Annotated in this window: 44 protein-coding genes; 30 read left to right on the top strand and 14 right to left on the bottom strand. The window is 67.3% G+C overall.

Features of this window, described 5'->3' with window-relative positions:
* The 6 genes from ASE86_RS16445 to ASE86_RS05515 all read left to right on the top strand — a co-directional run.
* Positions 1 to 358: alpha-L-arabinofuranosidase C-terminal domain-containing protein (locus tag ASE86_RS16445; RefSeq protein WP_321162979.1), on the top strand; the 358-nt coding region annotated here is incomplete at its 5' end.
* A 138-nt stretch (positions 359 to 496) separates the two neighbouring features.
* Entirely contained in the window at positions 497 to 2,380 is a 1,884-nt protein-coding gene (locus ASE86_RS05535) for a rhamnogalacturonan lyase (protein ID WP_056423427.1), read from the top strand.
* A 115-nt stretch (positions 2,381 to 2,495) separates the two neighbouring features.
* Positions 2,496 to 3,935 carry a glycoside hydrolase family 28 protein gene (locus ASE86_RS05530; protein WP_056423424.1) on the top strand — a complete coding sequence of 480 codons (1,440 nt, stop codon included), beginning with the start codon at positions 2,496 to 2,498 and terminating at the stop codon, positions 3,933 to 3,935.
* Between the two features lie 184 nt (positions 3,936 to 4,119).
* A complete protein-coding gene (locus tag ASE86_RS05525; protein WP_200911523.1) occupies positions 4,120 to 4,413 on the top strand; it encodes an L-rhamnose mutarotase in 294 nt (97 codons plus the stop codon).
* Complete coding sequence (locus ASE86_RS05520; RefSeq protein WP_056426678.1) at positions 4,413 to 7,391, top strand: beta-galactosidase; 2,979 nt, start codon at positions 4,413 to 4,415, stop codon at positions 7,389 to 7,391. Before ASE86_RS05525 ends, ASE86_RS05520 begins: the two co-directional genes overlap by 1 nt.
* Positions 7,391 to 8,503: a glycoside hydrolase family 105 protein gene (locus tag ASE86_RS05515; RefSeq protein WP_056423421.1), complete on the top strand. Its 1,113-nt coding sequence runs from the start codon at positions 7,391 to 7,393 to the stop codon at positions 8,501 to 8,503. Before ASE86_RS05520 ends, ASE86_RS05515 begins: the two co-directional genes overlap by 1 nt.
* 144 nt (positions 8,504 to 8,647) lie before the next feature.
* Here ASE86_RS05515 and ASE86_RS05510 read toward each other — a convergent pair whose 3' ends face one another.
* Positions 8,648 to 9,952, bottom strand: a complete 1,305-nt coding sequence (locus ASE86_RS05510) for an oligogalacturonate lyase family protein (RefSeq protein WP_056423418.1) — start codon at positions 9,950 to 9,952, stop codon at positions 8,648 to 8,650.
* A 94-nt stretch (positions 9,953 to 10,046) separates the two neighbouring features.
* On the opposite strand from ASE86_RS05510, the gene ASE86_RS05505 reads away from it, so the two are divergent.
* Both ASE86_RS05505 and galA read left to right on the top strand, forming a co-directional pair.
* On the top strand, positions 10,047 to 11,657 hold the full coding sequence (locus tag ASE86_RS05505) for an MFS transporter (protein ID WP_235523995.1): 1,611 nt from the start codon (positions 10,047 to 10,049) through the stop codon (positions 11,655 to 11,657).
* Between the two features lie 2 nt (positions 11,658 to 11,659).
* Positions 11,660 to 14,536: a beta-galactosidase GalA gene (galA, locus tag ASE86_RS05500; RefSeq protein ID WP_056423413.1), complete on the top strand. Its 2,877-nt coding sequence runs from the start codon at positions 11,660 to 11,662 to the stop codon at positions 14,534 to 14,536.
* Positions 14,537 to 14,664: 128 nt separating this feature from the next.
* On the opposite strand, the gene ASE86_RS05495 is transcribed toward galA, so the two are convergent.
* Genes ASE86_RS05495 through ASE86_RS05485 form a run of 3 tightly spaced genes read right to left on the bottom strand, consistent with a single transcriptional unit; the run spans position 14,665 to position 16,852 of the window.
* Positions 14,665 to 15,357, bottom strand: coding sequence for a DUF6250 domain-containing protein (locus tag ASE86_RS05495; RefSeq protein WP_056423409.1), 693 nt, complete (start codon positions 15,355 to 15,357; stop codon positions 14,665 to 14,667).
* Positions 15,357 to 15,980, bottom strand: coding sequence for a 2-dehydro-3-deoxy-6-phosphogalactonate aldolase (locus tag ASE86_RS05490; protein WP_056423407.1), 624 nt, complete (start codon positions 15,978 to 15,980; stop codon positions 15,357 to 15,359). Before ASE86_RS05490 ends, ASE86_RS05495 begins: the two co-directional genes overlap by 1 nt.
* Positions 15,977 to 16,852 carry a 2-dehydro-3-deoxygalactonokinase gene (locus ASE86_RS05485; protein ID WP_056423404.1) on the bottom strand — a complete coding sequence of 292 codons (876 nt, stop codon included), beginning with the start codon at positions 16,850 to 16,852 and terminating at the stop codon, positions 15,977 to 15,979. The genes ASE86_RS05490 and ASE86_RS05485 overlap by 4 nt, the downstream gene beginning before the upstream one ends.
* Positions 16,853 to 16,952: 100 nt before the next feature.
* Between ASE86_RS05485 and araD1 the strand changes: the two genes are divergently transcribed.
* The 3 genes from araD1 to ASE86_RS05470 are packed head-to-tail and all read left to right on the top strand — an operon-like array spanning position 16,953 to position 19,562.
* A complete protein-coding gene (araD1, locus tag ASE86_RS05480; protein ID WP_056423401.1) occupies positions 16,953 to 17,927 on the top strand; it encodes an AraD1 family protein in 975 nt (324 codons plus the stop codon).
* On the top strand, positions 17,924 to 18,841 hold the full coding sequence (locus tag ASE86_RS05475) for a Gfo/Idh/MocA family protein (protein WP_056423398.1): 918 nt from the start codon (positions 17,924 to 17,926) through the stop codon (positions 18,839 to 18,841). Before araD1 ends, ASE86_RS05475 begins: the two co-directional genes overlap by 4 nt.
* A 10-nt stretch (positions 18,842 to 18,851) precedes the next feature.
* Complete coding sequence (locus ASE86_RS05470; protein WP_156347033.1) at positions 18,852 to 19,562, top strand: FadR/GntR family transcriptional regulator; 711 nt, start codon at positions 18,852 to 18,854, stop codon at positions 19,560 to 19,562.
* Here the strand turns inward: ASE86_RS05470 and rarD are convergent.
* From rarD to ASE86_RS05455, 3 genes are all read right to left on the bottom strand, one after another.
* Complete coding sequence (gene rarD, locus ASE86_RS05465) at positions 19,559 to 20,431, bottom strand: EamA family transporter RarD (RefSeq protein WP_056423393.1); 873 nt, start codon at positions 20,429 to 20,431, stop codon at positions 19,559 to 19,561. The genes ASE86_RS05470 and rarD overlap by 4 nt on opposite strands.
* A gap of 84 nt (positions 20,432 to 20,515) precedes the next feature.
* Positions 20,516 to 22,306 carry an IlvD/Edd family dehydratase gene (locus ASE86_RS05460; protein WP_056423390.1) on the bottom strand — a complete coding sequence of 597 codons (1,791 nt, stop codon included), beginning with the start codon at positions 22,304 to 22,306 and terminating at the stop codon, positions 20,516 to 20,518.
* An 11-nt stretch (positions 22,307 to 22,317) separates the two neighbouring features.
* Complete coding sequence (locus ASE86_RS05455) at positions 22,318 to 23,451, bottom strand: aldose epimerase family protein (protein ID WP_056423387.1); 1,134 nt, start codon at positions 23,449 to 23,451, stop codon at positions 22,318 to 22,320.
* 94 nt (positions 23,452 to 23,545) lie between these two features.
* Between ASE86_RS05455 and ASE86_RS05450 the strand changes: the two genes are divergently transcribed.
* The 4 genes from ASE86_RS05450 (at position 23,546) to ASE86_RS05435 (ending at position 28,484) form a co-directional block, all read left to right on the top strand.
* Positions 23,546 to 24,853 (top strand): sugar MFS transporter, encoded by a 1,308-nt coding sequence (locus tag ASE86_RS05450; RefSeq protein ID WP_056426675.1) that lies wholly within the window; start codon positions 23,546 to 23,548, stop codon positions 24,851 to 24,853.
* Positions 24,850 to 25,719 carry an SMP-30/gluconolactonase/LRE family protein gene (locus tag ASE86_RS05445; protein ID WP_056423384.1) on the top strand — a complete coding sequence of 290 codons (870 nt, stop codon included), beginning with the start codon at positions 24,850 to 24,852 and terminating at the stop codon, positions 25,717 to 25,719. Before ASE86_RS05450 ends, ASE86_RS05445 begins: the two co-directional genes overlap by 4 nt.
* Positions 25,720 to 25,739: 20 nt before the next feature.
* A complete protein-coding gene (gene lldD / locus ASE86_RS05440; RefSeq protein ID WP_056423381.1) occupies positions 25,740 to 26,879 on the top strand; it encodes an FMN-dependent L-lactate dehydrogenase LldD in 1,140 nt (379 codons plus the stop codon).
* A gap of 204 nt (positions 26,880 to 27,083) precedes the next feature.
* The gene (locus ASE86_RS05435) at positions 27,084 to 28,484 is read left to right on the top strand and encodes a DEAD/DEAH box helicase (protein WP_056423378.1); all 1,401 of its coding nucleotides are present in this window, start codon (positions 27,084 to 27,086) and stop codon (positions 28,482 to 28,484) included.
* A gap of 246 nt (positions 28,485 to 28,730) precedes the next feature.
* Here ASE86_RS05435 and ASE86_RS05430 read toward each other — a convergent pair whose 3' ends face one another.
* Entirely contained in the window at positions 28,731 to 29,165 is a 435-nt protein-coding gene (locus ASE86_RS05430; protein WP_056423375.1) for a MarR family winged helix-turn-helix transcriptional regulator, read from the bottom strand.
* A 161-nt stretch (positions 29,166 to 29,326) separates the two neighbouring features.
* Here ASE86_RS05430 and ASE86_RS05425 point away from each other — a divergent pair, with 161 nt between their 5' ends.
* From ASE86_RS05425 to ASE86_RS05390, 8 genes are all read left to right on the top strand, one after another.
* A complete protein-coding gene (locus tag ASE86_RS05425; RefSeq protein WP_056423372.1) occupies positions 29,327 to 29,881 on the top strand; it encodes a F0F1 ATP synthase subunit delta in 555 nt (184 codons plus the stop codon).
* A gap of 4 nt (positions 29,882 to 29,885) precedes the next feature.
* Positions 29,886 to 31,415 (top strand): F0F1 ATP synthase subunit alpha, encoded by a 1,530-nt coding sequence (atpA, locus tag ASE86_RS05420; RefSeq protein ID WP_056423369.1) that lies wholly within the window; start codon positions 29,886 to 29,888, stop codon positions 31,413 to 31,415.
* 100 nt (positions 31,416 to 31,515) lie between these two features.
* A complete protein-coding gene (locus tag ASE86_RS05415) occupies positions 31,516 to 32,391 on the top strand; it encodes a F0F1 ATP synthase subunit gamma (protein WP_056423366.1) in 876 nt (291 codons plus the stop codon).
* Between the two features lie 24 nt (positions 32,392 to 32,415).
* Positions 32,416 to 33,888: a F0F1 ATP synthase subunit beta gene (gene atpD / locus ASE86_RS05410; RefSeq protein ID WP_056423363.1), complete on the top strand. Its 1,473-nt coding sequence runs from the start codon at positions 32,416 to 32,418 to the stop codon at positions 33,886 to 33,888.
* A 129-nt stretch (positions 33,889 to 34,017) separates the two neighbouring features.
* Positions 34,018 to 34,272, top strand: a complete 255-nt coding sequence (locus tag ASE86_RS05405) for an ATP synthase F1 subunit epsilon (protein ID WP_056423360.1) — start codon at positions 34,018 to 34,020, stop codon at positions 34,270 to 34,272.
* A 267-nt stretch (positions 34,273 to 34,539) separates the two neighbouring features.
* On the top strand, positions 34,540 to 36,090 hold the full coding sequence (locus tag ASE86_RS05400; protein ID WP_056423359.1) for a CpaF family protein: 1,551 nt from the start codon (positions 34,540 to 34,542) through the stop codon (positions 36,088 to 36,090).
* Positions 36,091 to 36,163: 73 nt separating this feature from the next.
* The gene (locus tag ASE86_RS05395) at positions 36,164 to 37,372 is read left to right on the top strand and encodes an aspartyl protease family protein (RefSeq protein ID WP_056423356.1); all 1,209 of its coding nucleotides are present in this window, start codon (positions 36,164 to 36,166) and stop codon (positions 37,370 to 37,372) included.
* Positions 37,372 to 38,832: an ArnT family glycosyltransferase gene (locus tag ASE86_RS05390; RefSeq protein WP_056423353.1), complete on the top strand. Its 1,461-nt coding sequence runs from the start codon at positions 37,372 to 37,374 to the stop codon at positions 38,830 to 38,832. Before ASE86_RS05395 ends, ASE86_RS05390 begins: the two co-directional genes overlap by 1 nt.
* On the opposite strand, the gene ASE86_RS05385 is transcribed toward ASE86_RS05390, so the two are convergent.
* Positions 38,822 to 39,010 carry a hypothetical protein gene (locus ASE86_RS05385; protein WP_162233310.1) on the bottom strand — a complete coding sequence of 63 codons (189 nt, stop codon included), beginning with the start codon at positions 39,008 to 39,010 and terminating at the stop codon, positions 38,822 to 38,824. The genes ASE86_RS05390 and ASE86_RS05385 overlap by 11 nt on opposite strands.
* A 57-nt stretch (positions 39,011 to 39,067) precedes the next feature.
* Here ASE86_RS05385 and ASE86_RS05380 point away from each other — a divergent pair, with 57 nt between their 5' ends.
* Positions 39,068 to 39,868, top strand: a complete 801-nt coding sequence (locus ASE86_RS05380; protein ID WP_056423347.1) for a class I SAM-dependent methyltransferase — start codon at positions 39,068 to 39,070, stop codon at positions 39,866 to 39,868.
* Positions 39,869 to 40,110: 242 nt separating this feature from the next.
* On the opposite strand, the gene phaR is transcribed toward ASE86_RS05380, so the two are convergent.
* Positions 40,111 to 40,683 carry a polyhydroxyalkanoate synthesis repressor PhaR gene (gene phaR / locus ASE86_RS05375; protein WP_056423343.1) on the bottom strand — a complete coding sequence of 191 codons (573 nt, stop codon included), beginning with the start codon at positions 40,681 to 40,683 and terminating at the stop codon, positions 40,111 to 40,113.
* A gap of 111 nt (positions 40,684 to 40,794) precedes the next feature.
* On the opposite strand from phaR, the gene ASE86_RS05370 reads away from it, so the two are divergent.
* The 3 genes from ASE86_RS05370 to ASE86_RS05360 all read left to right on the top strand — a co-directional run bounded on the left by ASE86_RS05370 (position 40,795) and on the right by ASE86_RS05360 (position 46,592).
* Entirely contained in the window at positions 40,795 to 41,784 is a 990-nt protein-coding gene (locus ASE86_RS05370; protein ID WP_056426671.1) for an alpha/beta fold hydrolase, read from the top strand.
* Between the two features lie 30 nt (positions 41,785 to 41,814).
* Complete coding sequence (locus ASE86_RS05365) at positions 41,815 to 42,990, top strand: acetyl-CoA C-acetyltransferase (RefSeq protein WP_056423340.1); 1,176 nt, start codon at positions 41,815 to 41,817, stop codon at positions 42,988 to 42,990.
* A 248-nt stretch (positions 42,991 to 43,238) separates the two neighbouring features.
* Positions 43,239 to 46,592 (top strand): TonB-dependent receptor domain-containing protein, encoded by a 3,354-nt coding sequence (locus ASE86_RS05360; RefSeq protein WP_056423338.1) that lies wholly within the window; start codon positions 43,239 to 43,241, stop codon positions 46,590 to 46,592.
* 52 nt (positions 46,593 to 46,644) lie between these two features.
* Here ASE86_RS05360 and alr read toward each other — a convergent pair whose 3' ends face one another.
* The 4 genes from alr to ASE86_RS05340 form a co-directional block, all read right to left on the bottom strand.
* Positions 46,645 to 47,685, bottom strand: a complete 1,041-nt coding sequence (alr, locus tag ASE86_RS05355; protein ID WP_056423335.1) for an alanine racemase — start codon at positions 47,683 to 47,685, stop codon at positions 46,645 to 46,647.
* A 67-nt stretch (positions 47,686 to 47,752) separates the two neighbouring features.
* Positions 47,753 to 49,342, bottom strand: coding sequence for an MFS transporter (locus tag ASE86_RS05350; protein ID WP_056423332.1), 1,590 nt, complete (start codon positions 49,340 to 49,342; stop codon positions 47,753 to 47,755).
* A gap of 118 nt (positions 49,343 to 49,460) precedes the next feature.
* Entirely contained in the window at positions 49,461 to 50,540 is a 1,080-nt protein-coding gene (locus tag ASE86_RS05345) for an NAD(P)/FAD-dependent oxidoreductase (RefSeq protein WP_056423329.1), read from the bottom strand.
* Positions 50,537 to 51,499, bottom strand: coding sequence for an alpha/beta fold hydrolase (locus ASE86_RS05340; protein WP_056423325.1), 963 nt, complete (start codon positions 51,497 to 51,499; stop codon positions 50,537 to 50,539). Before ASE86_RS05340 ends, ASE86_RS05345 begins: the two co-directional genes overlap by 4 nt.
* 49 nt (positions 51,500 to 51,548) lie before the next feature.
* Here ASE86_RS05340 and ASE86_RS05335 point away from each other — a divergent pair, with 49 nt between their 5' ends.
* The 3 genes from ASE86_RS05335 to ASE86_RS05325 all read left to right on the top strand — a co-directional run.
* A complete protein-coding gene (locus ASE86_RS05335; RefSeq protein ID WP_056423322.1) occupies positions 51,549 to 52,019 on the top strand; it encodes a prepilin peptidase in 471 nt (156 codons plus the stop codon).
* A gap of 50 nt (positions 52,020 to 52,069) precedes the next feature.
* A complete protein-coding gene (cpaB, locus tag ASE86_RS05330; protein ID WP_056423319.1) occupies positions 52,070 to 53,119 on the top strand; it encodes a Flp pilus assembly protein CpaB in 1,050 nt (349 codons plus the stop codon).
* A 1-nt stretch (position 53,120) separates the two neighbouring features.
* A partial coding sequence (locus ASE86_RS05325; protein ID WP_235523994.1) for a type II and III secretion system protein family protein occupies positions 53,121 to 54,134 on the top strand: 1,014 nt, incomplete at its 3' end.

Below are 54,134 nucleotides of genomic sequence, written 5' to 3'. Positions count from 1 at the left end.
CCTGCCGTTCCAGGATGCGACGGCGATTCCCGTCGAGCTGAAGTCGCCGTGGTACAACAAGGACCAGTGGGTGATGCCGAGCGTCAGCGCATCGGCGGCGCGCGGGACCGACGGCCTGGTCCGCGTCGCGCTGACCAACGTCGATCCGAACCGGTCGGCAAGCGTGACGACGACGCTGTCCGGCGTGGCGGCGTCGGCGGTCGAGGGCGAGATCCTGACCGGCGCGATCGATGCGCACAACACGTTCGACCGGCCCGACGCGGTGAAGCCGGTGGCGTTCACGGGGGCAAGTGTGTCGGGCAGCACGCTCAATGTCACGCTGCCGCCGGCATCGGTGGTCGTCCTGACGTTGCGATGATCCGTCCCGTGCTCCCGCTCGCGCGGGGCACGGGTCGCCTGATCCCGATCGAGCCCATTCCGATTGCGTCCCGTTATCCGGCACGATAGATCATAAGATGAGACAAGGGCCGAAAGGGCTTCTCTGGAGAGGTCGGACATGCTGACATGTGTAATGCTGGGTCTGGCCGCGATGGCCGCACCACAGGCCACCGCTCCGGTGCAGCGGATGATCGAGACGCTGGACCGCGGCCTGGTCGCCGTCCCCGCGGCGCAGGGTGGCGGCAATCATGTGTCGTGGCGGCTGCTCGCGACTGATGCGAAGGGCATGCGCTTCACGCTGCGCCGCGACGGCAAGGTCGTCGCGCGCGTCGGCGGCGGCGATGCGACGAGCGTCCACGACACCGGCGGCACCGCGACGTCGCGCTACACACTGGATGTGCCCGGCGGCGCGACGGTCAGCGCAGGGGTATGGGCCGGCGGCTATCTCGCCATCCCGCTCGACAAGCCCGCCGATCGCACGACGCCCGATGGCCAGACCTATGCCTACACCGCCAACGACGCATCGGTCGGCGACCTGGACGGCGACGGTCGCTACGAGTTGATCGTCAAATGGTATTCGACGCTGGCGAAGGACAATTCGCAGGCCGGCTACACCGGCGAGACGTTGCTCGACGCCTATACGCTGGACGGCAAGCGGCTGTGGCGGATCGATCTCGGGCGCAACATCCGCTCGGGCGCGCATTATACTCAGTTCATGGTCGCCGACTTCGACGGTGACGGCCGCGCCGAAGTCGCGATGAAGACCGCCGACGGCACGGTCGATGGTGCCGGCACGGTGATCGGCGACGCCAAGGCGGACTACCGCGTCACCGGCGGCGAGCAGCCGTCCTCCGACAAGACCGGATCTGACATCAACGCCGCCGGCCAGCGGGTCGCGCGGACGACGGGCCGCATCCTGTCGGGACCGGAATATCTGACCGTGTTCGACGGCCGCACCGGCCGCGCGCTCGCCACCACCCGCTACTGGCCGCAACGTTCGCCCGAGGGCGACGATCCGACGCCCGAGCGGCAGACCGCGATCTGGGGCGACGCATATGGCAACAGGTCGGAACGCTATCTGGCGGGCGTGGCCTATCTCGATGGCCGGTTGCCCAGCATGGTCTTCGCGCGCGGCTATTACGGCCGTACGACGCTGGGCGCCTGGGACTGGCGGGGCGGCAAGCTGACCCAGCGCTGGACCTTCGACAGCCTGACGCCGGGCAACGAACGATATGCCGGAAACGGCAACCATCAGCTGTCGGTCGCCGATGTCGATGGCGATGGCCGCGACGAGATCGTCTATGGGTCGATGGCGGTCGACGACACCGGCAAGGGCCTGTGGTCGTCGGGCCTGGGGCACGGCGATGCGATGCACGTCGGCGACCTCGACCCGACGCGGCCGGGCCTGGAGAAGTTCGGCGTTCACGAAACGATGCGGATGAGCGGCAACCGCGGCGCCGCGATGCTCGACGCGCGCACCGGCGCGATCCTGTGGTCCACCCCGGCCGACAAGGACACGGGCCGCGGCGTCACCGCCGACATCGACCCGCGCCATCCTGGCGAGGAAGCCTGGTCGTCGAACGCGCCCGACCTGTACGACGTGAAGGGCAACGTCATCCCCGGCGGGCGGCCGCGCGCGGCGAACTTCGCGATCTGGTGGGACGGCGATCGGTTGCGCGAACTGCTCGACGGGAAAAAGATCAGCAAGTGGGACTGGGCCGCAGGCAAGGAGGTCGTGCTGCTCGATCCCCAAGGCGTCGTGTCGAACAACGGCACGAAGCAGAACCCGTCGCTGAGCGGCGACATCCTGGGCGACTGGCGCGAGGAACTGGTCGTACCGAGCGCGGACAGCCGCGAGATGCGGGTCTACACGACGCCCTATCCAACCCGCGAGCGGATCGTGACGCTGATGCACGACCCCGTGTATCGCGCCGGGATCGCGTGGCAGAACACGGCGTACAACCAGCCGCCGCATACGGGGTTCTTCCTGGGGGCGAAGTAAGGTCTCCGCTCCGTTCGTGCTGAGCTTGTCGAAGCACCGTTCTTCGTGCCTCAAGCGGTGTGCGCAAGTATCGCAGAACAGTGCTTCGACAGGCTCAGCACGAACGGGGTAGTTGGTGAGGACAGGTAGCAGTTTCGACGTCCGTGATTACGGTGCTTCCGGCACCGGCACTGTACTCGACGGCGCGGCCATCCAGTCCGCGATCACCGCCGCCCACGCGGCCGGCGGCGGGATCGTCGTCTTGCCGCCCGGCCGCTATCTAAGTTTCTCGCTCCGCCTGCTGAGCCGCGTCACCCTCGCGATCGAACCCGGCGCGACACTTATCGCCGCCACGCCGGGCCCGCTCGGGGCCTATGACCTGCCCGAAGACCGCGGCCCCCAGCTTTACCAGGATTTCGGCCACAGCCACTGGAACAACAGCCTGATCTGGGCCGAGGACGCGGAAGATATCAGTGTCTTGGGCGGCGGGCGGATCGATGGCCACGCCCTGACCCGCGACGGTCCGGGCACGCCGTGGAAACCCCAATCGGGCGAGCGGCCACTGTCGATGGCGGCCATGACCGAGGACGAAGTCGCGGCGCTCGAACGCACGCCCGAGGCGATGCGCGGCTTAGGCAACAAGGCGATCGCGCTGGCCCATTGCCGCCGCGTCGCGATCCGCGATCTGACGATCGACCGCGGCGGGCATATCGCCTTGCTTGCCGGAGAGGTCGAGAATCTGACGCTCTCCAAACTTACGATCGACACGATCCGCGACGGCATCGACCTGGACTGCGTGCGGCGGGCCACAGTCGAGGGGTGTCGGGTGAATTCGCCCAACGACGACGCGATCGTGCTGAAGACCAGCCTCGGTCTCGGGCGTCGATCGGCTTGCGAAGACGTGACCATCCGCGACTGCACGGTCAGCGGCTACGACGTCGGCACCTTGCTCGACGGCGCGCTTGGCCGCACGCAACGGATCGCGCCGGACCGCGATCCGGTGACGGGGCGCATCAAACTGGGCACCGAAAGCAACGGCGACTTTCGCCGTATCCGCGTGACCGGCTGCCGGTTCGAGCGCAGCCGGGGGCTGGCGATCGAAAGCGTCGATGGCGGGACGATCGAGGACGTGCGCGTCGAGGGCGTGACGATGGAGGAAGTCACCACCGCCCCCCTCTTCCTGCGCCTCGGCGCACGGTTGCGCGGGCCGGAGGGGACGATGCCCGGTGCGATCCGAGGGGTGTCGATCGAGGGACTGACGGCGACGGGCATCGACCCGCGCTTCGCCGCGACGATCGCCGGGATTGCCGGGCACCGAATCGAGGACGTGACGCTGTCCGACGTCACGTTGCACTATGCCGGGGCGATCGACACGCTTCCCGCCGACCCGCCCGAGCTGGCCGATGCCTACCCTGAACCCAGCATGTTCGGGCCGACCCCGGCCTGGGGCCTGTGGGCGCGGCACGTGCGCGGGCTGGACGTGCGCGAGCTGACGCTGTCGCGGGATGGCGAGGATGGGCGGCCGCGGGTGAAGTTGGACGACACGGAAGGCCCGTCCCTGCCCCGCTCGTGCTGAGCCTGTCGAAGCATCGTTCGTTGATACCAGCGCTGTCCTCGCAGCACGAAGTACGATGCCTTCGACAGGCTCAGCACGAACGGATTGGGTTTGACCCTCCCCGCAACAAACGCTACCATATCCTGCATAATCATCCCACATGATGGGCAAAGGAGGGGCCGTGACGACAACCCATGCTTTCCGGATGCAGCTGAAACCGGGTGTGGTTGCCGAGTACAAGGCCCGCCACGACGCGATCTGGCCGGAACTCGCCGAACTTCTGCACGACAGCGGCATCCGCGACTATTCGATCTTCCTGGACGAGGACACCGGCGCGCTGTTCGCGGTGCTGAAGCTGACGCAGGACAACAATCGCGATGCGCTGCCCGACCATCCGGTTATGCGCAAATGGTGGGATTACATGGCGCCGTTGATGGAGGTCGAACCCGGCAACAAGCCGAAGGAATGGCCGCTCACGCCAGTGTTCCATCTCGCATGATGCGCGCCGCATTCCTCGCCGCCGCAAGCCTGCTAGCCCTCCCCGCCGACGCCCAGGACGCCAAGCCGACCGCGAATTTCGCCGCCCCGGTGAAGACCTTCGGCCGCGTGTCGTACGACGCGCGTTCGATCATGATCGATGGCCAGCGCAAGGTCATCTGGTCGAGCGAGATGCACGCGTTCCGCCTGCCGTCGCCCGACCTGTGGCGCGACGTACTGCAGAAGATGAAGGCCAGCGGCTTCAACACCGTCGCCTTCTATTTCGACTGGGGCTTCCACAGCCCGAAACGCGGCGTGTACGATTTCAGCGGCATCCGCGACATCGACCGGCTGCTGACGATGGCGGAGGAGGAAGGGCTCTACGTCATGACCCGCGCGGGGCCCTATGTGAATGCGGAGCTGACGCGCGGCGGCTTCCCCGGCTGGCTGGTCAATCAGCGCAGCCGCGCCCGCACCGACGATCCCGACTACATGGCCGCCGCCGACGAATGGCTGACGCAGGTCCACGCGATTATCCGCAAGCATCAGATCAACGGCGACGGCAAGGGCAACCGCGGCACGGTCATCCTGCACCAGATCGAGAACGAGTTGGCGCTGACCACGCCGTCGCAGCGCCGCTACATGGATCACCTGTATGCCAAGGCGCGCGCCGATGGCATCACCGTGCCGATCTTCCATAACGACCAGGGCCGCAACGGATATTGGGTGCCCGAGGACAGCAAGGTCGAGAAGGTCGTCCACGGCCCGAACGACATGTATGCGTTCGACGGCTATCCCGGCGGCACCTGCACCGTCGGCGGCAAGGTCACGCGCGGGTCGGCCGCGCCGGATTGGGGTTTCTACGGTCCCGGCGGCGCGAAGGGCGGCGCGTCGGCCAGCCCAAACACACCGGGATTCCTCGCCGAGTTCGGCGGCGGCTGGTTCGATTACTGGGGATCGAACGGCGGGTACGAGTGCAACGCGCGTCAACGCGGCAAGCGGTTCCAGCGCGTGTTCTACGGCACCAACCTGGCCAACGGCATCGGCATCCAGAGCTTCTACATGGGCTTCGGGGGCACGAGCTGGGGCTGGCTGCCCGGACCGGTCGTCTTCACCAGCTATGATTACGGCGCGGCGATTTCGGAAACACGTGAAGTCCGCGAAAAGGCCGAGGAGCTGAAGCAGCTGGGCGGCCTGATCCGCGCCGTCCCCGGCCTGGCCGGGATGGTGCCGGCGGGCGCGCCGATAATCTCGTCGCCGAACATCCAGGTCTATCACAACAAGTCGCCCGAAACCGACGCGCGCTTCCTGATGGTGACGCACAAGCCGTCGAACGGGCAGACCGACGACCGCTTCACGGTCACCGCCGACCTGCCGGACGGGCGCTACACGCTGCCGATGCGGCTCAACGGTTTCGATGCGAAATGGCTGGTGGCAGGGGTGAACCTCGGCGGGCAGCGGCTGGTCTATTCGACGTCGGAATTGCAGGCGCTGACCAAGCATGCCGGCGGCGACCTGATGCTGCTCTACGGCCGCACGGGCGAAGCCGGCGAGACGGTGCTGCGCTACAAGAGCGAGCCGCGGGTGACCGTGCTCGACGGGCAGGTCACCTCGACCCTCGCGTCGAACGGCGACCTGAAGCTCGGCTACACCCACGGGACGCTTGCCCGCGTTCGCATTTCGGGCGGCGGGCGGCCGGACCTGACGCTCCTGATCGGTGACGAGGCCGAGGGCGTAAAGTTCTGGCAGGAAGGCGACACGCTCGTCCGCGGGCCGGCGCTCGTGCGATCGGGCACGCCGAAGGGTGGCACGCTGGCGCTGACCGGCGACACGCGCGGGGCCGAGCCGCTGGAAATCTGGGCACCGAGCGCGCTTCGCCGGGTGACGTGGAACGGTGTCGCCGTCCCGACGCGCATCGCCGGCGGTACGGTCGTTGCGACGAAGCCCCTCCCTGCCCCCGCCAGCTTCGCGCTGCCGGCACTGACGTGGCGCTCGGCACCGGGATCACCCGAGACGGCAGCCGGCTACGACGACAGCACATGGCAGGCGATCGACAACCGCGCCTATGCCAGCATCACCGCGCGGCCCGATGGCCAGCCCAACATGCTGATGGACGCTTACGGCTTCCACGAAGGCGACGTCTGGTACCGCGGCCGCTTCCAGGGCACCGCGGCGGCCGAGCGCATCCAGGTCTATTACGGCGCCGGCGGATCGGGAATGATCCAGGTCTTCCTCGACGGAAAGCTGGTCGGCGAGCATGAACTGCCCTCCGGCCTGCCGCGCCCGATCACCACCGGCACCGCGACCTTTGCCCTGCCCGACACCGCCCGCGCGCCAGGCGAGCATGTGTTGAGCGTCATGCTGCGCAACAACGGCCATAACTGGGATCTCGACGCCGACGACTTCCACAAGGAAGCTCGCGGGATCGTCTCGGCGTCGATCGAACCACGCGTCGGCCCCAGCTTCTCGGTACCGATCGCCTGGAAGATCCAGGGCCGCGCTGGCGGCGAAGACATCGCCGATCCGGTGCGGGGCGTCGCCAATTCGGGCGGGCTCGATGGCGAGCGGCGTGGCTGGCACCTGCCGGGCTTCGACGACGCCAAATGGAAGGCGACCATACCGGCCGCCGCCGGCACGACATGGTATCGCTCCAGCTTCGACCTCGCCGTGCCCAGGGGCCAGGACGCGACGATCGGGCTGGCGTTCGGCGACACCACCAAGCCCCGCTCGCCTGGCCGCTACCGCGTGCTGATGTTCGTCAACGGCTGGAACATGGGCCAGTTCGTCGCCCATATCGGCCCGCAACGCATCTTCCCGGTGCCAGAGGGCATCCTGAACCACCGCGGACGCAACACGATCGCGCTCGCGGTCACCTCCGACGGCGCGCCCGCAAACGCGCTGGAGGACGTGAAGCTCGTCACCCTGCGCAACGTCCGCGGCGGCATCCCCGTCGCGCCCGTTGCCGCTCCCACCAAACCCAGCGAACTCAAGGCAGACTGATGGCAGCCCTTACCCACGACGTCCCGCGGCAAACGGTCGCGGACAAGATCGACCTCCTCATGGACAACCTCGTCAACATCAAGGACGAGACCGGCGAGTTCCTGCTCCACCTGGAGGACGGGCGCATCATCGACACCAAGGGCTGGGCCGGCTGGGAATGGACCCACGGCGTCGGCCTGTTCGGCATGTGGCGCTATTTCGAGCAGACCGGCGACAAGAAGGCGCTCGACATCATCAAGGGCTGGTTCGCGGATCGCTTCGCCGAAGGCACGCCGACCAAGAACATCAACACGGTCGCGCCGTTCATCACGCTCGCCTACCTCTACGAATACGAGCCGGATCCGAGCTACATCCCCTATCTCGACACCTGGTGCGAGTGGCTGATGGCGCCCGATGGCCTGCCCAAAACGCAAGAGGGCGGGTTCCAGCACATCGTCTACAACGACGAGAACCCGGGCGAGATGTGGGACGACACGCTGATGATGAGCGTGCTGCCGCTGGCCAAGATCGGCCTGCTGCTGAACCGCCCGCAGTATGTCGAGGAGGCGAAGCGCCAGTTCCTCGTCCACATCAAATACCTGTTCGATCGCAAGACCGGCCTGTGGTTCCACGGTTGGGACTTCAACGGCCGGCACAATTTCGCCGAAGCACTATGGGCGCGCGGCAATTGCTGGGTGACGATCGCGATCCCTGAAATCATCGAGATCCTCGATCTGCCGCAGGGCGACGCATTCCGCACCTTCCTGATCGACACGCTCGAGGCGCAGGTGAAGACGCTTGCCGAAACGCAGGACGAAAGTGGCCTGTGGCACACGCTGGTGATGGACCCGTCGAGCTACCTGGAGGCGTCGGCCACCGCGGGCTTCGCGTACGGCATCCTGAAGGGCGTCCGGAAGGGCTATCTGCCGCGCAAGTACGAGGGTGTAGGGATCAAGGCGGTGAAGGGCGTGCTCGACAACATCGACGCGACGGGCGAGCTCCAGCAGGTCAGCTTCGGCACCGCGATGGGCGATACGCTGCAATTCTACAAAGACATCCGCCTGACCTCGATGCCCTATGGCCAGAGCCTGGCGATCTGCGCGCTGGGCGAGTTCTTGCGGACGTATATCTGATGTTGTTGAGGGGGTGGCGCGATCACCCCCTCCCCGTTCGCCCTGAGCTTGTCGAAGGGCCGCCTTTCTTCGCGCCTCATGGCCTGCGGCACGAAGAAAGGGCAGTGCTTCGACAAGCTCAGCACGAACGGATTTGGGGTGCGGTCACTTCGCCTTCGCCAGCTCCACCGCGTACACCTGCGCCGCGCCGTCGAGATTCCCCCGGAACACCGCCCATTTGCCGTCCGGCGTGAAGGTCATGTTCGGCTCCATCCGGTAATCCTGCTTGCGCATGTCGACGAGCTTCTCGCTCTCGAACGTTCCCGGCACGATCAGCTTCTCGGCGTTGTCGGCGTGGATACCCGCCACGTCGGGAATCGCCTTGGGCGTGAAGAGGTAGAGGTATTTCCCGTCGGGCGCCTTGGCGACCATCTCGCTGTCGCCGCCGTCGCCTGAAAAACGCCGACCGTCGCGCGTCTGGTTGAAGTGCACCGACCATTGGTTGCGATCGAGGTTGTACCAGGTGCGCTTGCCCGTCGCGAGGTCATAGCCCGCCACCCAGAACACCTGGCCGCGCGGGGTCTGGAGGTCGTACCAGATCGTCTTGCCGTCACTCGACCAGAACTCGTGGCCCGCGATTTCCATGTTCATGCGGCGCTCGTGGACCAGGGTCTTGCCCGTCCCGTCGGCGCGGATCGTCCAGATGCGGTCGACGCGGTGCCAGGGGCCTTCGTGGCAGTACATGATCTGCATCGGATCGGTCGGCGAGAACTGGACGTGGTTCAGCCAGTCGGTCGATGCAGTCACGACTTTCCGCGCGCCGGTGCGGGTGTCGATGGTGAAGATCTCCATCGGTACGCCCGCATCCAGCCGGCGGTTCATGTGAACCTCCTTGGCGTCGGCATAGGTCATCGGCCGGCCATCGGGCCAATTCTCGCGATAGTCGTTCATGCCCGGCGCATTCTGCTCGCCGTTGCCGCGCGCCAGCGTGCCATCGGGCTTCAGCGGCACCACTGCCGTGGCGACCTGGCCGAGCAGCAAAGTCTCGTCGGCGTTGATCGACCCGATCCAGCCGCCGGGGACGGTCGCGATCTTGCGGATTTTCCCCGTGTCGGCGTCGGCGGCCATCACGTCGAACGGCGTGCCGCTGTCGTCGCGCTCGCGGCTGGCGAAATAGACGTTGCGCGTCCTGTGCCCGGTGAACAGCAGCACCGCGCCCTTCTGCGTGACGAGCGGCTTCACGGCCCATGTCTTCAGGTCGGCGATCATGATGCCCTGGGGCCCCAGGAACACCATCTTGTCGCCTTGGGGCAGATAGCTGTTCTGGTGGAAGTACAGGTTGACCGATCCGGGGTCGCGACTGACCTGTACGACGCGGTGGCCGGTCAGCGGATCGACCCAGTCCTTCGCCGGCTGCGCGACCGCCGGGGCCGCCACCATGATTGCCGCTATGGTCGCCAGATGCCGCATGTCCACTCTCCTGCCGCTTGTAATTTTTCCACATACCATGATAGCTGTCCATAATGTGGAGTAAAGGCGCGTAAGCGTCCGGGGAGGATGATCGATGGCCAGCGACAGCATGAGCGTGGGCGTGCGCCGCCAGCCGCGCTGGTACAATTACTGGGGCTGGGGGTCAGGCGACATGCTCGGCGCCGGCGCGCAGGCGGTCATCACCGGCTGGCTGCTGTATTTCTTCACCACCTTCTGCAACCTGTCGGCAGCCGAAGCAGGCCTCATCCTGGGCCTGCCGCGCCTGCTGGAGGCGATCACCTGCCCGTTGATCGGCTACGTCTCCGACAATCTTCGCCACACTTGGATAGGCCGCAAGGTCGGGCGGCGAAAGATCTTCCTGCTGATCACCATTCCGCTGCTGCCCAGCTTCGCGCTGATCTTCATCGCCGGGCACAGCTTCACCTATTATCTGCTGACCTTCATCCTCTTCGAATTCGTCTACACGATGTTCCTGATCCCGTGGGAGACGCTCGCCGCGGAGATGACCAACGACTATCGCGAAAAGGCGAAGTTCGCTGGTGCCAGGATGCTGGTCGCGCAGAGCTCGGCGATCCTGGCCTCCTACCTGCCGACACTCATCATCGGCCAGCTGGGCGGCAAGGATTCGCCCGATACCTTCTTCATCATGGCGGCGATCTTTGGCGCCCTGTTCAGCCTGGTCGTGCTGCTGGTCGTGATCTTTACCTGGGAACGGCCGTACACCGATGCGGAAAAGCTGGTGCAGCCCAGGCCGTTCGATCCCGCGACCGCGCTGATGATCCCGGTCAAGATGTTCCGCGACCTGTTCTCGACGCTGCGCATCCGTGCGTTCCGCCAGCATCTGTCGATCTACCTCGGCGGGTATATCTCGCAGGACATCTTCAACACCGCCTTCCCGATCTTCGTGGTGACGGTGATGATGGGCGCGACGTTGATTATCTCTCAGCTGCTGACGACGATGTACGTCGCGCAGCTGATCTCGGTGCTGATCGCGATCCGCATCGTCATCCGCACCGGGCCGGTCGTCGCCTATCGGATCGCGATCAGCTTCTTCATCTCCGGCCTCGCGCTGTTCCTCGCCTTCTACCTGCTCCGCCCGGCCGGGTTCGTGGACGACCTGCGCGCGATGAACGGCAACATCTTTGCCAGCTTCAGCCCGACGCTGGCGTTCTGGCTGTTCGTGCCGATCATCCTCGCGGGCCTCGGCCGCGGTACGCTGAATTTCGTGCCGTGGTCGGTCTACAACTATCTGCCCGACGTCGATGAAGCCGTGACCGGGCAGCGCCGCGAGGGCATTTTCGCCGGCGTGATGACATTGGTGCGCAAGCTGGCGCAATCGATCGCGATCATCTTCACCGGATGGATCATCGACCTCGGCGGCTATGTCTCACCGCCCAAGGGCACGCCGGTCGAGCAGGTTGTGCAGACCCCGCAGGCGATCGCGACGATCACCTGGCTGCTGGTGCTGGGACCGCTGGTCGTCATGCTGCTGGGCCTGATCGCGTCGTGGCGCTTCCGCCTGAACGCACGGACGCATGACGTACTGATGGCAGAGATCGACCATCTGCGCGCCGGCAATGCCGAACCGACGTCGCCAGAGGCGAAGGCCATCGTCGAGGACCTGTCCGGCTGGCGGTACGAGCACCTCTGGGGGAAGAACCCCGTTGCCAGCGGGGCGCGCTGAGCATGGACCGGCGCGCGTTCCTCGGCACGACCTCGGTCGCCGCCCTTCTTCCCACCCCCGGCATCGCATTTGCCGCTTCCCGGCGCGAGTGGGACCTGCCGATGCCGCCCCCACGAGACGGGCTCGACCGGCGCTACGAGCCGGAGGAGCCCGGCCGCCTGCTGCTCGACCGCGGCTGGCGGTTCCACCTCGGCGACATCGCGATGCCGGTCATCACCGGACACGAGCCGAGCTACGAGAATGCCAAGGCCGGCGCTGCGCACGGCGCGGCGGCGATCAGCTTCGACGACAGCGACTGGCGCGAGGTCGACCTGCCGCACGACTGGGCGATCGAGGCGCCGGTCGATCCGCAAGCCAACGTCGCGCAAGGCTATCGCCGTCGCGGCATCGGCTGGTATCGCCGCACGATCCGGCTCGACCCGGCGTTGCAGGGCAAGTTCCTGGAGATCGATTTCGGCGCGATCGCGACCCACGCGACCATCTGGATCAACGGCACGATCGTCGACCGCAACTGGAGCGGCTACAACGGCATCCGCGTCGACCTGACGCCGTTCGCGCGCTTCGGCGACCAGCTGAACACCATCGCGATCCGGGTCGATGCCGACCAGATGGAAGGCTGGTGGTACGAAGGTGCCGGCGTGTACCGCCACGTCTGGCTGGCGGTGCGCGAGCCCGTGCATATCGTCACCGATGGCGTGCATTGCGATCCGGTGCGTGCAGCGGATGGCAGCTGGAGCGTGCCGGTGTCGGTCGACTTCACGACGATCGGCGAGAAAGAGGAACTCGTCGACCTGAGCGTAGATCTGCTCGGCCCGGACGGTCGCAGCATCGGCGGCGGCAAGGCGGTGAACCACTGCAAGGCAATGCCGCTGGTTGTCTCGACCGAACGACTGACGCTACCGATCGCCGACCCGAAGCTGTGGTCGCCCGACAGCCCGACGCTCTACACGCTGGTCGTCCGGCTAGGCCAGGATACCCGCCGCATCCAGATCGGCTTCCGCTGGTTCCGCTTCGACAGCCGCACCGGGTTCGAGCTCAACGGCCGTCAGCTCAAGATCAAGGGCACCTGCAATCACCAGGACCATGCCGGCGTCGGCACCGCGATCCCCGATGCGCTGTGGGACTGGCGCGTGCGGCGGCTCAAAGCGATGGGGTCGAACGCGATCCGCATGTCGCACAATGCGCCGCCGACCGAGCTGCTCGATGCCTGCGACCGCCACGGCCTGCTGGTGATGGACGAGAACCGCCAGTTCAACCCCAGCCCCGATTACATGGAACAACTGACGTGGATGGTGCGGCGCGACCGCAACCGGCCGAGCGTTTTCCTGTGGTCGGTGTTCAACGAAGAGCCGATGCAGGGCAGCGTCCAAGGCTACGAAATGGTCCGGCGCATGGCAGCAGGCGTGAAGGCGCTCGACACCAGCCGCCCGGTCACCGCGGCGATGAATAACGGCATGTTCGAGCCATCGAACGTCAGCAAGGCGGTCGACGTCGTCGGCTTCAACTACCAGATCGCGCAGTACGACAAGTACCACGCCGCCTTTCCGGACAAGCCGCTGACCAGTTCGGAGGACACCAGCGCGTTCCAGATCCGCGGCGAATGGGCCGACGACAAGGCGAAGAATATCCTGTCGAGCTATGACGACCATGGTGCGCCGTGGGGCGCGACGCACGGCGACGGCTGGCGCGCGATCGCGACGCGGCCGTATCTGGCCGGCGGGTTCGTGTGGACCGGGTTCGACTACCACGGCGAGCCGACGCCGTTCGAATGGCCGACGACGTCCAGCCTGTTCGGGATCATGGACCTGTGTGGCTTCCCCAAGCTCGCGTTCCACCAGCACCGCGCGCAGTGGGTCGACGACGCGCCGGTGCTGGCGCTGCAACCGCACTGGACGTGGCCGGGCAAGGAGGGGCAGCCGATCCGGGTGGTCGCGCTGACCAACGCCGATCGCGTCGTGCTGATGCTGAACGGCCGCATGGTCGGCGAAGCGGTCGTCGACCGGCTGAAGATGCCGGAGTTCCAGGTGCCCTACACACCGGGCAGGCTCGAAGCGGTCGCGTACCGCGGCGGGCGGGAGATCGCACGCACGGCGATCGAAACCACCGGCCCCGCGATCGCGCTGCGCCTGACGCCCGATCGACGCGCGATGGTCGGCGATGGCGAGGACGTACAGCCCGTCACCGTGGATGCGGTCGACGCACACGGCAGCCATGTGCCGACCGCCAACCTGCCAGCGACGTTCGCATGTCAGGGCGGCAAGATCATCGGTGTCGGCAACGGCAACCCGAACGACCATGATCCGGAGAAGGGCGACGCGCGTCGGTTGTTCAACGGCCTGGCCCAGGTCATCGTTCACGCCGACGCCGGTCGCGGCCCCACGGTGCTGCGCGCGACCGCACCGGGGCTGAAGCCAGCCACCCTGACGATCGATCGCATCGCCGCCGAGCCGCGCGCGTTCGTCGCCATTACCCGTCCGGAAATGCTGCTGTCGGTCTGGCGCCGCCTGCCCTTTCAGACCGACCGCCCGAGCCCCACGCCGCCGCCCGCGGCCGAGGACCGCTTCGCCCTGTCGGTCGGACGCCCCGGTCGGCTCGAAGGACCGAACTCTGCCGGGCCGTGGAACGCCTATTACCTGACCTTCACCCCACCCGCGCGGGTGCGGGCCAAAAGCGGGCGCGTCGTATTCACCGAGTTGCACGGCGCGGCCGAACTCTGGCTGGATGGGCGCAAGATCGCCGAAAAGACCGATCCCGCACCGGCCCCGATGACGGCGGTTATCCCGGCCGGGCAAGGCGAGCGCACGCTGTCGCTGATCGTGCGGGCGGAACCGGGGAAGCCGTCCGGAATGGCCAAGCTGGCGGTGGTGCGGGAGTCATAAATCCTCCCCTGCAAGGGGAGGTGGCCGGCCGCAGGCCTGACGGAGGGGTGACGCGCTATCCGGACAGGGTGACACCCCTCCGTCGCGCTTTCGCGCGCCACCTCCCCTTGCAGGAGAGGATTATTTGATCAAATTCGCCACACCCGGAAATCGCCGACCGCCAAATGGCTCCACGTCGTCCGCAACCCGAAATGCCCGCGGGTGTACGGTTGCGGATCGTCGAGGTCGAACAGCACCGTCCCGTCGCGGATCAGCGCGATGCGGCGTCCATCCGCGATCAGGCGAATACGGATCGGCCGGTTCGGTACCAGCATATGCGCCGCGCCGGACAGGTCATGCTGCGGCAACAGCGGACGGTTGTCGCGCTGGCCAATGTAGCGACGGAACCGCGTCGTCATGTTCCGATTGCCGCCGATTCCCGCATAATAGGTCCGCAGCTCGTCATAGTCGGCGAACGCTGCGCTGCGCGTCCGCGCCAGCACGTCGCCGCCGGCGACACGCGGGTCGGTCGCCATCCAGAAGCAGTTGACGTCGCTGACCGTGTCCCACGCGCCGCCTGCGGACACCGGCGTCACGGTATAGTCGATCGCCACCGGTCCTTCGAGCACGGGGCGGAACCACAGGGTCACGCCCGCGGGTACGCCCACGTCCAGCACGCCACCCGTCGCCGTGATCCGTCCCGGCTTCTCCGCTTCAACCACCCACTGACCGAGCCCGTCGCGGAAATCATCGCGATAGAGCAGCCGCTCCCCTGCCCGCGGCAACGCGCAGCCGGCGAGCAGGCCGATGCCGCCCGCCATCGCCGTGCGCCGCGTCCACATCACAGCGCCGCCACAAACGCCCGCGCCGCGGCCCCGACATCGGCCGCCGGCTTGCCGACGCTGTAGAGCGCCGACCCCAGCCCGAACCCGTCGATCCCCGCCGCACGCCAGGCCGGCAGCGTCTCGGGCGTCACCCCGCCGACCGCCAGGCGCAGTACGTCCTTCGGCAACACCGCACCGATCGCCTTCACACCCGCCGGCCCCAGCACTTCGGCCGGGAAAAATTTCAGCGCGTGGGCGCCCGCCTTCAATGCGGCAAAGGCGTCGGTCGGCGTGAAGCATCCCGGCAGCGACGCGAGGCTGCGTTCGACCGTCGCCGCGATGACATGCGGGTCGGTGTTGGGGGACACGATGATCTGCCCGCCGGCATTCGCCACATCCGCCACCTGCCCCGGCGTCAGCACGGTGCCTGCGCCGATCAGCGCATGGCCGGCCAGCCGCTTCGCCATCCGCTCGATCGATACCAAGGGCTCGGGCGAATTCAGCGGCACTTCGATCAGCGAGAACCCCGCCTCGACCAGCACGTCGCCGACCGCATCGACTTCGTCCGGCGTGATCCCGCGCAGGATCGCGACCAAAGGACAGCGGGCGAAGGCTTGGGCGAAATCACTCGGCACGGTCATCGGATCAGGCTCCAGACTTGGGAGATGCCGGCCACGAAGGCGGCGTGGCTGTCGATCAGTGTCGCACGCGCGCCGATCGCTTCGATCGCGGCGACGTACAGGCCGCCGAGCGTCGCATCGGCGAGAACATGGGCATGATCGCCCGCGCCCAGCCGCTGGCGGACATCGGCGCCGATCAGCAGCCCGCTGATGTAGGAGGCGGCGTCGCCGATCGCGCGTTCCCCGGTTACCGCATCGGCGCGGACGCCGAACAGACGGGCGCTCAGGTCGCCGTCCGCGGCATCGGCCACGCCGCCCAAGAAATCCGCGCCCGGCGTCGCCTGACCCGTCATCTGCGCCGCGAGCAGGCTGTGCTTGCCGATCAGCGCATAGAGTTCGCCGGTCATCGCGGTGACGAAGCGATCGATCCGCCCGTCCGCCATCCACGCCCATTTGCAATGCGTCCCCGGTTGGCAGAGCAACGCATCTGCGGGCGCCAGGCCGGAGGCGACCGCGCCGAGCAGCTGCACCTCCTCCCCGCGCATCACGTCGCGGCGGCGCCCGTAGGCGACGGTCACGCCGGGGACGATCGCGGTCCGACCGGGTTCGACCCAGCGCACCGCGCCCGCCAGCGCCTCGACGCCGGCCTGACACGGGACATAGGGCAGTTCGGCCCAGCCGCGATTCGACCCGACCATGCCGGCGCACAGGATCGGCAGGTCGCCGAACCGCGCGCGGATGGCCGCGACCTCGGCCGTATAGCCGTCAGGCGCGATCGACAGGATGCCGCGGTCGTCTCGCTCGCTTGACACGACGATCCCATCCGCGCCGATCGCGTAGATCCGCCGGTTGGTCGTTCCCCAATCGATCGCGAGCCATTCGGCGTCCAACATCCGTCTCCTTGTCGGACTTGCCAGTCCCTCGCCATCGCTCTACCATAATGTCTGAGTTATTCAATCGGTGCGAACAAGCACCGCGGGAGGGGATGAACGCATGGCGGTGACCAGCCTGGTCCAGTTCGATGATGGCGCGCGCGGGGTTGCCGCGATCACGTCGGACGGGGCGCGTCGCGTGACGGGCGCGACGACGACGCTGGTGCTCGCGCAGGACGCGATCGCCGATGGAACGACGCTAGCCGCGCTGGTTGCCGACCGGCTGGGCGATGCGATCGATCTGAATACCGTTCGCCTGCTTGCCCCGGTTGGTCATGCCCACCCGGCGCATCTGCTCGTCTCCGGTACCGGGCTGACGCACCTCGGCTCGGCGGAGGGGCGCGATGCGATGCACAGGAAGGCGGCGGAAAATCCCGATCCGACCGATTCGATGAAGATGTTCCTGATGGGCGTCGATGGCGGCAAGCCCGCGGACGGGGCGACCGGCGTGCAGCCCGAATGGTTCTACAAGGGCGATGGCGCGATCCTGGCCGCGCCCGGCGAGCCGCTGGTGAGCCCCGCCTTCGCGCTGGACGGCGGCGAGGAGCCCGAGATCGCCGGCATCTACCTGATCGACGACGACGGAGTGCCGGTGCGGCTGGGCTACGCGCTGGGCAACGAATTTTCCGACCACGTCACCGAACGCGGCAATTACCTGTGGCTGGCGCATTCGAAGCTGCGCGCAGCAGCCCTCGGCCCCGAACTGCTGCTCGGTGACCTGCCGCAGGACGTGCGCGGCACCAGCCGCATCGTCCGCGACGGTGCGGTGCTGTGGGAAAAGCCCTTCGTCAGCGGAGAGGCGAACATGTCGCACAGTCTTGCCAACCTTGAGCATCATCACTTCAAATACGCCGGTTTCCGGCGGCCGGGCGATGTCCACGTCCATTTCTTCGGCACCGCGACGCTGTCGTTCAGCGACGGCGTGCGCCCGCAGGCCGGTGACGTTTTCGAAGTGGAAGCCTCGCCCTTTACCCTGCCGGTCCGCAATCCGCTCGCGATCGCGTCGGCCGACACCGTCAAGGTCCGCGCGCTGTGAAGATCGCCATCGTCGGTTTCGGCAAGATCGCCCGCGACCAGCACGTCCCCGCCATCGCCGGTAACGATGCGTTCGACCTCGCCGCCACCGCCAGCCGCCACGCCCACGCCGAGGGACTGCCAGCCTATCCGGACGTCGACGCGCTGCTGGCCGCCGAGCCGGACATCCAGGCGATTGCGCTGTGCCAGCCGCCGCAGGTTCGCCACGCCGCCGCGCGAGCCGCCATCGCGGCCGGGCGCCATGTCTTCCTGGAAAAGCCGCCGGGCGCGACACTCGGCGAAGTCGTCGATCTTGCCCACGCGGCCGACGACGCCGGCGTCACGCTGTTCGCCAGCTGGCATTCGCGCTTCGCCGCTGCGGTCGAACCTGCACGCGACTGGCTGGCGGATCGGACGATCCGCGCGATCCGCATCGACTGGAGGGAAGACGTGCGCCACTGGCACCCCGGCCAGCAATGGATCTGGGAGCCGGGCGGCCTGGGCGTGTTCGACCCCGGGATCAATGCGCTGTCGATCCTGACCCGGCTGCTGCCCGGCCCGGTCAGGCTGGAATCGGCAACGCTGGCGTTTCCCGACAACCGCGCCGCGCCGATCGCCGCCACGCTGGCCATGCGCACCACCGAAGGCGTCCCTATCGCTGCCGAATTCGACTGGCGCCAGACGGGCCCGCAGAGCTGGGACATCCTCGTCGAAACCGACGGCGGCACGCTGCGGCTGGCCGAAGGCGGCAACCGGATGTTCCTCGACGACAGCGAACAGACGCTGCCGCCCGAGGGCGAATATCCCGCACTCTACGCCCGCTTCGCCCGGCTGATCGCGGACGGGCGCAGCGATGTCGATGTGGCCCCGCTCCGTCTGGTCGCCGACGCCTTCCTAGCGGGCCGCAGAACGGCTACGGAAGCGTTTGAAGACTGACAGGAAAACAATGGACGAGGATCGGGGGCCAGCGCCGCGCATTCACGGGACGATCGCGCGTGACATCGGGATCGAGATCGTCGGCGGCGTCCGCCTGCCCGGTAGCGTGCTCGGCGGCGAGATCGAGACGAGCGAATCGCTCGGCATCTCGCGCACCGCCTACCGCGAGGCGATCCGCATCCTCGCTGCCAAGGGACTGGTAGAAAGCCGGCCCAAGGCGGGTACGCGGGTGACGCCGCGTGCGCGGTGGAACCTGCTCGATCCCGATGTGCTTGCCTGGGCGTTCGAGGGCGAGCCTGATGTCACGTTCATCCACGACCTGTTCGAACTGCGCGCGGTGATCGAGCCGGCCGCATCGGCCTTTGCCGCACGCCGCCGCAGCGATGCCGACGTGGCGGAGATGGACGCCGCGCTGGCCGACATGGCGCGGCTGGGGCTGGGCGTCGCGGAAGGCCAGGCCGCCGACCAGCGTTTCCACCGCGCGATCCTGGCCGCCGCGCGCAACGAACCGCTGGCCGCGCTTGCCAGCACGGTTGGCGCTGCGGTGCGCTGGACCACCAAGTTCAAGGTCCGCAAACGCCCGCAACCGCGCGACCCATTGCCCGACCATATCGCGGTGCGCGACGCAATCGTCGCGGGCGACGCCGATGGCGCCCATGCCGCGATGGGCCTGCTGCTCGACCTGGCACTGGTCGACATGGGCGTGCCGGCGCGGGATTAGGCCGCCTTCGCGTTCCGCCACCCGGCGAGGGCATAGAGTGCACAACCAGCCCAGATCAGTCCGAAGGCGACGGCGTGGAACCAGCGGAGCGGTTCACCGAACAGCAGCACCGCCTGGATCAGTTGCAGCGTCGGCGCGATATACTGGAGCAGGCCGAGCGTCGTGTATTTCAGCCGCTTGGCAGCCGCCGCGTACAGCAGCAACGGCGCGGCCGTGATCGCCCCCGCCGCGACCAGCATCAGGTCGAGCCGCCTGTCGTCGCCGAACGCGGCAGTGCCGTCGCCCATCGCCATCCCCAGCACGACCAGCGCCGGTGCGGTCAGCAACAGCGTCTCGACGGTCAGGCCACCCAACGGATCGATCGCGGCGATCTTGCGGACATAGCCGTACACGCCGAAGCTGAAGGCGAGCACGAGCGAAATCCACACCGATCCGCCCCCGGCGACCGCCATCACGACGACGCCCAGCGCGGCGACCCCGATCGCCACCCACTGCATCCGCCCCACCCGCTCGCCCAGCAGCGCCACGCCCAGCGCGACGTTGACCAGCGGGTTGATGAAATAGCCGAGGCTCGCCTCGATCACATGAGCGTTACCGACCGACCAGATATAGGTCAGCCAGTTGATCGCGATCAGCGCCGCGCTGACCACCAGCAACGCCAGGGTCTGCCCGCGCGCCGCCGCGCGGATCGCCTTCCCGCGACGCAGCACGACGACCGCGAGCAGCAGCAGGAGCAGCGACCAGACGACGCGGTGCGCGAGGATCTGGAGCGACGGCACCGCGTGAAGCAGCTTGAAGAACAGCGGCAGCCCGCCCCACAGGACATAGGCGACGACCGCCAGCCATAGGCCTTTGCCGTGTTCGCTCATGCGGCTGCCATCGGCGCTCTGCGGCGGGGATGCAACCTTGGCGGACGCTTACCTGCCGAGGATCGGTACCCTACCGACCGTTCGTCAGTGATTGTCGCGCGGCAGGCCCATGGTCTGCGCGATGCGCTGGTACTTCTCCGCGCCCTCCAGGATCGCGCCGGTACCCATCTGGCCGACGACCGCGCGCTGGATTTCCTGCCACGGGGTCTGCGACGCCGGATAGGCATAGCCCCCCGCCGCCTCCAGCGCACGGCGGCGCTCGGCGAGTTCGGCGTCGGGGATCAGCACGTCCGCAGTGCCGGTGTTCAGGTCGATGCGGACGCGGTCGCCGGTGCGCAGCAGCGCAAGGCCCCCCATCGCCGCCGCCTCCGGACTGGCGTTCAGGATCGAGGGCGATCCGCTGGTGCCTGACTGGCGGCCGTCGCCGATGCATGGCAGCGAATGGACGCCTTCGGTGATGAGATACGCCGGCGGGCGCATGTTCACGACCTCCGCCGCGCCGGGATAGCCGACCGGCCCGGCACCGCGCATGAACAGCAAGGTTTCCGGCGTGATGCCGGTCGCGGGATCGTCGATGCGGTGGTGGTAGTCCTCCGGTCCGTCGAACACGACCGCCGGCCCCTCGAAGGCGTTGGGCATATCGGGGTTGGACAGATAGCGCGCGCGGAATTCCTCGGAAATCACGCTGGTCTTCATCACCGCGCTGTCGAACAGGTTGCCCTTCAGCACGATGAAGCCGGCGTCGGTCTTCAGCGGCCGGTCGAACGGGCGGATGACCTTTTCGTCCTCGATCTCCGCGCCGCGACAATTGTCCCCCATCGAACGGCCGTTGACGGTCAGTGCGTCCTCATGGATCAGCCCCTGCCCCATCAACTGGTTGACGACCGCGGGCACGCCACCGGCGCGATAGTAATCCTCGCCCAGATATTCGCCTGCGGGTTGCAGGTTCACGAGCAGCGGGATCTTGTGGCCGTGTTCCTCCCAGTCGGTCACCGGCAGGTCGACGCCGATGTGGCGCGCGATGGCGGCCAGGTGGATCGGCGCGTTGGTCGATCCGCCGATCGCCGAATTGACGCGGATCGCGTTGTGGAACGCCTCGCGCGTCAGGATGTCGGACGGCTTCAGGTCCTCGGCCACCATCTCGACGATGCGCTTGCCGGTGCGCCACGATACTTCCTGACGATCCCGGTAGGGGGCCGGGATCGCCGCCGAGCCAGGCAGCGACATGCCCAGCGCCTCGCACAGCGAGTTCATCGTCGTCGCGGTGCCCATCGTGTTGCAATAGCCGGTCGACGGTGCCGACGACGCGACCAGGCGAATGAATTCCGCATCGTCGATCTCGCCCGCCGCCAGCATCTGGCGCGCCTTCCACACGATCGTGCCCGAGCCCGTTCGCTCGCCCTTGTGCCAGCCGTTGAGCATCGGGCCGACCGACAGCGCGATCGCCGGGATGTTCACGGTCGCCGCAGCCATCAGGCAGGCCGGGGTCGTCTTGTCGCAGCCGATCGTCAGCACCACGCCGTCCAGCGGATAGCCGTACAGCGCCTCGACTAGGCCCAGATAGGCGAGGTTGCGGTCGAGCCCCGCGGTCGGGCGCTTGCCGGTTTCCTGAATCGGGTGGACCGGGAATTCGATCGCGATGCCGCCCGCTTCCCGGATGCCTTCACGCACGCGCTCCGCCAGCACCAGATGGTGGCGGTTGCACGGCGACAGGTCACTGCCGGTCTGGGCGATGCCGATGATCGGCCGACCCGACTGGAGTTCCTCCAGGCTCAGGCCGTAGTTCAGGTACCGCTCGAGATAGAGCGCGGTCATGTCGATGTTGTCGGGATTGTCGAACCAGGCGCGGCTGCGCAAGCGTGGGGCATCGGTCACAGATTGGCTCCTCAACGCGCCACGGAGACGCGATAGATCATGCGGTGGTGATAGGGCTTGCCCGGGTCGACGCGGGCCGATCCGAACGCCGGCTGGTTGGGCGTGTCGGGGAATTTCTGCGGCTCCAGCGCGAAGCCGTCGCCCATGCGATAGACATGGCCCTGCTTGCCGACGAGCGTACCGTCGAGGAAGTTGCCCGAATAGAATTGCACGCCCGGCTCGGTCGTCAGCACTTCCAGCACGCGGCCCGACGCCGGATCCTCGGCGCGGGCGGCCAGCTGCGGCTCGGCGGTTGTTCCCTTGTCCAGCACCCAGTTATGGTCCCAGCCGCGGCCGGCAACGATCTGCGGATCGCGACCGTCGCGGATGCCGTCGCCCAGCGTCCGCCCGCGCGTGAAGTCGAACACCGTCCCCGCAACCGCCTTGCGCTCGCCGGTCGGGATCAGGTTCGCATCGACCGGCAGATACCGCTTCGCCGGGATCGTCAGCCGCTGGCCATAGATGGCGCCGGCCGCGCCCTCGCCCGCCAGATTAAAGATCGCGTGGTTCGTCATGTTGACGATCGTCGGCGTGTCCGTCGCCGCGCCGAAGTCGATCGTCAGCGCGCCCTTGTCATCCAGCGAATAGGTGACCGTCACGTCGAGCGTGCCGGGATAGCCCTGGTCGCCGGCGGGGCTGGTCAGCGCCAGCGTCACGCTGGCGACGGGGCCCTGCTTCACGTCGGTGATCCGCCAGACCATCTGGTCGAAGCCGCGATCGCCGCCGTGGAGCGAATTCGCGCCGTTGTTCCGGGACAGCTGATACGTCTTGCCGTCCAGCGTGAAGCGGCCGCCGGCGATGCGGTTCGCATAGCGCCCGACCGTCACGCCGAAATAGTTGGTCTTCGCCTCATACGCCGCGAGGTCGTCGTAACCGAGCGCGATGTCGGCGACCTTGCCGTCGCGGTCCGGGACATTGAGCGCCTGGAGCGTCGCGCCATAGGTGATGATCCGCGCCGACACGCCGTTCGCGCCGGTCAGCGTCACCGCCTCCACCGCCATGCCGTTCTTCAACGTACCGAAGCTCGTTCGCTTCGCCGTGGCCGCTGCAGCTTGCCCCGCCGCCACCGTCGCCGTCATCGCCACCATGCTCCAGATCGCCCGCATCGTGCATCCTCCCCGCGATCGGCTTGACCCGATCGTCCACCGCATATACTCAGACAAATAAGAGTATAGCAAGGTGGGAGGGATGACGATGGCAATGGCTCCGGGCGGATCGGCGACGGCCGCCGCGACTGGGACGAGTGCGGGGCAGAGCTATCGCTCGGCGCTGACGCTGCTCGCCAGTCTGTTTTTCATGTGGGGGTTCATCACCGTCATCAACAACACGCTGCTGCCGCACCTGCGCAGCGTGTTCGACCTCAACTACACGCAGACGACCCTGATCGAGAGCGTGTGGTTCATCGCCTATTTCGTCGCCTCGATCCCGTCGGCCAAGCTCATCGAGCGAATCGGATACCAGAAATCGCTGGTCATCGGCCTGATCGTCATGGCGGTCGGGGCGCTTGGCATGACGCTGGCGGCGAGCCTGCCGTCCTACGGTGTGACGCTCGTCATGCTGTTCGTCATCGCCAGCGGTATCACGCTGCTCCAGGTCGCGGCCAATCCGTACGTCACCGTCATCGGCCCGCCGGAGACGGGGTCGTCGCGCCTGAACCTGGTGCAGGCGTTCAACTCGCTCGGCACGACGCTGGCACCGCTGTTCGCAGGGTATCTGATCCTCGGCCGCTCGGTCAGCGGCACGACGACCGACCGCGTGCTGACGCAGGCCGAACGCTATGCCGATGCGCAGTCGGTGATCCTGCCCTATGTGCTGGTCGCGATCGTGCTGGTCGTGCTCGCGTTCGTCATCGCCCGCTTCCCGCTGCCCGCGATCGGCCAGTCGACGCAGCGCGTGTCGAAGGCGGAACGCGCGCAGCTGTCGCTGTGGAAGCACCGCAACCTGGTGTTCGGCGTGCCGGCGATCTTCATCTACCTGATCGCCGAGATCGGCGTCGCCAACCTGTTCATCAATTTCGTGTCGCAGCCCGACATCGCCGCGATCACGCACGAGCAGGCCTCGCGCTACCTGTCGCTGCTGTGGGGCGGGATGATGGTCGGCCGCTTCGTCGGCTCGCTCGTCATGCAGAAGATCCCGGCCGAAACGGTGCTCGCCGTATTCTCGATCGGCGCCTTCTTCGTCATGCTCGGCGCGACCTTCCTGACCGGCCCGGCCGCCATGTGGTCGCTGATCCTGGTCGGGCTGTTCCACTCGATCATGTTCCCGACGATCTTTTCACTCGGCATCCGTGGTCTGGGGCCGCTGACCGAGGAAGGTTCGGGCCTGCTGATCATGGCGATCGCCGGCGGTGCGCTGGTCGTCGTGCAGGGCTGGCTGGCCGATCGCTACGGCCTGCAGACCTCGTTCCTGCTGACCGTGGTGTGCGAGCTCTACATCCTGTTCTACGCAGTGTGGGGCGCCAAGCCGACGCACGCGCTGCCCGACCCGACCGTAAGCCCCGCTGAATGACGGCCGAAGTCGTCGCCGGCAGCGGCCGGTCGATCCTGGGCGAAGGCGTGACCTGGTCGGCAAGCAAGAACGCCGTGTTCTGGGTCGATATCCTGGGCCTGTCCATCCGCCGGCTGTCGCTGGCGGATGGATCGGTCACCCGCTGGGATAGCCCTGAGCGAACCGGCTGGCTGATCGAGCGGGCCGCCGGTGACGGCTTCATCGCCGGGTTGCAGAGCGGCTTCCACGACCTGGCCCTGCCGGACGGCGGTGGGGTGGCGGTGGTGGCAAGGATCGCCGATCCCGAACCCGACCTGCCCGACAACCGGATGAACGATGCCGCCGCCGATCCTTCGGGCCGCATCTGGGCCGGCACGATGCCGGTATCGTGCGAGGGCGCGAGCGGCGCCTTCTACCGGCTCGACGCGGATCGCCGCTGGGCAAAGGTCGATGCGCCCTACACCATCGCCAACGGTCCGGCGATTTCGCCCGACGGCCGCTGGCTGTTGCACACCGACACCGCACGCGACACGATCTTCCGCTTCGCCATCAACGACGACGGATCGCTGGGACCGCGAACCGTACACATCGCCATCGACAGCGCGACCGGCCACCCCGACGGCATGACGCTGGACGCCGATGGCTGCCTGTGGGTCGCGCGCTGGGGTGGCGGGCGCGTCACGCGCTTCGATCCCGACGGCCAGGAGATGCGCCACATCCCCCTCCCCGCCTCTCAGATCACGCGCATGGCGTTCGCCGGGTCGGACCTGACCCGCATGTTCGTCACATCGGCTGCGGACGGCGTGGATCACGAAGAGCACGCCGGCGCGCTGTTCGAAGTCGATCCGGGCTGTCGCGGACTGCCTACGCTGGCATTCGCCGCCTGACCCGTTAGAGCCTGCCGTCCATGATCATTTCGTCCGCCAGCGACTTCCGCGAGGCCGCCCGCCGCCGCCTGCCCCGCTTCCTGTTCGATTATGCGGACGGCGGCGCCTATGCCGAGGCGACGCTACGGCGGAACACGGACGACCTGTCCGACATCGCACTGCGTCAGCGCGTGCTGCGCGATGTCGCTACGATCGACCTGAAGACGACGCTGTTCGGCCGCGAGATGGCGCTGCCGGTCGCGTTGGGGCCGGTCGGCATCAGCGGCATGTATGCGCGCCGTGGCGAATTGCAGGCGGCCCGCGCGGCCAAGGCGGCCGGCATCCCGACCTGCCTGTCGACCGTCTCGATCTGCTCGATCGAAGACGTCGCGAAGGTCGCCGACCCCTTCTGGTTCCAGCTCTACGTCATCCGCGATCGCGCGTTCATGCGCGACCTGATCGCGCGGGCGAAGGCGGCGGGCGCGGAGGCACTGGTCTTCACGGTCGACATGCCGGTGCCCGGCGCCCGCTACCGCGACGCGCATTCGGGCATGTCGGGGCCCAACGCCCCGATGCGCCGCATATGGCAGGCGATGACGCACCCGCGCTGGGCGTGGGACGTCGGCCTGTTCGGCCGCCCGCACATGCTCGGCAACCTGCTGCCCGTGCTCGGCAAGAACAGCGGGCTGAACGATTACATGGGCTGGCTTGGCACCAACTTCGACCCGACGATCCAGTGGCGCGACCTCGACTGGATCCGCGAGCTGTGGGACGGGCCGCTCATCATCAAGGGCATCCTCGACCCGCAAGACGCCCGCGAAGCCGCGCGGATCGGCGCGGACGGCATCGTCGTGTCGAACCACGGCGGGCGCCAGCTCGACGGCGTGTTGTCGAGCGCGCGTGCCCTGTCCGCCATCGCCGATGCGGTCGGCGACGACCTGACCGTGCTGGTCGATGGCGGCGTGCGCAGCGGCCTGGATGTCTTGCGGATGCTCGCGCTGGGCGCGAAGGGCGTACTGCTCGGCCGCGCCTGGGTCTATGCGCTGGCCGCCGAAGGCGAAGGCGGCGTCGCCAAGCTACTCGACCTGATCCGCAAGGAGATGATTGTCGCGATGACGCTGACCGGGGTCAACCGGATCGACGCGATCGACCGATCGATCCTGGTCGATGCACGATCTTGACTTTCCGCACTGCACAATCTAGGTAGCACCGCAGCGAGGCCCTCCAACGGCTGCGTGATCGGACGGCATCTGCCTCCCCGGCCCGGACTTCGCCTAACCCAAGCTTCCCCTGTCACGCGGGTCGCCTCTTCGAAGGCCCGTCGTATCGCGCCGCCCGTCGTGGGCCGAGCGCGCGCCGACTCCGATTTTGAGTCTAGAAAACCCATGAAATTCACCGAACTCGGGCTGTCGAAGCCCGTCACCGATGCCCTGGCTGCCAAGGGCTATGAGACCCCCACCCCGATTCAGGCGCAGGCAATCCCCGCCCTGCTCCAGGGCCGCGACCTGCTCGGCATCGCGCAGACCGGCACCGGCAAGACCGCGGCGTTCACGCTGCCGTCGATCGACCACCTCGTCGCGTCGAACAAGCGCGCCCTGCCGCGCCAGTGCCGGATGCTGGTGCTCGCCCCGACGCGTGAGCTCGCCGCGCAGATCGCCGACAATGCCCGCGGCTATTCGAAGTTCGCCAAGCTCAGCGTCGTCACCGTCTTCGGCGGCACGTCGGTGCACAAGAACAAGGTCGACCTGTCGAAGGGCTGCGACATCCTGGTCGCGACGCCGGGCCGTCTGCTCGACCTGATCGACGAAGGCCATCTGAGCCTGTCGGCGGTCGAGATCTTCGTCCTCGACGAAGCCGACCAGATGATGGACCTGGGCTTCATCCATGCGCTGAAGCGCGTCGTGAAGATCCTGCCGCGCGCGCGCCAGTCGCTGTTCTTCTCGGCCACCATGCCGTCGGCGATCCGCGACCTGTCGAGCCAGTTCATCAAGGACCCGGTCGAAGTGAAGGTGACGCCGGTCGCCACGACTGCGGAGCGCGTCGAGCAGCAGGTGATCTTCGTCAACCAGACCGAGAAGCAGGCGCTCCTCACGATGGCGCTGCGCAGCCTCAAGATCGACCGTGCCCTCATCTTCACCCGCACCAAGCATGGCGCCGACCGCGTCGTGAAGCTGCTGGCCGCGAACGACGTCGCGTCGAACGCGATCCACGGCAACAAGTCGCAGCCGCAGCGCGAGCGCGCGCTGGGCTTGTTCCGCTCGGGCGAAGTGCCGATCCTGGTTGCCACCGACATAGCCGCGCGCGGCATCGACGTGTCGGGCGTCAGCCACGTGTTCAACTTCGAACTGCCGAACGTGCCGGAGCAGTATGTCCACCGCATCGGCCGCACCGCGCGGGCCGGCGCCGACGGCATGGCGATCAGCTTCTGCGCCGATGACGAGAAGACCTATCTGCGCGACATCGAGAAGCTGACACGCCAGAAGATCGCGATCCGCAGCCTGCCGGAAAACTTCCTGGCCGAGGCCGCGGAGATCGCGCGGACGCGCAAGCCGGTGGTGATGAGCCGCGACGAACAGAACGGCCGCAGCGGCCGCGCCCAGCAGGGCGGCGGCCGTGGCGGTCGTTCGCAGGGTGGCGCGTCGAGCGAGGGCGAACCGCGCCGCTTCTTCCCCGCGAAGAAGAAATTTAGCGCGAAACCGGCCGGCAGCGGCGGCGGACGTCCCGGCGGCAACCGCGGCGGCGGCCAGCGCAGCGCTGCCAGCGCCGGTATCGGTCGCTCACGCTAAGACACGATTTGGGCCGGCGGGGTTACCTTCGCCGGCCTTTTTTTCTGCTGCCCGGCAGAGCCCGGCTTGCGCCGGAGACAAATGTCAGTGCGCGCCCCGCTGCCGCGTCAGGTCGCGCGCCATAATCAGGCCGCGAATGCGCTTCGCATGGTCATCCGCCTCGTTGCGTGGTCCAAGCAGCTGCGACGCGCACTCGTACCGGATCAGCGCGCCTTCCCTGCCGAAAAGAGTATCGCGTCGCCCAGCTTAATCGCGGCTGCACGCTGCCGCGATCACCGTGCGCAGCAGATGATCGAAGTCGCGCCGCTCCGCCGCCGTCAGCCGGCCGAAGATCGCCGCCTCGCTGGCATCGATGCGCTCCAACAGTGTTCCGATCAACACAGCCCCCGCCCCGGTCAGCGCGATCGTCTGGTATCGCCGGTCGTCGCGCCCCGCCGCCGCGCGGACGACCAGTCGCTTGGCCCGCAGCCGATCGACCAGTCGCGTGACGGCGCCGCGGGTCAGCCCCATCCGCGCCGCAAGCACGCTGGGCGACACCGCGCCCAGATCGCGCAACGTCCGCAAAAGCACCGACTCGGCCAGCGTCACCTCCCGATCGGTCAGCGCCGCCGCCGATCGTTGCGCGACCATCGCGGCGGCCCGGCGGAGCGTGTCGCCGATCGATCCAACATCCTCAGACATACGCGGTCTGTGCCGACGAACTGGTTGTCTAGTCAACCATCCGGTTGCGTATCGGGCAACCCGATGCTAGGCGCCCGGCGACCCGACACCGGGGCCGCGTTGCCGGCCTCGTTTCGTGCAAGGGCACTCACATTCTGTCCGACGTAAGGAACGACGCGCGCGTGGAAAGCACCGGCGGTATTCAGACAAGCCTCAGCGGGCGCTACGCGACCGCGCTGTTCGAGCTCGCCAAGAGCGGCAAGCAGATCGACCCGGTAGAGGCGAGCCTCAGCACCGTGCGTCAGGTTCTGGCCGAATCGGAGGATTTCGTCGCGCTGACCAGCAACCCGTCGATCGGTCGCGGGCCCGCCGGCAAGGCGATCGCTGCGGTCGCGGGCGCACTCGGCCTCGATGCGACGACGACCAAGTTCCTGGGCGTACTCGCGCAGAACCGCCGCCTGCGCGACCTGCCGGCGATCATCCGCGCCTATCGCGCGCTAGCCGCGCAGCATCGCGGCGAGATGACCGCCGACGTCACCTCCGCGCACGCGCTGAGCGATACGCAGGTCGCAGAATTGAAGCAGGCGCTGCGCACGCGCGTCGGCCGTGACGTTTCCGTCGACTTGCACGTCGACCCCTCGCTCCTTGGCGGACTGGTCGTGAAGATCGGCAGCCAGATGATCGACAGCTCGATCAAGACCCGTCTCAACACTCTCGCGCACGCGATGAAGGGCTAAGAACATGGATATCCGCGCCGCAGAAATCTCGAAGGTCATCCGCGACCAGATCGCCAACTTCGGCACCGAAGCCACGGTCAGTGAAACCGGCCAGGTGCTGAGCGTCGGCGACGGCATCGCCCGTATCCACGGCCTCGACAACGTCCAGGCGGGCGAGATGGTCGAATTCGCCAACGGCGTGCAGGGCATGGCGCTGAACCTGGAGGCCGACAACGTCGGCGTCGTGATCTTCGGGTCGGACGCGGAGATCAAGGAAGGCGACACGGTAAAGCGCACCGGCACGATCGTCGACGTGCCCGTCGGCAAGGGCCTGCTGGGCCGCGTCGTCGATGGCCTGGGCAATCCGATCGACGGCAAGGGCCCGATCGTGTCGGACCAGCGCAGCCGCGTCGAAGTGAAGGCGCCGGGCATCATCCCGCGCCAGTCGGTCAGCGAGCCGATGCAGTCGGGCCTGAAGGCGATCGACGCGCTCGTCCCCGTCGGCCGTGGCCAGCGCGAGCTGATCATCGGCGACCGCCAGACCGGCAAGTCGGCGGTCGCGATCGACACGTTCATCAACCAGAAGACCGCCAACCAGGGCGATGACGAGAAGAAGAAGCTGTACTGCGTCTATGTCGCGGTCGGCCAGAAGCGCTCGACGGTCGCCCAGCTCGTCCGCACGCTCGAAGAAAACGGCGCGATGGAATATTCCATCGTCGTCGCCGCGACCGCTTCCGAGCCGGCGCCGTTGCAGTTCCTCGCGCCCTACACCGGCACCGCGATGGGCGAATATTTCCGCGACAACGGCATGCACGCGCTGATCGTGTTCGACGATCTGTCGAAGCAGGCGGTCGCGTACCGCCAGATGTCGCTGCTGCTGCGCCGCCCGCCGGGTCGTGAGGCCTACCCGGGCGACGTGTTCTATCTGCACAGCCGCCTGCTCGAGCGTGCGGCCAAGATGTCGGACGCGAACGGCGGCGGTTCGCTGACCGCGCTGCCGATTATCGAGACGCAGGCCGGCGACGTGTCCGCGTACATCCCGACCAACGTGATCTCGATCACAGATGGCCAGATCTTCCTCGAGACCGACCTGTTCAACGCCGGTATCCGCCCGGCGATCAACGTCGGCCTTTCGGTCAGCCGCGTCGGATCGGCCGCGCAGACCAAGGCGATGAAGAAGGTGTCGGGCAGCATCAAGCTGGAGCTGGCGCAGTACCGCGAAATGGCGGCGTTCGCGCAGTTCGGCTCGGACCTTGATGCGTCGACCCAGAAGCTGCTCAACCGTGGCGCGCGCCTGACCGAGCTTCTGAAGCAGGCCCAGTTCTCGCCGCTGCCCTTCGAGGAGCAGACAGTGTCGATCTTCGCCGGCACGCAAGGGTATCTCGACACCGTCGCTGTGCAGGACGTGGTTCGCTACGAAGCCGCGATGCTCGCCGACATGCGCGCGAACCACGCCGACGTGCTGACCAAGATCCGCGATACCAAGGACTTGGGGGACGAAGCGAAGGCCGGCCTGAAGGCCGCACTCGACGCGTTCGCGAAGACGTTTGCGTAAGTAACTCCGGTGCTTCCGCGCAGGCGGGAGCATAGAGCCGCACGCGGTTCGCTTGGTTACCCTGGGCTCCCGCCTACGCGGGAGCACATGAAAGAGAACGATGGCTAGTCTCAAGGCCCTCAAGATCCGGATCAACTCGGTCAAGTCGACCCAGAAGATCACCAAGGCGATGAAGATGGTCGCCGCCGCGAAGCTGCGCCGGGCGCAGGACACGGCGGAGGCCGGTCGTCCCTATGCGCAAACGCTGGAACGCGTCGTCGCCAGCCTGGTGTCGAAGAACAAGGGCGCCTCGCCGCTGATCGCGGGCACCGGCAAGGATCAGGTCCACCTGTTCGTCGTCGCGACCAGCGACCGCGGCCTGGCAGGCGCTTTCAACACCAACATCGCCCGCCTGGCGCGTCGGGAAGCCGACAAGCTGATCGCCCAGGGCAAGACGGTGAAGTTCTACACGATCGGCCGCAAGGGCCGGAACGCGCTGAATCGCCTGTACCGGGACCGCATGGTGCACGGGATCGAGCCCGGCGATCTGGGCAAGCTGACCTTTGCCGATGCAAAGGGCTATGCCGACGACCTGATCCGGCGCTTCAAGGAAGGCGAGTTCGACGTCGCGCACCTGTTCTATTCGACCTTCAAGTCGGTGCTGACGCAGGAGCCGACAGAGCAGCAGATCCTGCCGGTCAAGGTGCCCGCTTCGGCGCCGATCGTCGCCGACAGCGGCATGGCCGTCGTCGAGTACGAGCCTGACGAGGAATCGATCCTCGAGGAACTGCTGCCGCGCAACGTCGCCATCCAGCTGTTCCGCGCGATGCGCGAGAACGCCGCGTCGGAGCAGGGCAGCAAGATGACCGCGATGGACAACGCGACGCGCAACGCGGGCGATCTCATCAAGCGTCTCACCACCGAATACAACCGCACCCGCCAGGCCGCGATCACGACCGAGCTGGTGGAAATCATCTCCGGCGCAGAAGCGCTCTAAGAGACTTTGGGCAAGGAAACAGACATGGCCACCGCCGCAATCGACAACCCGACGCAGGGCATCACCAATAACGTCGGCCGCATCTCGCAGGTCATCGGCGCCGTCGTCGACGTGCAGTTCGACGGCAACCTGCCCGCGATCCTGTCGGCGCTGGAAACGGACAACAACGGCAACCGCCTGGTCCTGGAAGTCGCGCAGCATCTGGGCGAGAACACCGTCCGCACGATCGCAATGGATGCGACCGAAGGCCTGACGCGCGGCCAGACCGTGACCGACACGGGCTCGCAGATTCGCGTGCCGGTCGGCCCGAAGACCCTCGGCCGCATCATGAACGTCATCGGCGAGCCGATCGACGAGCGTGGCCCGATCGGTGCCGAAACGACCGCACCGATCCATGCTGCCGCGCCGCCGTTCGTCGATCAGTCGACCGAAAACGCGATCCTGGTCACCGGCATCAAGGTCATCGACCTGCTCGCGCCGTACGCGAAGGGCGGCAAGATCGGCCTGTTCGGCGGCGCCGGCGTCGGCAAGACGGTTCTCATTCAGGAACTGATCAACAACATCGCCAAGGGCCACGGCGGCACGTCGGTGTTCGCCGGCGTGGGCGAGCGGACCCGCGAAGGCAACGACCTCTACCACGAGTTCCTCGACGCCAACGTCATCGCCAAGGATGCCGACGGCAACCCGACCAGCGAAGGATCGAAGGTCGCGCTGGTGTTCGGCCAGATGAACGAGCCGCCGGGCGCGCGTGCCCGCGTCGCGCTGTCGGGCCTGACGATCGCCGAATATTTCCGCGACGTCGAAGGCCAGGACGTGCTGTTCTTCGTCGACAACATCTTCCGCTTCACCCAGGCGGGCGCCGAAGTGTCGGCACTGCTCGGCCGCATCCCGTCGGCCGTGGGCTATCAGCCGACGCTGTCGACCGACATGGGTGCGCTTCAGGAGCGCATCACGTCGACCAACAAGGGCTCGATCACCTCGGTGCAGGCCGTGTACGTTCCCGCCGACGATCTTACCGATCCGGCACCGGCGACGTCGTTCGCCCACCTGGACGCGACGACCGTTCTCAACCGCGCGATCTCGGAACTCGGCATCTATCCGGCGGTCGATCCGCTCGATTCGACCAGCCGCGTGCTGACGCCCGCGATCGTCGGCGAGGAGCATTACCAGACCGCCCGCCGCGTCCAGGAAACGCTGCAGAAGTACAAGGCGCTGCAGGACATCATCGCCATCCTGGGCATGGATGAGCTGTCGGAAGAGGACAAGGTCACGGTCACCCGCGCCCGCAAGATCCAGCGCTTCCTCAGCCAGCCGTTCCACGTCGCCGAAGTCTTCACCGGCATCAGCGGCAAGTTCGTGGCGATCGAGGACACGGTGAAATCGTTCAAGGCCGTCGTCGACGGTGAATACGACCACCTGCCCGAAGCCGCGTTCTACATGGTCGGCGGCATCGACGAAGTCGTCGCCAAGGGCAAGAAGCTGGCCGAAGAGGCGTAAGCCAAAAATTGCCCTCTCCCCTTCAAGGGAGAGGGTTGGGAGAGGGGCCTGTCTACAAACCGGTCGCTTTCCCCACTGCCCCTCTCCCCGGCCCTCTCCCTGCGAAGGGGAGAGGGAGAAGGTTGTAATATGCTGCACTTCGAACTCGTCACGCCCGAAAAGCTCGTCCGTGCGGAGGACGTCTATATGGTCGTCGTTCCGGGCACTGAAGGCGACTTCGGCGTGCTGGAGGGCCATGCGCCCTTCATGTCGACCATCCGCGACGGCGAACTGGCGATCTACAAGACCCAGAACGGCACGCCCGAGACGATCCGTATCGAAGGCGGATTCGCCGAAGTGAGCGGCGTCGGCCTGGTCGTGCTGGCGGAGAGTGTCGGGACGTAAGCCTGCGCGCGATATGCGGGATAACGTTTAGCGTGAGGGCTGCGGGCGGGGACGTCCGTGGCTCTTTTTGTTTGGCCCCGTCGTGAAGTGGCCCGCCGCGGCGAAGCCGCGTCGTCGGACGGGCTGATGCCCGCCGGCCGGGCCGACGCTTTATAGAGCGCGACTTCGTCGCTGTCCGCGTCGGCCATGGTTAGGCAATTGTAAAACCTTCGCGCCTAAACCTTCGCACAGGAAACATGCGCCATCGGTGCGTGTGCGAGGGTTTCGATGAGCGCTTTTGGTCGACGCAACGGAATGACGGGGGGGCCGGGGGCACGCCCGGCGTTCGGCGTGGCAAAGCCGATGCAGGGCAGCGGTCCTGCGCGGCCGACCGAACCGGAAGGCGGCGATCAGTTCCCGCCGATCGCCAGCGCGCCGCTGCCCAATTTCGTACCCGACGTCGATCCGGCCAGCCTGGGCGCACAGGCCGTCTCCAGCCCCGGTGGCGACCAGATGTCGCGTCTGGCCGACCGCGTCGCGGCCAGCGGCGATGCCGCGAGCCACCGCGGCGAAGGCTTTGAGAATTCGATCCACCGGATCAAGGAACAGGTCCTGCCCCGCCTGCTCGAACGCGTCGATCCCGAAGCCGCCGCGACGCTGAGCAAGGACGAGCTGGCCGAGGAATTCCGACCGATCATCGGCGAAGTGCTCGCCGAACTGAAGCTGACCCTCAACCGCCGCGAACAGTTCGCGCTGGAAAAGGTGCTGGTCGACGAACTGCTGGGCCTGGGGCCGCTAGAGGAGCTGATCGCCGACTCGGCGGTCAGCGACATCATGGTCAACGGCCCGCTCCAGACCTTTGTCGAGCGCAAGGGCAAGCTCGAGCTCGCCAATATCCAGTTCCGCGACGAGGAACATCTGTTCCAGATCGCGCAGCGGATCTGCAACTCGGTCGGCCGCCGCGTCGATCAGACGACCCCGCTGGCCGACGCCCGCCTAAAGGACGGCAGCCGCGTCAACGTCATCGTGCCGCCGCTGTCGCTCAAGGGAACGGCGATCTCGATCCGCAAGTTTTCGGACAAGCCGATCACGCTCGACATGATGGCGGGCTTCGGCAGCATGAGCCAGAAGATGGCGACCGCGCTGAAGATCGCCGGCGCGTGCCGGTTCAACATCGTCATCTCGGGCGGTACCGGCTCGGGCAAGACGACGATGCTGAACGCCCTGTCGAAGATGATCGACCCGGGCGAGCGCGTGCTGACCATCGAGGACGCGGCCGAACTCCGCCTGCAACAGCCGCACTGGCTGCCGCTGGAAACCCGCCCGCCGAACCTGGAAGGGCAAGGCGAGATCACCATCCGCGACCTCGTCAAGAACGCGCTGCGTATGCGCCCGGACCGGATCATCCTGGGCGAAATCCGCGGGAGCGAGTGTTTCGACCTGCTCGCCGCGATGAATACCGGCCACGACGGGTCGATGTGTACGCTCCACTCCAACTCCCCGCGCGAATGCCTGGGGCGTATGGAGAACATGGTCCTGATGGGCGACATCAAGATTCCGAAGGAAGCCATCAGCCGCCAGATCGCCGATTCGGTCGACCTGATCGTCCAGGTGAAGCGCCTGCGGGACGGTTCGCGCCGCGTCACCAACATTACCGAAGTGATCGGCATGGAAGGCCCGGTGATCGTGACGCAGGAGCTGTTCAAGTTCGAGTATCTCGACGAGAGCGCCGACGGCAAGATCATCGGCGAATACCGCTCGATGGGCCTGCGTCCCTACACGCTCGACAAGGCACGCCAGTTCGGGTTCGACCAAGCGATGCTGGAGGCGTGCCTGTAAGACAGTCGCCGCACGGCGCTTCCCCAACCCGCCATTGTTTCGCCGCGCAAACCCGCTAACAGCGCAGGCGAAAATGCGCGCCCTCCCGCTTGCCGTCCTCACCCTGGCCCTCGCCCTGCCCGCGTCCGCGCGGCAGCCCAAGACGATCGCGCCGACCGCACTGTCGCCCGCACCGACCCTGACCGCCGACAGCGAGGCGCGGTGGGTGCCGTTCGAGCTGACTCCGGGCAACCAGATCGCGTTCCGGATGACGGTCAATGGTCGGACGGCGACCGCGGTGCTCGATACCGGCGTGAACTTCACACTTGCGGCAAGCGCGTTCGCCGCGACGATCGGGCTGAAGCCGACCGCCAGCGGTCAGGCCGCGGCGGCGATCGGCGGGACGCTGCCGATCGCCTGGGCACCGGTCGAATCGATCGATTTCGGCGGCCTGTCACGCCACGGCGGGCGGATCGGCGTCGCCGACCTGACCGCGCTGGCGACGGGGACGCCGCAGCGGGTCGATGTCGTGGTCGGCGCCGACCTGCTGGCCGCGCACGCACTCGACATCGATTTCGACAATCGTCGCTTCCGCCTGCTGCCAAGCGGCCGGCTGCCGTTCCGCGGGACCAGCGTGACTGTGACGACGGCGCCGCGCACCGGCACCTTCCTGGTCGATGCGACGGTCGGCAGCGCGCGGGTGCGTCCGCTGCTGCTCGACACCGGCGATGGATCGACGCTGACGCTGGCGCGCGAGGCGTGGGCGACGACGCGATTGCCCGACGTCGGCCTGACGTCCGCCTACGCTGTCGGGCTCGCCGGGCCGATCGAGACAGACCTGGTCGTGCTGCCCCGCGTGCTGCTCGGCACCGCCGCCGCGCGCAATGTCGAGGTGCGGATCGAGCCTCCGCGCGGCTATTCCGCCTTGACCGGAACCGCCGGCCGCATCGGCAATGGCCTTCTCCAGCGCTACCGCGTGCTGCTCGACCCGAAGGCGCGCCGGATGGTGCTGGCACCCGGCCGCGATGTGGACGCGATGCCGCTCAAATCGACCAGCGGGCTGTTGCTGTCCTATGAGGGCAAGGCGCTGCGCGTGCTGCACGTCATGCGTGGGTCGCCCGCCGCAAGCAATGGCTGGCGCGCGGGCGAACGGATCTGCGCCATCGACGGCGCGCGGCTGCCCGATGACTACCGTACCAGCACGCTCGGCCAATGGCCGGCGGGCAAGCCCGGCCGCATCGTCCGGCTGGGCCTGTGCAACGGCGGCCCCGAACGCGCGCTGACGCTCGCGGCATTCTACTGATGCCGCACACGCGCACGCTTCCCGCCTGGGCGGCAGCGCTGCTGCTGCTCGTCGTCGCGGTCGCGCTGCGGGCCGCCGATTTCGGCAACCCGATCATCCATGTCGACGAGCAATATTATCTGCTGATCGGCCAGCGGATGCTGGAGGGCGCGGTCCCCTACATCGACATCTGGGACCGCAAGCCGGTCGGGCTGTTCCTGCTCTATGCCGGGGCCGCGGCGCTGCCGGGCGACGATGTGCTCGGCTACCAGTTGCTCGCAACGCTGTTCGCCGGCCTGACCGCCTGCGTCGTCGCCAGCGGTGCGCGGGCGTTGGGCGCCAGCCGCAGCGGCGCGGTCGCCGCCGGCCTCGCCTACCTCATCTGGCTGCCGCTGCTGGGCGGGCGCGGCGGGCAGGCGCCGGTGTTCTACAACCTGTTCGTCGCGCTGGCCGCGCGACTGACGCTACGCCTGCCTGGCCTGGCCGAGCGACGCAGCATCGGCGCGATCGTCGTCAACGGGGCGCTCGCCTGCCTCGCCGCCGGCGTCGCGATCCAGGTCAAGACGACCGCGGTGTTCGAGGCCGCGTTCATCGGCCTCGCGCACGTCTGGTGGCTCGCGCGCGTCCGGCCCGCCGCAGTTTTTCCCGGCGCTCTGCTGTGGCTCGCGATCGGCGTGGCGCCGACACTCGCGGTCGTGCTCGCCTATCGCGCGATGGGCCCAGCGGCGCTCGACGCCTGGTGGTTCGCCAACGCGCAATCGATCTTCCTGCGGCCGGGCTATCCGATCGGCGAGATCGCGATGCGCCTTCTCGGCATCGTCGCGCAACTGTCGCCGCTGCTGCTGTGCGCGGCGATCGGGTGGCGGCGGCGCATGGTCCGCATGACCGGCGAACGTGCTTTGGCCTTTGCGTGGCTCGCCGCCGCGGCCGTCGGCTTTGGCGCGATCGGGACATTCTTCGATCATTACGCGCTGCCGCTGCTGCCGCCGCTGACGATGATCGCCGGCATCGCGCTTGGCCGCATCCCGCGCGTGCTGGTCGGCACGTTGCTGCTCGGGGTGCTGCTGCTGGTCGTCGAGCGCGCGTTCATCGCCGATGATGCGGCAGGCGCGCGGCAGGTGGCCAACGTGGTCGCGCGCAACAGCCGCGGCGGATGCCCGTATGTCTTCATGGGCGATACCGCGACCTACACGCTGTCGCGTACCTGCCTGCCGACTGCCCATGCCTTCCCCAATTTCCTGGCCTACACGACCGAGGCTGGCGCGAGCGGGATCGCGGAGGCGGCAGAGATGCGTCGTATCCTCGCCGCGCGTCCACCGGTCATAGTCGCCTCGACTCGCCGCCTCGCGATCTGGAACCCGGCGACCGTCCCATTGCTGCAACGCGCGCTGCGTGACGACTATCGGCAGGTGCTGAGCGTACCGCGATCGAGCTATCGCACCGTCGTGTTCCTGCGCCGTGACTTGGCCGTCATCCGCTGATCGCCAGCGCCGCTAGCATGACGCCGCCGAACAACGCCGCAAACTGCACCGTCGTCCAGTCGATCGCCCCCACCCGGTCGAGGTTCGCACGTCGGCCGCGCCGCCATGACGCGATACCGCTCGCGACCGCGACAACCGCACAGGCCGCGACACCGCCCCATAACCGCACTTGCATCACCCCGCCCCGCCTCTAGACTTGCCGCATAATCGGATCGGGAGATGTGCTTTGCGTTGGATGCCTGCAACCCTTGGCCTCGCCGGCGTCGCGCTGGCCGTGGCCAGCGTCGCGACCGGCCAGCCGGCCAGCCTGCGCAGCGAGATCGCCCGCGCGGTCGCCGCGACCACGCGCACGCCCGCCAATGTCGCGCGCGACCGATATCGCCACCCGACCGAAACGCTGGCCTTCTTCGGCGTAAAGCCCACCGACACCGTCGTCGAACTGATCCCGGGCGGTGGCTGGTACACCGAAATCCTCGCGCCCTACCTGGCGCAGCGCGGCACCTATTATGCCGCTGGCGGAATGGCGAACGGCCTGAACGGGGTGAAGAAGCTTCAGGCCGCGAACCCGGCGGCGTACGGCAAGATCAAGCTGGCCGCGTTTCCCGCTGCCGCCGGTGAACCGACCGTGCCCGCGGGCAGCGCCGATGTCGTCGTGACGTTCCGCAACATCCACAACCTGCGCTTCGCCGGTGTCGATCGGACGCAAGCCGCGTTCGCCGAGATGTTCCGGATGCTGAAGCCCGGCGGGACGCTCGGCATCGTCGAGCATCGCTTGCCCGAAGCGCGCGATTCCGCCGCCGAGGAAAAGAGCGGCTACATGAAGACGTCGAGCGTCGTCGCCTTTGCCGAAAAGGCCGGCTTCAAGCTAGCGGGCAAGTCCGAGGTCAACGCGAACCCGAAGGACACCGCCGACTGGCCCGAAGGCGTCTGGACGCTGCCGCCGACCTACCGGCTAAAGGATGTCGACCGCGCGAAATACGCCGCGATCGGTGAAAGCGACCGCATGACGCTGAGGTTCGTGAAGCCGAGGAAGTAATTCGAAGAAACCTCCCCGGAACTGGGAGGCGAACCATGCGAAGCATGGTGGAGGGGCTGGCGGAGTACGTCCCAAGCCCCTCCACCACCGACCTTTGGTCGGCGGTCCCCCTCCCCATTCTGGGGAGGATTTTGATAAGCGAGACGTGCCGCGGCAAAGCCGCGCCGTCGACTAGGGCTGTGCCCCGCCGGCCGTAGCGTCGCCCCAGCCGCGGAATTAGCGCGCTAATTCCGCTGGCGACGCTACAGCTTCGACACCTTGTCCTGCAGCTTGGCGAGCTCGGCCTTCAACGCCGCGATCTCATCGTCCTTGCTCGACGGCGCCGACACCGTGCCAGCAGGCGCCGCGCCCGGAGCACCCGCCCCTTGCGCGCCCGGCTTGAACGCCTGCGCCGCCACCTCGAACATCTGCAGATTGCGCTTGGCGATCTCAGCGAACGGCGAATGCGCGAACGCGCCTTCGACCGCCGACTTGAACTGTTCCTGGTTGCGGCGGAAACTGTCCATCGACGCTTCCAGATAACCCGGCACCATCGCCTGCATGCTGTCGCCGTACAGCGCGATCAGCTGGCGCAGGAACGGCACGGGCAGCATCGTCTGGCCGCGCGATTCCTCTTCCATGATGATCTGGGTCAGGACGTTGTGCGTAATATCCTCTTCGGTCTTCGCATCGACGACCTTGAAGTCGCGGCCCTCGCGGGTCATCGCCGCCAGATGATCGAGCGTGATGTAGGATGAGGATTCGGTGTTGTAGAGGCGGCGGTTCGCGTATTTCTTGATGATGACCGGGCCGGTTCCCGTGGCAGTCTTTTTCATGGCTGACGGCGCCCCCCTACAGTTACGGACACGAACGTGATGAGCGACGGCGTACCACCGATCGATGACGCACCGCAACACGCGCCGCGCCCCTTCCCCCTGTTCCTGTCCATGCTGCGCAGCGAAACCGCACAAGATCCTGACAGACGCGCTGCCGCGCTGAGGGGATTGGCGCGCTATCAATCCGCCCTGCGTCCGCCCCGGCCGGCGGCAATGCCCGCAGTCGCGACGGCCGGGCGTGCGGCGTTGCGCGACTATGGCGGCCAGGGGCGACCGGTCGTGTTCGTGCCGTCGCTCATCAATCCGCCCTTCGTCCTGGACCTGGCAGCCGATCAGTCGCTGCTGCGCTGGCTGGCGAGCCACGGCCTGCGCACGCTGCTGGTCAACTGGGGCGGGCCGACGCACGCGGATCGCGAACAGGACGTGACCGCGCACATCGAACGCCTGCTGCTGCCGATGCTCGCGACGCTTGGGCAGCCGCCGGTACTGGTCGGTTATTGCCTGGGTGGCACGATCGCGCTCGCCGCCGCCCGCGCGGCACGGGCGCACGCGGTCGGTTTGATCGCAGCTCCGTGGCATTTCTCCGGCTTCCCTGCCCACGCCCGTGCCGAGATCGCCGCACTGTGGGACGCCGCGCGCCCCGCGTGCGAGGCCTTCGGACTGGTGCCGATGGAGGTTCTGCAATCCGGCTTCTGGAAGCTCGATCCGGCGCGTACCATCGCCAAGTACGAAGCGCTGGCGACCGCTGACAACGCGGCGCTGGCCCGCTTCGTCGCGCTGGAGGACTGGGCCAACGCCGGCGCCCCGCTGACGCTGGCGGCAGGCCGGCAGATGTTCGAGGACTTCTTTAAGGCCGACACCCCCGGCACCGGCGCGTGGCGGGTCGCCGGCGACCTGGTCGACCCCGCCACGCTCGACTGCCCCGTCGCCGACTTCGTCTCGCTGACCGATCGCATCGTGCCTGCCGGCACCAGCGCTAGCGTCGGCATCCGTCACGATATCGACGCGGGCCACGTCGGGATGGTCGTCGGCAGCCGGTCGCGCGCGCTGCTGTGGGAGCCGCTGGCGGACTGGCTAAAGACGGTCGCGCTCGCTAGATAGACGCCGTCTCGTCCCAGCCAGAGGATTCCCATGACCGACATCGTCATCGCCGCCGCCAAGCGTACCCCTGTGGGCAGCTTCCTGGGCGCGTTCGCCGCGACCCCGGCGCATGAACTCGGCCGTGTCGCGATCGAAGCCGCGCTGGCGCAGGCGGGCGTGAAGGGCGAAGAGGTCGATGAAGTCATCCTTGGCCAGGTGCTGACCGCGGCACAGGGGCAGAACCCCGCGCGCCAGGCGTCGATGGCCGCCGGCGTGCCGAAGGAAGTGCCCGCCTGGGGCGTCAACCAGGTCTGTGGATCGGGCCTCCGTGCGGTCGCCCTCGCCTTCCAGGCGGTCGCCAACGGGGACGCAAAGATCGTCGTCGCCGGCGGCCAGGAATCGATGTCGATGTCGACCCATGCCCAGTCGCTGCGCCCGGGCACCAAGATGGGCGACGTCAGCCTGGTAGACACGATGATCAAGGACGGACTGACCGACGTCTTCAACGGCTATCACATGGGCATCACCGCCGAGAACCTGGCCGAGCAATACCAGATCGGCCGCGACGAGCAGGACGAATTCGCTGTCCGCTCGCAGAACCTCGCTGAACAGGCGCGCGAGGCCGGCCGCTTCAGGGACGAGATCGCACCGGTCACGATCAAGGGCCGCAAGGGCGACACCGTGGTCGCCGACGACGAATATATCCGTGCCGGCGCGACCGTCGATGGCGTGTCGGGCTTGCGTCCGGCGTTCAAGAAGGACGGCACCGTCACCGCCGCCAACGCCAGCGGCATCAACGACGGCGCCGCGGCGCTGGTCGTCATGTCGGCGGACGAAGCCCGGGCACGCGGCATCACCCCGCTTGCCCGGATCAAGAGCTGGGCGTCGGCCGGCGTCGATCCGTCGGTCATGGGCATCGGCCCCGTGCCCGCATCCAGGAGGGCGCTGGAAAAGGCAGGCTGGACCGTCGCTGACCTCGACCTGATCGAAGCCAACGAAGCGTTTGCCGCGCAGGCATTGGCGGTCGGCAGGGAAATGGGCTGGACCGACGACAAGCTGAACGTCAACGGCGGCGCCATCGCCATCGGCCACCCGATCGGCGCCAGCGGCGCACGCGTGCTGACGACGCTGATCTACGAGATGAACAAGCGCGACGCGAAGAAGGGCCTGGCCACGCTGTGCATCGGCGGCGGCATGGGCATCGCCATGTGTGTCGAGCGGGATTGAGGGTAGCGCTACCGTGGTGAATAAGGCCGTCCGGAACGAACGGACGGCCGCAGCTTCGGGAAGGTACCGCAAGCGTATGGGCGTGACATGACACCCTAGAAACAATTCGCAACAATCTGTCACTTCCTTGCAACACGACGCTGCAAAGGCTCGGATTTTACCGCGTCTCGCCAGAAATGAGTTGCGATTCGAACCTAGTTTCCTGTCTCTTTGATGAACGGAATTTCCGTCAACCAAAGGGGCCTTTGATGACCATCTCCCGCTTGTTGGGGGCGACCGCGCTTGCGAGCACCCTGGCATTCGCAAACCCGGCGTTCTCCCAGACGACCGCACCGACCGATAACAGCAGCGTCGCCGGCAACCCTGCGCTTCGCGACGGCGTCTGCCCGCCGAACACCCCGGAAGATCCCGATTGCGTCGAACAGACGTCGGGTGACGGCGAAACCGTTCTGGTGACCGGTTCGCGTATCGCCGGTGCGACCGCGCTCGATTCTCCCGTTCCGATCACTCAGCTGACCGCCGCCGAACTCGTCGACGACGGCAACTTGTCGCTCGGCGACGCGATGAACCAGCTGCCGTCGCTGCGTTCGACCTGGAGCCAGTCGAACTCGACCCGTTCGATCGGTACTGCCGGGCTCAATCTGCTCGATCTTCGCGGTCTCGGCATCGACCGTACGCTGGTGCTGGTCAACGGCCGCCGTCACGTGTCGTCGGTTCCGGGGCAGTATGTCGTCGATATCAACACGATCCCGAACGCGCTGCTGGAAAGCGTCGAAGTCATCACCGGCGGTACGTCGGCGGTGTATGGTTCGGACGCAATCGCGGGCGTCGTCAACTTCAAGCTGAAGCGCGATTTCGAAGGCGTCGAAGCCCGTTTCCAGGGCGGTGTGTCGGACCGCGGCGATCGCGGTGCGTATCTCGCCTCGATCGTTGCCGGCAAGAACTTCGCCGAGGGTCGCGGCAACATCGCGATCTCGGGCGAATATGCCAAATCGGAAACCGTCCTCTTCTCCGATCGCAACGACCAGACCGGCGCCTACACCGGCACGCCCGGCTTCTACACCACGCAAGCGACGTCGCGGCTGGTGAACGGCGTTCTCGTCAACGAACCGGCCGCGGGTGACGGCACCCCCGACACCACCTTCTTCAACGCCTATCCCGGTTCGACGTTCGGCAACGCGTCGCTCGGCGGCCTCGTCGCGACGTCGTGCCCCACGCTCGTCAACGTGACGCCAGCTCTCCTCGCCCGTCGCAACGCGGTGTGTGCGGGCGTCTTCTCGCCGACGACCGGCGTCGAAGCGGCCGACGGCTATGTGTTCAACGACCTGGGCGTTCTGGTGCGCAATACGCCGACGATCGATCTGCGCGGCTTCGGCGGCGGTGTCCTGGGTGGTCAGGGTGCAAGCGGTGTCGAAGGCGCTATGCTGCTGCCGGGCCTGCAGCGCTATTCGACGAACCTGCTGTTCAGCTATGAATTTTCGCCGGCTGCGCGCTTCTACTTCGAAGGCAAGTACGTCGATGTCACGAACAACCAGACGTCGACCCAGCCGAGCTTCCTCAGCGGCTCGCCGCTGTTCAACTCGTTCCAGCTGACGAACCCGTTCCTGACGGCGGCGAACGCCAACACGCTGCGCACCATTCTGGCACCGAACGCGACCGCGTTCTCGATGATCCGTTTCAACAACGACATCGGCACGCGTGCGGAAGATCACAAGCGCCAGACCTATCGCTTCGTCGCTGGCATGGACGGCCAGCTGAGCGAGACGGCCAACCTGTCGTACGACATCGCGTTCAACTATGGTCGGACGAAGACGTACTACGAGACTGGCGGTAACGTCGATATCGCCAAGTTCAACGCGGCGCTGGGTGCCGTTGCGGCCCCGGCCGACTATGCCGGCCCGACCATCACGACCGCCAGCGGCGTCCGCGTCGCCTGCGCCGTGAACGTCGATCGCCCGACGGGCAGCACGACCACGTTCAACACGGCGAACGACGTCGCGGGCTGTCTGCCGTTCAACCCGTTCGGTCAGTACCAGAACTCGCAGGCGGTCATCGACAACTTCCTGTACACGTCGTCGCGTCGCGAGTGGGCGGAACAGATCAACGCTGTCGCGTCGATCAGCGGCGATACGTCGGGCCTGTTCGAACTGCCGGGCGGCAACATCGGCTTCGCGCTGGGTGCCGAATATCGTCGGGAGGACGCCTACCAGGCGTATGACGCCTTCACCGCACAGCAGCCGGTGCCCTCGACCGCGCTCAACACGTCGGGCCGCAACACCTTCCTGAACGCGTTCGCACCGTTCAATCCGCCGGCGGTGGACGTGGTCGAAGGGTTCGGCGAAATCCGCGTCCCGATCCTGCGCGACACGTTCATCAAGGAACTGACGGCAACGGGCGCAGCGCGCTATTCCAAGTACAGCAACCTGAACAAGGGTGTCTGGGCATGGAACGCGGGCCTGACCTTCGCGCCGGTCGACGACCTGCGCATCCGTGTCAGCTACGCAAAGGCGGTCCGTGCACCGAACCTGAGCGACCTGTACGCGACTGCGGCTCAGTCGTTCTTCACGCTGACCGATCCGTGTAACCAGGGCAACACGATCACGTCGAACCCGAACCGCGCCCGCAACTGCGCCGCGGCCGGTGTTCCGACCACGATCACCTACACCGACGACCAGGGCATCGTGCGGACGATCCCGTGGGTGAACAATGCTGCGACGACGCCGCAGTTCTCGACCAGCGGCAACCCGCTGCTCAACCCGGAGGTCGGCAAGAGCCTGACGGTGGGCGCGGTGTTCCAGCCGAGCTTCCTGCCCGGCTTCTCGCTGACGGTCGATTACTACCGGATCAAGGTGACCAACGTGATCGCCAGCCTCACGGCGCAGACGGTCATCAACCAGTGCTATGACGATCCGGTCGGCATCGACAATCCGTTCTGCGCGGTCGTGTTCCGCCGCACGTCGACGGACCCGCTGGCAAACGCGACGTTCAACGGCCAGACCGGGCGCAACCTCGCCGGCATCGCTGCACCGATCATCCTGCCGCTGAACGGCCCGTCGGTGATCTCGCAGCCGTTCAACTATGCGAAGTCGAAGACGTCGGGCATCGACGCTGATCTGCGGTACAACCACACGTTCAGCAACGACCTGCGCCTTGGCTTCCGGACCACGGTCAGCTGGCTGGAAAACCGTGAGACGTTCACCTTCATCACGGCACCGGAACAGTCGACCCGCGCGCATGGCGTCGTGGGCGATCCGATCTGGCGTGGCCGTATGAGCGTCAACCTGGCGTACAAGGGCTTCGATGCCGGGTACGACCTGAACTACACCGGCAAGGGCTCGATCGCGGCTTGGGAAGTCCAGCACACCCACCAGGGTCGTGGTCCGACCAATGCCGACCTGTACCCGTTCAAGGCCTATCCGGCGCAGGACACGCACGACGTTCAGTTCGGCTACCGCGTGAACAAGAACTACCGGTTCTACCTCGGCGTCGACAACATCGCCGACACGCTGCCACCGTACGGTGCGACCGGTACCGGTGCCGGCACCGGCATCTACAATGTTATCGGCCGCTACTTCTACGCAGGTGCGAACCTGAACTTCTAATCGCGCTCGACAACCAAAACTCTCTGGGGTCGCCATCCGGCGGCCCCTTTTTTTACGCGTAATACCGCTGGAAGCGCCCGCCCAGGCCGGTCAGCAATTCATACTGGCTGATCCCGCTGGCCGCGGACGCCGCGGCGGGGGCGTAATCGATCGCAACCCAGTCGCCGGGTGCGAGCATCGGTGCCAGCGTCACGTCCAGAGCGATCAGGTCCATCGACACCCGTCCGATCACCGGCAGCGTCTCGCCATGCGGTCCGCGCGCCGTGCCGCGGTCGGAGAAGGCGCGGCGGTAGCCGTCGGCGTAGCCCAGGTTGATGATCGCGACCTCGGTATCCCGCGTCGCCGTCCAGGTCGCGTTGTAGCCGACCGTCTCGCCCGGACGGACGGTGCGGTGTTGCAGGACCTGTGCCTCGATCGCGACCACCGGGCGGATGACATCCGCAAGCTCGGCCCGCGGGATGCCACCGTAGAGCGCGAGGCCCGGGCGGGTCAGGTCGAAAGCGTAAGGCTCGCCGAGCGCAATCCCGGCGGAGTTTGCCAGACTCAGACGCCGCGCGGCCGTCGTCCCCGCCAGCCCGGCGAACGCCGCCTGCTGGCGCGCGTTCAGGGGATGGTCCTCGTCGGCGCAGGCCAGGTGGCTCATCAGCGTGTCGATCTCGAGCCCATCGAGCGCGCCGCTCGCTACATCGTCGACCGACAGGCCCAGCCGGTTCATGCCGGTATCGACCATCACGTCACACGCGCCGCCACCCCTGTCGCGCCAGCGTCGGACCTGCTCGACAGTATTCAGCACCGGCCGTACGCCGGGCAGGCCGATGAGCGGCGCGTCCTCGTCCCGTACGCCGTGGAGGACGGACACGCGCGCCGGGCCGACATCGCCCAGGGCCTGCGCTTCACCCCAGGTCGCAACGAACAGGTCGCGGCAGCCCGCGGCGACCAGGCGGCTCGCGACCTCAGGCGCGCCCAGGCCGTAGCCGTTCGCCTTGACCGCTGCGCCGCATACGGCCCGGCCGCTCATGCGGGCAAGCGCGCGCCAGTTGGCGACAAGCGCGTCGCCGTCGATCCGCAGGCGTTGGGGAGCGATCCAGTCCATGCCGCAAGCGGCTAGACCCGAGCGCGCGTCACCGCAACCGCCCGGGCCGCAACTGCTCGTGCGCCGATCAATCCTTGATGAGGTCGCGTTCCTTGATGAAGAACAACATCACGACCAGCGCCAGCGCGACGACACCCCATGTGTACCACAGGCCCGCATACGGGTTGCCCGAACGCGCCACGATATACTGGCTGATGAACGGCAGGAACCCGCCGAAGTAGCCGGTGCCGAGGTGATAGGGAATCGACATCGACGAATAGCGGATCCGCGCCGGAAACATCTCGCTCAGCACCGCCGCGACGGGGCCGTAGGTCATGCCCGACAGGAAGGCGAGGCCGAGGATGCCGACCAGGATCAGCACGATCTCGCGGCCCGAAGGCGTCACCTTGTCGAGCTTGTACCCGGCGTTTTCTAACGCGGCGTCGAGTGCTGCGGGGCGGACGTCGGTCTGCGGCATTCCGCCGATCGAGACGGCGACGGAGCCCGCCTGCACCTTGGTATAGCCGATGCCCTTCTTCGACAGATAGTCCAGCACCTGGCCGCAGGCGTCCTTCTGCTTCGCGGCGAAGGGATCATAGGCGCAGTGCGGGCCCGCGACGATCACCGGCGCGCGGTCACTGGCGCGGGCAAGCTCGGGGTTCGCGGCGTGGCCGATCAGCCAGAACAGCGGGAACAGCGCAATCAGGGTGATCGCGTAGCCGACGACGATCGGCAGCTTGCGCCCGACCCGGTCGCTGAGCTTGCCGAACAGAATGAAGAAGCCGAGGCCGCCGAGCGCGCCGGCACCCACCAGCAACTGCGCGGGCGTCTCGGCCACGCGCATCGGGCCTTGCAGGAACGACAGCACGCTGAACAGCGCAGTGTACCAGATGACGGTCAGGCCCGCGGCGATACCGAACAGCGCGACGAACAGCCGGCGCGGATTGCCGGGATAGGTGAAGCTTTCGAGGAACGGGTTGCGCGCGGTTTCGCCGGCGGCCTTCATCGCCTTGAACACCGGGCTCTCGCTGAGCTTAAGGCGCATCCACAGCGACACCGCCAACAGCGCGATCGAGAAGACGAACGGCACGCGCCAGCCCCACGCGGCCCATGTCTCCGCCGGCATCGACGCCTTCGCCAGCAGCACGACGGCAAGGCTGAGGATGAAGCCGCCCGCGACGCTCGCCTGGATGAAACTGGTGTAATAGCCGCGCTTGCCCGCGGTCGCGTGCTCGGCGACATAGATCGCCGCGCCGCCGTACTCACCCCCCAGCGCCAGCCCCTGCCCGACCCGCATCAGCAGGATCAGCGCCGGCGCCCATACCCCGATCGCGGCATAGGTCGGCACGAACCCGATGCCCGCGGTCGCGATGCCCATCAGCGTAATGGTGACGAGGAAGGTGTATTTGCGCCCCAGCCGATCGCCGAGAAAACCGAACAGCACGGCACCGAGCGGCCGGAACGCGAAACCGACCGCAAAGGTACCCCAGGCGAGCAGTGTCGCCAGCAGTTCGTTCCCCTGCGGGAAGAAACTGCGCTGAAGAATGCCCGACGTCGTCAGCGTACCCCAGATGAAGAAGTCGTACCATTCGAAGATGGTGCCGAGCGAGGAGGCGGAAATGACGAGGCGGATGTCCTTGCTCGTCGGTTGCGCATCCGTGGCGGTGTCGTCGGCCATTCCATCCCCCAAAATTCCTTGGCGGAGGTTTAGCGGATCGGATGGGGTCGGCAAGCACGACCGCTTTCCCTATCGTGTATCTCTCTTGCGCGCCTTCGCGGGAACGCCGCGTCAGACCTCAGCCAAACCGCGACGGCGAATATTGGCCTGCGTCGATGTCCGCGACCGACGCATCCGGCGTCCGCCCGAGCAGCAGCGCGGCGGCGACGCGGGCGGCGGCGGGGGCGGTCTGGATGCCGAAGCCGCCCTGCCCTGCGCACCAGAAGAAGCCTTCGACGTCGCGGTCGAAGCCGTACACCGGCAGTCGGTCGGGTGCGAAACTGCGCAGGCCGGCCCATTTGCGCTCGACCGCGCGGATGCGCCAGTCGACCGCCTGCTCCAGCCGGTCGATCGCGATGGCGACGTCCAGTTCCTCGGGCGCGGCGTCACATGGGTCGGTCGACGTCTCGTCGCTTGGCGAGAGCCACAATTTGCCGCCCGCTTCGGGCTTGAAATAGAATTGCCCGCCGATGTGCGCGACATGGACCATGTCGTCGGGGACCGGCGGATCGGTACGCAACTGGACGAGGGTGCGGCGATAGGGCTGGATGCCGAGCGGCTCCACGCCGACCCGTGCAGCGACCGGATCGGCCCAGGCGCCGGCCGCATCGACCAGGATGCCGGCCGAAACCGTCCCTGCCGCCGTCTCGATCCGCCAATCGCCGCCCTCGCGCGTCGCGGTCTGGAAGGCGGCGCTCAGCCGCAGTTCGCCGCCCGCACGTTTGAACCGGCCGAGCACGTCGCCATGCAAACCACCCACGTCGATGTAAGCGCACGTCGGCTCCAGGATGCCGAGCGTCCAGTCGTCGCGCAGGCCCGGCACATGCTCGCGCGGATCGACGCGCGTCAGCTCGACGCCGCTGCCGGCGAATTCCGCGAGGAAAGCGTCGATCTTTGCGGCCTCGTCGGCGCGACCGATGTGCAGAGACCCGAGCGGCGCGAGATAGGGTGCGATCGCATCGCCCGACGCGCTGGTCAGCGGCTGGATGTAGGGCCCGCCGTAGGTTTCCGACCAGAACGCCGCCGATCGCCCGGTCGAGTGATAGCCCGCGGCATCCTCGCCCTCCAGGATCACGACCGAGGCATGCGGCGCGACTTCGGCGGCGAGCGACGCGCCGGCGATGCCGCCGCCGATGATGGCGATGTCGAAACGCTTCATGGCGTGTCCTGTGCACGCGCATCGAGGAAGGCGTCAATCTCGGTAAGCGCGCGCCCGCGCACCGAATCGACCTCGCGCAGGATTTCGTGGGCCGATTCGCTGCCGAAGCGGACGACTCGCGCATCCGGTAGCCGCGCCGCGACGGCAAGAGCCACGCGCGGATCGACCAGGCCGTCGGCCTCCGCCACCAGCATCAGGACGGGCGTTCGCACGTCCGCAAGGGCGGGCGAGGCGTTGAGCCGACGCGTCGAGGCAAAGCCCTGCGCCACCCAGGTCCAGCTCGGCGGCCCAGTCAACAGGCTCGCATCCTGCGCCTGCCACCAGAGTTCGTCGCAATAGCGCGCGTCGTCGTGGGTCAGCAGCGACTGGCGCGATTTCAACGTGTGCGGGCGTTCGTTGCCCTTCCACGCGGCGCGTGCCGGATCGCCCAGTCGCGTCATCAGTCCGGCGACCGCTTCGCCGACGCGTGCGGAGATCGGCGCGCGGAGCCCCAGCATCGGCGCGACCAGCACGACGGCTTGTGGGTCGATCGCCCGCTCCGCCAGCGCACGCAGGACCAGATGCCCGCCCATCGAATGGCCCATCGCGATCAGCGGCCCGGGCGCGGTCGCCGACCACGCCGCCCAGAACGCGCGCAGATCGCCGATGAAGTCCGCGAAATCGGCGATGTGCCCGACGTGGGGCGCCGGAGTCGTGCGGCCCGATCCCCCCTGCCCGCGCCAGTCGAACGCCGTCACCCGCCAGCCGCGCGCGTGCCAAGGGGCAAAGCTTTCCAGATATTTCTCGATGAAGTCCCCGCGCCCGCCCTGGAACAGGATCGACCCGCGCGGCGCGACACCGCCGCCCGCCGGCCAGTCGAACACGCGCAGCGGCCAACCGTCCGGGGCGAGCCAACGGGTGATCGTCGCGTCCGCCGGGTATCGGCGCCGCTCGCCGCTCGCATCGTGAAAATCCGACATGGACGATGGTTACGTTTTGGAAAGCCGCACCGTCTAGATGGTAAGGCTGATGGGGGATCATCTGTCCTTGGTTTTGCTCGGCGTGCTCGGCCTGTTCCTGCTTTCGGCAGGGATCGAGGACGTGCGGACGCGCGAGATCGCCAACTGGAAGACGGCAGCCATCGCTCTGCTGGCCCCGGCGTGGTGGTGGTCGATCGGGATCGGCCTGTGGCCGGGTGCGGCGATCCAGCTGGGTGTCGCAGCCGTCGTCTTTGCAATGTTCGTCGGCGCGTTCGCGCTCGGCATGATGGGCGGCGGCGACGTGAAGCTGATCGGCGCGCTCGCGCTGTGGCTACCGCCGCTCGCCACCGTGTCGATGCTGATCGTCATGTCGCTGGTCGGCGGCGCGCTGACCCTGGTCATGCTGATCGAGGCCCGGATGCGGCGCACCGGCCGGGCGATCGAGGTGCCGTACGGCGTCGCCATCGCCATCGCCGGACTTCTCGCGATTCGCGAACCGATAATTAACCAATTCGGCTGATGATTAACGGCGGATCAAACCGCACGACCGTGAAAGGCGCGTGACTCGAAATGGACGGACGCAAGATATTCCTGCTGGTGGGCGCTCTGCTGATCGCCGGCGTCACCGCGTTCATGGCTCGCAGCCTGATGTCGGGCGCTGCTGCACCGACCGCAGCTGCCGGCCAGCCGCAACCGGTCGTCATCGACGGACCCGAGGTGCTGGTCGCGACCAAACCGCTGCCGGTCGGCACGATCATCGACGCCGCGTCGCTGAAGTTCCAGCCGTGGCCGAAGGAACTGGTCGAGAACGCCTATTTCCTGAAGCAGGCGACCGACCTGAAGAATGTCGTCGGCACCGTGGTGCGCTTCGCCGTTCCCGCCGGTCAGCCGGTGACGCAAGGCGCGCTGGTGAAGCCGGGTGACCGCGGCTTCCTGGCCGCCGCGCTGGGATCGGGGATGCGCGCGGTGACGGTGCCGGTGTCGGCGCAGTCATCGGTCGCAGGCTTCGTCTTCCCGGGCGACCGCGTCGACCTGTTGCTGACGCAGACCGTCACCGGCGGTGGCGATGGCGCGCCGCTGAAGGCGACCGAAACCATCCTGCGCAACCTGCGCGTGCTGGCGACCGATCAGCGCACCGACAAGACGACCGACGACCAGGGCAAGACCGTGGTCAACGCCTATTCGACCGTCACGCTGGAAGTCACGCCGACGATCGCGGAAAAGATCTCGGTCGCACAGACCGTGGGATCGCTGTCGCTGTCGCTCCGCTCGATCGCCGACAACGCCGGCGAGCTGGAAGAAGCGATCGCCAGCGGCGAAGTCAGCGTGCCCGAAGGCACCGACCCGAAGGCCGAGAAGGCGATGCTCGCCCGAGTCGCGGCACGCCCGAGCGAAGGCAAGGGCAGCTTCGTGACCGGCGCCGACGTCTCGCGCTTCCAGCGCTCCAGCGTACCCGGCAAGGCGGCCGACATGTCGGCGCAGCCGATGGGCCAGCAGGGCGTGCCGATGGCCGCCCCGGCGCCGAACGGCGGTGCGGCACCGGCGGTGCCCGCGGGCCCGGTGGTGCGCATCTCGCGCGGCAACAACGTCTCAATTGTCCCGGTTGGGGGGAAGAACTGACATGCGTGTGTTCCTGAAGCCGCTGGGTCTGCCGCTGGCAACAGCGCTGGCGACGGCGACGATCGCCGCGATGCCGGCCGCGACGCTGGCGCAGACCGCCGACCGACCGGGCGATGTCCTGCAGGTCGCGACCAGCCGGGGCCGGATGGTGACGCTGCCCGCACCGATCAGCGACATCTTCGTCGCCGACGACAAGATCGCCGACGTGCAGGTGCGCTCGCCGACCCAGCTCTACATCTTCGGCAAGACCGCCGGCGAGACGACGATCTCCGCCACGTCGAAGTCGGGCCGCGTCGTCTATGCGACCACCGTTCGCGTCGGCAACAACTACGACTCGATCGGCGCAATGCTGCGCCTCGCCCTGCCCGATGCGCAGATCGTCGCGACGCCGATGAACGGCCTGGTCCTGCTGACCGGTGTCGTCGCCGCCCCGCAGGATGCCGCGGAGGCCGAACGGCTGGTCCAGGCCTTTGTCGGCGAACAGACCAAGGTGCTGTCGCGGCTGAAGACGGCGACGCCGCTCCAGGTCAACCTGCAGGTGAAATTCGCCGAAGTCAGCCGCAGCTTCATCAAGAACATGGGCGTCAATTTCTCGACCGTCGACCAGACCTCGGGCTTTAAGTTCGGCGGCACGCAGGGGCGCGGCGGTGGTTCGTCCTTTACGCCGGGCGGGCCGCTGGGCGTCGGGTTCACCGATGCCCCGGCGGGTGCGAGCAAGATCCTGAAGGGCGTCGATGCCGCGACCTTCGGCCTGGCGGGCAAGCTGTTCGGCCTGGACCTGCTCGCCGCGATCGACGTGGGTGAAACCGCAGGCCAGGTGACGACGCTGGCCAACCCGAACCTGACCGCGCTGTCGGGCGAGACCGCCAGCTTCCTGGTCGGCGGCGAAGTGCCGCTGGTCACGCAGAGCGGCCTGGGCGCCAGCAGCGTTCAGTACAAGGAATATGGCGTCAGCCTGACCTACACCCCGACCGTGCTGGCCGACGGCCGCATCTCTCTGCGGGTGCGCCCGGAA

Origin of the sequence: Sphingomonas sp. Leaf33 (assembly GCF_001421785.1) — a bacterium.
Lineage (GTDB): Bacteria > Pseudomonadota > Alphaproteobacteria > Sphingomonadales > Sphingomonadaceae > Sphingomonas.
This window is presented reverse-complemented; position numbering and strand designations above follow the sequence as displayed.

Bases quoted from the DNA above. Each gene is read 5' to 3' on its own strand.
- ASE86_RS05405 (WP_056423360.1), top strand. From the start codon at position 34,018: ATGCTGCACTTCGAACTCGTCACGCCCGAAAAGCTCGTCCGTGCGGAG.
- atpA (WP_056423369.1), top strand. From the start codon at position 29,886: ATGGATATCCGCGCCGCAGAAATCTCGAAGGTCATCCGCGACCAGATC.
- ASE86_RS05335 (WP_056423322.1), top strand. From the start codon at position 51,549: ATGGGGGATCATCTGTCCTTGGTTTTGCTCGGCGTGCTCGGCCTGTTC.
- ASE86_RS05435 (WP_056423378.1), top strand. From the start codon at position 27,084: ATGAAATTCACCGAACTCGGGCTGTCGAAGCCCGTCACCGATGCCCTG.
- ASE86_RS05490 (WP_056423407.1), bottom strand. From the start codon at position 15,980: ATGACCGTGCCGAGTGATTTCGCCCAAGCCTTCGCCCGCTGTCCTTTG.
- ASE86_RS05445 (WP_056423384.1), top strand. From the start codon at position 24,850: ATGACGGCCGAAGTCGTCGCCGGCAGCGGCCGGTCGATCCTGGGCGAA.
- ASE86_RS05510 (WP_056423418.1), bottom strand. From the start codon at position 9,952: ATGCGGCATCTGGCGACCATAGCGGCAATCATGGTGGCGGCCCCGGCG.
- cpaB (WP_056423319.1), top strand. From the start codon at position 52,070: ATGGACGGACGCAAGATATTCCTGCTGGTGGGCGCTCTGCTGATCGCC.
- ASE86_RS05430 (WP_056423375.1), bottom strand. From the start codon at position 29,165: ATGTCTGAGGATGTTGGATCGATCGGCGACACGCTCCGCCGGGCCGCC.
- ASE86_RS05340 (WP_056423325.1), bottom strand. From the start codon at position 51,499: ATGTCGGATTTTCACGATGCGAGCGGCGAGCGGCGCCGATACCCGGCG.
- lldD (WP_056423381.1), top strand. From the start codon at position 25,740: ATGATCATTTCGTCCGCCAGCGACTTCCGCGAGGCCGCCCGCCGCCGC.
- ASE86_RS05485 (WP_056423404.1), bottom strand. From the start codon at position 16,852: ATGTTGGACGCCGAATGGCTCGCGATCGATTGGGGAACGACCAACCGG.
- ASE86_RS05370 (WP_056426671.1), top strand. From the start codon at position 40,795: ATGCTGCGCAGCGAAACCGCACAAGATCCTGACAGACGCGCTGCCGCG.
- ASE86_RS05520 (WP_056426678.1), top strand. From the start codon at position 4,413: ATGCGCGCCGCATTCCTCGCCGCCGCAAGCCTGCTAGCCCTCCCCGCC.
- phaR (WP_056423343.1), bottom strand. From the start codon at position 40,683: ATGAAAAAGACTGCCACGGGAACCGGCCCGGTCATCATCAAGAAATAC.
- ASE86_RS05505 (WP_235523995.1), top strand. From the start codon at position 10,047: ATGGCCAGCGACAGCATGAGCGTGGGCGTGCGCCGCCAGCCGCGCTGG.
- ASE86_RS05390 (WP_056423353.1), top strand. From the start codon at position 37,372: ATGCCGCACACGCGCACGCTTCCCGCCTGGGCGGCAGCGCTGCTGCTG.
- ASE86_RS05515 (WP_056423421.1), top strand. From the start codon at position 7,391: ATGGCAGCCCTTACCCACGACGTCCCGCGGCAAACGGTCGCGGACAAG.
- ASE86_RS05450 (WP_056426675.1), top strand. From the start codon at position 23,546: ATGGCTCCGGGCGGATCGGCGACGGCCGCCGCGACTGGGACGAGTGCG.
- ASE86_RS05470 (WP_156347033.1), top strand. From the start codon at position 18,852: ATGGACGAGGATCGGGGGCCAGCGCCGCGCATTCACGGGACGATCGCG.
- ASE86_RS05455 (WP_056423387.1), bottom strand. From the start codon at position 23,451: ATGCGGGCGATCTGGAGCATGGTGGCGATGACGGCGACGGTGGCGGCG.
- alr (WP_056423335.1), bottom strand. From the start codon at position 47,685: ATGGACTGGATCGCTCCCCAACGCCTGCGGATCGACGGCGACGCGCTT.
- ASE86_RS05495 (WP_056423409.1), bottom strand. From the start codon at position 15,357: ATGTGGACGCGGCGCACGGCGATGGCGGGCGGCATCGGCCTGCTCGCC.
- ASE86_RS05360 (WP_056423338.1), top strand. From the start codon at position 43,239: ATGACCATCTCCCGCTTGTTGGGGGCGACCGCGCTTGCGAGCACCCTG.
- galA (WP_056423413.1), top strand. From the start codon at position 11,660: ATGGACCGGCGCGCGTTCCTCGGCACGACCTCGGTCGCCGCCCTTCTT.
- ASE86_RS05400 (WP_056423359.1), top strand. From the start codon at position 34,540: ATGAGCGCTTTTGGTCGACGCAACGGAATGACGGGGGGGCCGGGGGCA.
- ASE86_RS05350 (WP_056423332.1), bottom strand. From the start codon at position 49,342: ATGGCCGACGACACCGCCACGGATGCGCAACCGACGAGCAAGGACATC.
- ASE86_RS05415 (WP_056423366.1), top strand. From the start codon at position 31,516: ATGGCTAGTCTCAAGGCCCTCAAGATCCGGATCAACTCGGTCAAGTCG.
- ASE86_RS05525 (WP_200911523.1), top strand. From the start codon at position 4,120: ATGCAGCTGAAACCGGGTGTGGTTGCCGAGTACAAGGCCCGCCACGAC.
- ASE86_RS05380 (WP_056423347.1), top strand. From the start codon at position 39,068: ATGCCTGCAACCCTTGGCCTCGCCGGCGTCGCGCTGGCCGTGGCCAGC.
- rarD (WP_056423393.1), bottom strand. From the start codon at position 20,431: ATGAGCGAACACGGCAAAGGCCTATGGCTGGCGGTCGTCGCCTATGTC.
- ASE86_RS05345 (WP_056423329.1), bottom strand. From the start codon at position 50,540: ATGAAGCGTTTCGACATCGCCATCATCGGCGGCGGCATCGCCGGCGCG.
- araD1 (WP_056423401.1), top strand. From the start codon at position 16,953: ATGGCGGTGACCAGCCTGGTCCAGTTCGATGATGGCGCGCGCGGGGTT.
- atpD (WP_056423363.1), top strand. From the start codon at position 32,416: ATGGCCACCGCCGCAATCGACAACCCGACGCAGGGCATCACCAATAAC.
- ASE86_RS05535 (WP_056423427.1), top strand. From the start codon at position 497: ATGCTGACATGTGTAATGCTGGGTCTGGCCGCGATGGCCGCACCACAG.
- ASE86_RS05365 (WP_056423340.1), top strand. From the start codon at position 41,815: ATGACCGACATCGTCATCGCCGCCGCCAAGCGTACCCCTGTGGGCAGC.
- ASE86_RS05395 (WP_056423356.1), top strand. From the start codon at position 36,164: ATGCGCGCCCTCCCGCTTGCCGTCCTCACCCTGGCCCTCGCCCTGCCC.